The sequence below is a fragment of the Cobetia sp. Dlab-2-AX genome (assembly GCF_024124625.1).
Lineage (GTDB): Bacteria > Pseudomonadota > Gammaproteobacteria > Pseudomonadales > Halomonadaceae > Cobetia.
The window spans coordinates 171651-229321 of record NZ_JAMXRV010000003.1; the positions used below are offsets into that span (position 1 = coordinate 171651).

The following is a 57671-nucleotide window of genomic DNA, read 5'->3' on the forward strand; positions in this document are numbered from 1 at the left end:
TACTGCTCCAATGCCGGCGCCAGCTGGTCGGCGGCGACCAGCACACTCTCGATCGACAGGCCGGTGGCAAATTGCAGCTCATCGAGATGCGTGAGGGTTGAGGGTGAGGGCACGCCGACGGTCAAACGATGCTCACGGCGATAGAGTGGCAATACGCCCAGCTTGCGCAACACCTTCTCGGGTAGCTCATCAATGGCGGGCAGTGAATCGGTGCGAATGGCATCGAGATCCACATACGGCAGGCCGTATTCCCAGGCGGCCGCCAATGTCGCGTCACGTGCCGTCACCAGGCCGTGCGCGATGATATGTAGCAACAGGCTTTCCCCGGCCTCATTGGCTTCCTGCTCTGCCAGCTGCGCTGCCTGGGGTTCGAGCAGCCCAGAGTCGACCAGTCGGGCGGCAAATCCTTTTAGCGTGTGTTCTGACTGGGGCATGACACTCTTCCTGTTGCAGTTGCCGATGGGGCTACTCTAACGACTTCAAGCGTGAAGCAGGCGCTGATCTGCTGTACGAGAACACTGGTGCGGCAAGCCATCGTATGAAAAACCTCATATTACCGAAGAGTGTAGCTGGATTGTCCAGCGCTAGGAATGGCGCATTCGCGACATGAGAAGGGGATAGAGTTTGCGGAGGGAGGTAGCCAAGCGCTGGTGGGGCGGGAGTAACGTTGAAGAGAGTCTGAATCTCGATCACAAAGTTTTTGTGTTCGTTGCTTGCAATGTCACTGAGTGTAATCTATTGTAACAACCAAGCAGCCGTCAGCGTCGCCAAGCAAGCGTCTTGCGACATGGCAATGGCACCTGAACTGTGGCTGTGGTATCACTCGTCCCGTCCGGTCGACACCCCGTGATATCAAGATGTTATGCTGGTAAAGATGTTGTTGGGAATAATGGAAACAAACGCCCACACTGACATCTTTGAGTAACATCCTGCTGGTCAGGGAAGGTAACCGGGGTTTCAGGACGTACGACCTGATCTCACTACGCAAATGCAAGGGAGTCACACCATGACACGCAAGCAACAAGCTGGTTTTACATTGATCGAGCTGATGATCGTTGTGGCGATTATCGGTATTCTGGCGGCCATCGCGATTCCGCGCTATCAGGATTATACAAAGCGCTCTCATGTGACGGAGGGATTAAACCTAGCAGCAGCAGCCAAAACTCAAGCTACAGAATACTACTCTTCAGAGGGTGATTGGCCCGCAAGTAATACCGTAGCAGGATTACCAACTGATGATAAAATTAAAGGTAATGCTGTTACCGGTGTTAAACTGGTAAACGATACTATCACTATTACTTATAATAGTAAGGTCGAAGATGGAAAGACAATTATTCTCAAAGGGGCAGCAAATGATGGATCAGTAGAGTGGACGTGCACTGGTGGTACCGTCGATGCCAAGTATCGCCCTGCCAACTGCCGAGCTGATACTTCAACTGATAACCAGACTCCTCCTGCAAACGGTTCAAATTAATCTTATTGAAATAGCTGGCAATAAAAACCGCCTCAAGGGCGGTTTTTATTGCTTGTGGGAATGTTCCTCAATAAAGTGCTTCTTCTTCCTCCACCACATCCTTCAGCAGTTCCAAAAACAGCTTATCCGCATCGGAGTGCTCTGCCGGGTCTTCCGGGATATGGATGCTGGTAGTGTCAGAAATCTCGTTGGCGATGATGGCCAGCACTGCTTGTTCATTCTTTCCTTGTTCTGCCCCTTCCTTGAGGCGCGCTCGCGCCACGACCAGTGACTGCTCGAGAATCTTCGGGTCTTGCAGCAGCTTGCGGATGAAACCTTTCAGCTCGCTGATGATGCGTGTCTTGTGCATTTCGCCGGATGCGTTGCTCATGGCGTGCTCCTTGTCTGGTGGATGTCTGTCGTTGCCTGCAGTGTAACCCACACTTCAGTGCTGGTGGAGATGGGATGTCACGCCAATCGATAGTCTGCCGAACCATTCAAGATCCGCTGCGAGGCGTTGCATTTCGGCGATTGATGCGTTGCGCGTGTCGGCGTCGCGGTAGCATTGCAGAGCCGTTTCCGAGGTCTCTTCCGTAGTACCAACCAGCAGCTCTAGCAGTATATCGACATGCGGGGCTGACGAGGCGATGTCAGTAGGCGTGGTGGCATGGTTGACGTAATGCAGTGTAAGGCCGCTGCGCGCCTGCCAGAGAGGTGACTGCTGCCAGCATTCATCGAGTGCGGCGATGATGTCGTGGCGTAAAGGCAGGGGCTCCCGCCGCGTGGGCTGCGCCTGGCTGGCCTGACCGAGATGCGAGTCATCTTCGGGGTCGATGTGATAGATCACGTCACTGAGCTGAGGGAATTCAGCCTTGAGGCGAGCCACGGCGTGGTGGCCGATGGCATGGCCTTCCGAGACGCTGATGCGTGGCGCGACCAGCAGGTGGACTTCCAGCACGATACGGCCGGCCAGCGTGCGGCTGCGCAGGCCATGCGCGCCACGCACCTCCGGCAGTGACAGCAGGCACTCACACATGGCGTGTTGCTGTTCGCTCGGCAGGGCGGTGTCGATCAGTTCGCGGGAGGCCTCCCAGGCCAATGAAGCGCCGATCTTGCCCACCATGACGCCAACGACGACCGCCGCGATGCCATCCAGCCAGCTGGCCCCCAGCTGAGTGCCGATCAGACCGATCAGCACCGCCACGGTGGAGAGCGCATCGCTGCGCGAGTGCCAGGCATTGGCCTCCAGCAGCCTGGAGTTCTGCCTGCGCGCGACCTTCAGCGTGGCGCGAAAGATACCTTCCTTGCCGAGCAGAGAGATGATCGCGATGCCGATGCCCAGCGCGCCGGGGAGCGGAATGGTCAGCGCGCCGAACATCAGCTCCCAGCTACGCAGGATACCTTCCCAGCCAATGGCGCCGGCCACGGCCAGCAGCAGGCTGCCAAGCACCAGGGTGCCGAGCGTCTCGATACGCTCATGCCCCCAGGGATGTGAGCGGTCCGGTGCCTGGCGGCCGAAGTGAGTCGCCACCAACACGAAGGCATCCGTCACCAGGTCTGACAGGGAATGGATGCCATCGGCGATCAGTGCCTGCGAGCCGACCATCTTGCCGATGATGAGCTTGGCGACACCCAGCACGCCATCCAGCGCCGCGCCGATCAAGGTGATGCGCTGTGCTTCACGCTTGGCGCTTGCCGTGCTGGCAGACTCCGTGGATGACGATGGTGGCATGGAGGGGGGCACGGATGGTGGCATGGTAAGGCTCGCTCAAAGGGGAGTCGGGTGCGTCATGAAGTCAGCGCTGACTCCTGCGTAGGCGGCTCAGGAGTCAGCGCACGCAGCTGTCTTCAGAGATCTCGCCGCTGGGGCGCAGGCGCCGCGCGAGGCTGTCAACGCCGATATTGAGTATGGCGGTGAGCACCAGCAAGGCAAATGCCTGATCAAACATCAGGTATTCGAAGCTCGAGTCGATATGGAAGCCCAGCGTTATCACCCCCAACATGCCGAGAATGGCCGTCTCGCGAATGATGGTCTCGGCGCGGTAGAGCAGCAATGCGAACATGCCGGGGGCGACACGCGGGTTGAGCTCATAGAGCCAGCATTCGAACTTGCCCTGCGGGCGACTGGGCGGCAGCTGAATCTGGTTGGCATGGCGGGCACACAGAAAGGCGATGATCGCGCCGTTGTGCAGCGCCAGCGCCAGCCAGGCGGGCAGCAGCGAGGGACCCAGCAGCAACAGCAGGATGAAGGCCAGAATCAGCTCTGGCGTGGTGCGCAGGAAGATCAGCAGGCCGTTGGTCGAGTGTTGCGAGAGACGGTTGCCCACATGGCGGCTGGCCAGCGGCCATAGCAGCATGGCGATCAGCAGACTGCCGGCGGTGCCCAGCAGGCCGAGCAGCAAGGTATTGCCGATGGCGGGCAGCAGATCGGGCAGGTGACTCGCCCACTGCAGCAGGCCTGTCGCGAGCTCACCCGAGGTCAATGTCTCAAATGATGCATTGACCAGCGGCGCCGGCCAGATGTCATGGCTGATGAAGCGCCACAACAGGCTGGGGCTGACATCGGGCCATGGCCCCAGCCACCACAGACTGACGATGGCCAGTACCGGCAACGCCCGACGGTGCCCCCACCAGGGGAGCGTGGCGATCAGCAGATAGAAGATCCACAGCAGGGCGCCCGCCTCCGCGTAACGGCCCTCGCGAAAGGCGCTTTCCAGATAGAAACCCAGCGTGGGCAAGCCGACGAAACCCAGCAGGACACTGGCGCGTAGTCCGCATTCGAAGCGATAGCGGGTGTAGCTGGCCATGCGCCGCCACGCCAACGGCAGTTCTGCATACACAAAGCGCATCGCGCGCGAGCTGGCAGAGGGCAGCGCCTTGAGCGGCGCCTGTGGCAGTTGTTCGAGAATCTCGGCATAGACCTTGGCGAAGGTCGCGGCATAGGGAATCGTGATCGCCGCCAGCGCCGTGGCGGCCGATAGCCCGAACACCTGCAGCAACAGCAGGGCCCAGAACAGCTCATGTACCGCGCGCAGCCCGGCACAGATGCCCCGCAGCAGGCGCGAACGAGAGTAGACCAATGCCAGCGGCAGCCCGATCAGCGCGCCCAGCAGGGTGCCCCACAGCGCAAAAGCGATGGTCAGGATCAGAGCGTGCAGCGGAGATTCCAGCGCATCGGGAGCCGGCGACGCCAGACCCGCCAGCATGCGGCCCAGCTCCTGCCAGGGATCTCGCGAGGTAACGGAGAGATCGGCGAAGGGCACCAGTACCAGCATGGCGATGACCAGACCACCACCGAGGCGCAACAGGCGCGCACCGTCACTGCGTGCCTGCCACCAGCGAGGAGGATGGCGCAGCTCTGCCGTCATGGTGGAGGGGTCAGCTGACATCGGATGACTCGCGGGTCGCCGCAGCGGGGTAGAGGAAGTCCAGGTCGGTGGGCGTCAGTCCGTCGGTCGCGACATCCAGCAGCACGTGACCCTGACCGTCAGTCTGCTTGCCAAGCCCGATCACACGCGTGAAGTGAGTGAGTGCCAACTCTCGCTGGTGAAGCGCTACCACGCTGGTGGCGTGACGGGCGTGAATCAGCTGGATCAACTGGCTGGCCTGATGCGGGTCCACGCTTGCGACGGGCTCGTCACCGAGAAACAGATCATGGCCCTGATAGAGCGCACGTGCGATGGCGACACGCTGGCGCTGACCGCCGGAAAGCGCCTCGACGGAGCGCTCCATCAGGCCGGCGATACCCAGCGGTTCGCACAGCGCGGCAACTGCCTGCCAGTGAGCCGGTTTCGGGCGCAGCAGATTGAGCAGGTTGGTCAGCCGTGAGTGCTGGTCCAATCGGCCCATGAAGATGTTGTGGTAGACCGACAATTGCGGCACCAGGCCCTGGCGTTGAGGGCACCAGGCGGCGGCTATGTCGCGCTGTTGCAGCGCGGCGCGCAGGGCTTCCAGCAGCGTGGACTTGCCTGCACCACTGGCACCGAGCAAGGCGATGCGCTCGCCCGGCAGGAGGCGAATATCCAGGTCACGCAGGACCACCTCGGCGCCATGGCCGAGGTGGTCCTGCGAAAGGTGCAGCAATGGAGAGGGTGTTTCCTGGGTCATGAGCTCAGCGCAGCAGGCCGAGCTGTTCACCGACGGTCTTGATCGGCGCGTAGTCATCGTTGCTGGCCGGGATGAAACCGGAGCGCGGGAAACTCTCGAGCAGCTCCGGGTCCTTCATGTCCAGCAGGGCCGTGGTGACATGGGCGGTGAAGTCCGCGCCGAAGTGGCTGTCGGCATCGCCACGAATGGTCCACTGATAATCCGGGTAGGCCGGCGTCTGCCACAGCACCTGCACCTTGCTCGGGTCGACCTTGCCGTCCTTGACTGCCGCTTCCCACACCGCGAAGTTCACTGCGCCCACGTCATAGGTGCCGGCGGCGACCAGTGCGATGGTGCGTGAGTGGTCGCCGGAGAAACCGACGCGGCTGAACAGGGCGTCCGGCGCCTGCTGGAACTGCTCGCGCATATAGTATTCCGGCATCAGGCGGCCTGAAGTGGAGGTCTTGGCGCCGAAGGTGAAGGAGTGGCCTTCGAGGGAGTCGGGCAGGGCGTCCAGCGGCTCGGCGGCATCGCCGGCCAGCTTGAGGTCGCGACGCGCGATGAAGTAGCTGCGGAAGGCGGCATCTTCCACACCCTGTGCGATGGCGACGGAGCCCGGCACCATCTGACGTGCCTGAACGCCTGTCAGGCCGCCGAACCAGGCCATCTGGATCTGATCATTGCGGAAGGCGCTGACCGCGGCGCTATAGGACTTGACCGGCACATACTCGACATCGACGCCCAGCTTCTCTTCCAGATAGTCAGCGACCTTGTCGAAACGCTCGACCAGGCGTGACTCGTCTTCATCCGGAATCGCCGTGAACTTGAAGGTGTCGGCCTGAGCCAGACTCATCGTCACGGGAAGGGCGGATATCAGGGTCAGAGCAGCAGTGGCCAGCCAGCGCATGGGAAGCATCCTCAGCATTCACGACATGAGACATCATGCGGCGAGCACCGCATGTCAGGGGGTATGGCGCGTATTGTTGTGTCTTGATCACGCGGGTGCAAGCCCCGCGCCATGTCTGAAGGATCGCTCAAGTGATGCTTGGGTGTCAGTAGCGCATTGAATGGCTGCGCAGGAAGAGTTCATTTGCTGTGGTTGGGGCTGATGACCTGATGGCCAGTGCTCAAGACTCCGGCGGGAAACGAGTGTCCTTCAAGCTGTCCTTGATCTTCTTGAGATGCTGCTGGAAGTCTTCTCCGCGGCGCAGCGTCACGCCGGTGGCCAGCACGTCGATCAGGGCCAGGTGGATCATGCGTGAGGTCATCGGCATATAGATATCGGTGTCTTCCGGCGCCATGACTTCCAGCACTTCGGTGCACTCGCGCGCCAGCGGAGAGTCCGGTGCGGTGATGCCCAGTACCGCGGCGCCATTGCTGCGTGCGAGCTTGGCGATATCGACCAGTTCGCGGGTGCGTCCGGTGTAGGAGATGATCACGATCACGTCGCCGGTATGGCAGGCGGCGGCCACCATGCGCTGCATGAGCACGTCTTCATAGGCCATGACCGGCAGGTTGAAGCGGAAGAACTTGTGCTGGGCATCCGCCGCCACCGGGCCTGAGGCGCCAAGGCCGAAGAAGCAGATCTGCTTGGCCTGGCTCAGGTAGTCGACGGCGCGTTCGATGCGTCTGGGATCCAGTGCGCGACGGGCATCGTCCAGCGCAGCCACGGTGGCGCCGAGAATCTTGTCGCCATAGGCCGCGGCATCATCGTTCTGTTCGACACTGCGCGACACGTAGGGCGTGCCGCCGGCAAGGCTCTGGGCCAGCTTGATCTTGAAGTCGGGGAAGCCCTTGGCATCGAAGTTGCGACAGAAACGGTTGACGGTAGGCTCGCTGACCAGCGAGGCCTGAGCGAGCGCCGCGATGCTCATGCCGGTGGCCTCAGCCGGGTCCGCCAGAATGACGTCGGCGACCTTGCGCTCGGAGCGATTGAGCTCGTCGAGACGTCCACGGATGCGATTGATGAGGTCGTGTACTGCCATTCGACTGTTACCCTGCCATTGTGTAGTGAAATAACTACGTAATCTGGGCATCCTAGCCTCACTCGTCTGGTAGGCCAAGCATCTCTTTGGGTCACTTGCTGATCCAGGGGCGCGAAGGACGAGGTGAAGGCGAAAGCGCCGCTGACTACCACTTTTAGGTAAGTTTACCTATTTGTGGGGCGAATTGTCTTGAGTGACAGCGGCGTTATCGCTACATTTGTTGTTAATATAACCAGCCATGTATCGCCAACGCCTTCCCGGTGCCGTGTGTCATTCGAGCCTCTCCTCGCCGCGCCAGCCTGCGCAGCCTTCATGGAGCGGGTTCGAAGTCGCCCACCTTGTCGGTCATTTCGGCATACAGGGCAGTTTCGACGGGAGAAATCGGCGGCATGAGTTCCGACATCATTCCGGGCGTGGATATTGCCCTGTTCGGCGCCTTGGGCGACCTCGCCAAGCGCAAGCTGTATCCAGCCCTCTATCACCTCGACCGTGACGGTCTGCTCGAGAAGGCAACTCGCCTGATCGGTCTGGCGCGTCAGGATGTCAGCCTCGAATCCTTCAAGGACACCGTGCAGGCGGCGCTCAAGGAGCGCGTCAAGCCGGAACACCTCGAGAAGGAATGCATCGAGCGCTTTCTCTCTCGCATCAGCTACGCGGCGCTGGACTTCAGCACCGTGGAGGGTTATTCCGCGATCGCCGATTGGCGTGTGGATGACAAGGGCAAGCCGTCGCCGCGCCCGCTGATGATCTATCTTTCCGTACCGTCGCGTATCTACGGCGACATCAGCAGCAATCTGCAGGCGGCGGGCTGTCTCGACGAGCACTCGCGTGTCGTGGTCGAGAAGCCGATCGGTTCTGATCTGGAGAGCTCGCGCGTGGTCAACGACGCGATCGGTGCCGTCTTCCACGAATCCCAGATCTACCGTATCGATCACTATCTGGGCAAGGAAACCGTCCAGAACCTGATCGCGCTGCGTTTCGCCAACCCGATGTTCGGCAACCAGTGGAATCAGAACCAGATTTCCCATGTCGAGATCACCGTGGCGGAGAAGGTCGGCATTGAAGGGCGCTGGGGTTACTTCGATCAGGCCGGTCAGCTGCGTGACATGGTGCAGAACCACCTGCTGCAGCTGCTGTGCCTGATCGCGATGGACCCGCCGTCCAACCTGGATGCAGACGCCATTCGTGACGAGAAGGTCAAGGTGCTCAAGGCGTTGCGCCCGATCACCGGCGAACGTCTCAACACGGATCTGGTGCGTGGCCAGTACATCGCGGGTGCCGTCGACGGCCAGCACGTGCCGGGCTACCTCGATGAAGAGGGTGCCAACACCGAATCCCAGACCGAGACCTTCGTCGCCTTCAAGACCGAAGTCTCCAACTGGCGCTGGGCCGGTGTGCCGTTCTACCTGCGGACCGGCAAGCGCATGCCGGAGAAGCTGTCTCAGATCGTGATCCACTTCCGTCAGCAGCCGCACTACATCTTCGATCCGGACCAGCGCTCGCTGGCGGCCAACAAGCTGATCATTCGTCTTCAGCCGTCCGAAGGCATCTCCCTGCAGGTGCTGACCAAGGACTCCGGTCTCGACAAGGGCATGCGTCTGCGCCCGGGCCCGCTGGATCTCGACTTCAACAGCGCCTTCCCCAAGCGCCGTATTCCGGAAGCTTACGAACGTCTGCTGCTGGAGGTCATCAAGGGCCAGCAGTATCTGTTCGTGCGTCGTGACGAGATCGAGCACGCCTGGCGCTGGGTCGATACCCTCATCGATGGCTGGGAATCTCGCGCCGCCACGCCACGCCGTTATCCGGCCGGCTCCTGGGGGCCCGTCTCCTCGATCGCGATGATCACGCGCGATGGTCGCAGCTGGTATGAGGAGTATTGAGATGAGCGCCACCGTGACTGAGCAGGACCCGCGCGGTCAGACCGCACACTCTCTCGCCGAGTATCTGGCCGCCGCCTTGCGTGCTGATCTCGACGTTGATCCGTCAGCGCGTGCGCTGCTGGTGGTATCCGGCGGCTCCACGCCCAAGCCGCTGTTTGCCGCGCTGCGCGACAAGCCGCTGGACTGGTCGCGGGTCGATATCACCCTCGCCGATGAGCGTTGGGTGAGCGAAGACGCCGATGACAGCAATGCACGCTTCGTGCGCGAGCACCTGCTGAGCGGTGCGGCCAGTGCCGCTACCTTCCATCCGCTGACCAACGCCGAGGCAGAGCCGGAAGATGGTTGCGCAGAAGTGAGTGCTCGCATCGCGGCGCTCCCCTGGCCGGCTTCCGCGCTGATTCTCGGCATGGGCGGCGATGGCCATACGGCCTCGCTGTTCCCGGATGGCGACCGCCTGCAGGAAGCGCTGACCAGTGCGGATTGCTGTGTGCCGATGCGAGCACCCAGCGTGCCGCAGGCGCGTATCACGCTGTCTCTCGAGCGTCTGCGTCAGACGCGTCGTACCGTGCTTCATCTCACGGGGACCGACAAGCAGGCCGTGCTGTCGCGCGCGCTGAGCGATGTCGAAGCGGTCAGTGAACTGCCGATTCGTGCCTTCCTGTCCGCGCCGCTGGCGCTTTACTGGGCCCCCTGATCACATCGGCCGCGGCCAGCCACAAGGGAGGCTGGCCGCGGCACAAGGAGAACGCCATGAGCTTTGAAAAACAGCTTCCGTCGACTCGCACCACCGAGATCGACAGCATCTGCCAGAAAGCCTCCGTGCTGCCGGTGATCGCCGTCGAGCGCATCGAGGACGCCGTACCGCTGGGCAAGGCCCTCTACGAAGGTGGCCTGACCGTATTGGAGGTCACGCTGCGTACCGACTGCGCGCTGGAAGCCATCCGCCTGATGCGTGAAGCGCTGCCCAACGCCAGCATCGGTGCCGGCACCGTGTTGACGCCGGAACAGTATCGCCAGGTGGAAGAGCTGGGCGTCGACTTCATCGTCACGCCGGGCACCACCGAAGCGCTGTACCAGTACGGCGTGACCAGCAGCGTGCCGATGCTGCCGGGCGTCGCGACCGTCTCGGAGCTGATGACGGGCTGGCAGTACGGTTACCGTCGCTTCAAGTTCTTCCCAGCGGAAGCCGCGGGCGGCGTCAATGCGATCAAGTCCTTCGGTGGCCCGATCAGCGAAGCTCGCTTCTGCCCGACTGGCGGTATTTCCCTGAGCAACGCCGCCGACTACCTCGCGCTCAAGAACGTGATGTGTGTCGGTGGTAGCTGGGTCGCGCCGCAGAAATTGATCGATGTGGGTGACTGGGATGGTATCCGCGAGCTGGCGCGTGAAGCCTCAGAGCGTTTCCACCGCTGAAGCCTGATATCTGGATGAGTGCTGGCCACTGATCCAGCGGTTGCCTGCCAACGTCATGCACGCCGTCGTGCTTGAGGCTGACAGGCTGCCAGTACTGCTCTCTCTCGACAGCTTGGCTGTTGCTTGTGACCCGTCTCTCACGAGGCGGGTCTTTTTTATGCGCGTCATCTGGGGAGAGAGGCGAGGCTAACTTGTCTGGCTGGAGTCGCTGGGCTGGTCGTGATGCTGGTTTCAGCGCTGCGGCGTGCTCAGCTGACAGTAGAGGTCATCCAGCAAGGGCAGGGCCATCCCATGTCGGGCGGCAGTGCGGCGCAATGGGCCAAGGATCGCCTCGACCTCGGTAGGGCGATCGGCGAGCACATCCTGCAGCATCGAGGCGCGATTGTTGGCGGTCGCGCGGATGACCTGTTCGACCAGCGCCTGCCAGCCTTCCCCCGGGGTAGAGATGCCTTCGCTATCCAGTACCGCGCTGATCTCCTCGACCGCCTGGCGCACCATTGGCGCAAATGGCCGGTCGCGCAGCTGGCCATTGCGAATGCGATAGCGTGCCACCAGGGGATTGATCGCCGCATTGATCGCCAGCTTGTGCCACAGGCGAGTCTTGATGTCCGGTGTCTGTTCGCATGCAAACCCTGCTGCTCTGAGCCAGTCACATTGCAAGAGAGCGGCCTGGTGGGACTGACGGCCGAGATCGCCGTAGCCGTCACTCTGCCATGCGCCTAGCCAGGTGTGGCCGCGCCCGGCATGTTGCACGGCAAGGTGCTGGAGTTCCTTTGTTGTTGCGTCAGTGTCAGGCGTCGCGCTTGCGCCGGTCTCGGCTGGCAGCCAGGCGCCTTCGGTGGTGCTGGCGCATAGCAGGTTGGCGTGGCGTTCGGCCAGCCACGGCTGAGCGCTCAGGCCATTCTGCCAGCAGGTCACGGGAATCTCGGGCGTGATATGTGGTGTCAGTTGCTGCCACACGGCGGGTACATCGTGGGCTTTGGTCGTCAGCCAGATGGCAGAGGGCTTTCTGGATGGCAGGCCTTGCAGTGTGTCAATTGTTGAATAGCTTATCTTTTCGATAACAGGGTGTGATTCTGGCGTGGTCATCTCGAGCGCGACCGCCTGCCCTGCCATTGCCTGGCGCCCCAGCAGCAAGACACGCGGTAGCGCGGATGTTCCCTGCTCACGAAGCTCTCGCTGGCGTGCTGCCATCAGCGAAGCCGCCAGCAGGCGCCCGATGGCCCCCGGACCGATGATCCACAGCCAGTTATCTTCCGGATCAGTCATTGTGTGCATATTCGTCATCTTGTCATGGAGAGCAGAGCAGGTGAGCGCAAGAGGAGGCCGGTGGTACTCCACCTGACCCGCTGTCAGCTATCGGTCTTGCGCCGTGACCCAGTCGCTCGCTTGCGGGGGCTTCTGGATGAGGCACTTTTACGAGAAGCACCGTCCCTATTGCTGCTAGAAGAGCTGCCAGAAGCTGCCTTGCCAGAAGAGCTGCCGGACGCGCGCTTCTTGTAGGACGTGGCCTTGCGACGCGAACCGCTCTTGCCACTGCCCTTGCGCGGCGCGGGTGTCGCACCCCCGACGCTGGCCAATGCCGTGCTCAGACGACTGGCGGAGCTATCGGCGAGCAGCGCTCGCAGGTCCACGATCAGCTCGCTCAGGAAGGGGGCCGCCGGATCGCCCTGCTCGTGGATCATGCTCAGGCGCTGCTCCCACTGAGCGGTGCGCTCCGGGCGCGACACGGCATCCGGCAGCGCGTGGATCAAGGCGCGGCCGATACGCGTCGAGCGCATCGCCTGGCCTTCTCGCACCAGATAGCCGCGGTTGATCAGCGTCTCGAGCATGCCGGCGCGTGTCGCCTCGGTGCCCAGGCCGTCTACATCGCGCAAGGTGCGCCGTACCGCTTCATCCTCGACGTAACGGGCGATGTTCATCATCGCCTGGATCAGGCTGGCGTCGTTGAAGGGCTCCGGCGGCCGGGTCTCCTTCTCCTCGATACCGCAGTCGAGCACGCAGGCCGGTTCGCCTGCCGTCAGGGCGGGCAGCGGCGGCGGGGTCTTGTCGTCGGCGGCTGTGTTCTTGTCAGAGGTCTTCTTGTCTGAGGCCTTCTTGTCAGCGGCCTCCCCGGCCTCCGCAGTGCGCTGGAACAGCACCTTCCAGCCCTCGTCGATGACGCTGCGGCCACTGGCGCGGAAGGGCTCCTTGGCGAAGCGCAGCTCGACCTTGACCTCGCGATAGCGATAGGCCGGATAGAACTGGGCCAGCACGTTACGCGTGATCATGCGGTAGAGATTGGCCTCATCGCGCGAGAGGCGCGCATAGTCCGGCTCGCGTCCGGTCGGCGCCAAGGCGTGGTGCGCGCTGACCTTGCTGTCATTGAAGGCGCGCGAGCGCAGGCTGAAATCGGCGTCACCACTGTAGCGTTCAAGCTCGCGGTCGCCCACGCAGGCGCTGATCATCAGATTGGCCATGCCGGCGTGATGTTCACGCGGCAGATAACGGCAATCGGAGCGCGGGTAGGTGATCAGCTGATGACGCTCGTAAAGCGCCTGGCAGGTGTCGAGTACCTTCTGGGCGGGCAGGCGAAAGCGGCGCGCAGCATCGACCTGCAGCGCCGAGAGCGAGTAGGGCAGCGGTGCGGGTTGAGACTTGTCGCTGGCCTCGACACTTTCGACATGGCCATCGCCGAGGGTGGTCAAGGTCGCGAGATGGCGGGCGAGGCGCTCGGCGGGGCGGCTATCCAGCAGGCGACCCTTGTCATCGAGTGGCAGCGGGGTGCCCTTGTCCGCCAGACGTTGCAGCCAGGGTGAGCTGGGTGCATGCCACCAGGCCTTGAAGCTGCCCGCCGCTACGCCAGCCTCGATCCACAGCGGGAAGAAGGTGCGGGGCTCGAATGCCTCGATTTCCTCGTCACGGCGCACGACCAGCCCCAGCAGCGGCGTCTGCACACGGCCTACCGACAGGACACCGTCATGGCCAGCCTGGCGCCCGGTCAATGTCCAGGCGCGGGTCAGGTTCATGCCATACAGCCAGTCGGCGCGCTGTCGCGCCAGCGCGGCTTCATAGAGCGGCTGCCAGCGCTGATTGTCGTCCAGCTTGTTGAGGGCACGGCTGACGGCGGGGCGATTCATGTCACTGATCAGCAGACGCTTGACCGGCCCGCGCCAGCGCATGTGCTCCAGCACTTCCTGTACCAGCAGCTGGCCTTCACGGTCAGGGTCGCCGGCATGCACGACCTCATCGGCCAGCTTGAGCTGCTCGCGGATGATCTTGAGCTGACCGCGCGCCTGGCTGCGCGGCTTGAGTTTCCATTGCTCGGGGATGATCGGCAGATGATCCAGCGACCAGCGCTTGAAGCGCTCGTCGTAGTCATCCGGCGGGGCCTGCTCCAGCAGGTGGCCGATGCACCAGGTGACACGGGTGTCACCGGCATCGATATAGCCGTCGCGCTTGCTTGAGCGTCCGGGCAGCGCCTCGGCAATGGCGCGGGCGAGGCTGGGCTTTTCGGCGATGATCAGACGCATCGGGCATCCTGCGGTCATAGGCTGTCGATATGATGATCCATACAGTATGCCGTTGGCCCGAGGCGGGGATCAATCGTCGCCGAGCGCACGACGTGCCTGGACGAGGGCGCGATACCAGTCGCGGTTGGCGGTCTGGATCAGCGGGGGGCGATTGGAGAGATAGCTGACCGGGTGGTGATCGGTGGGCTGATAGTTGCTGAGCATGTTGAGTGTCGCTTCACGGGCGCCGAAGGTGTCGCGCAGGAACTCGATGGCCAGCGGCTCAAGGTCGACACGGTAGTGACGCACCAGCGCGATGGCCAGTGATTCGGCGGTGCGTGACAGGTCATCGTCGATCTCGCGCACCATGGCGCTGCCTAGGGCCGCCTTGGCTGCCGCGGACTGATTGGGCTCCAGCTGGCCGAAATAGGCGGCGTTGGAGCCATTGATGGCGCGCTGCACGGCCGGGCGTGACAGGTGTATGTGGGGCTCCAGCGCGAGGGCGATCTCGACCGCCATCGCCTTGGCCTTGTCGACACCGACGCGCAGCACCGTCTCGCGCGCCTGGTAGGCGATCTCGCTGTCGACGCGCTTGATGCGGCTCTCGTTCAAGTGATCGGCAAGATGCTTGCAGACCTCCGCCTTGGCTTCATCGTCAAGCGCGATGGTCTTTTCCTGGATGCGCAGACCACGACGGCCCGGACCGACCCGCAGGCGGGTGGCGTCATCGGACATCTGCGAGGCGATGTTTTCCCAACGATTGGACATCTTGAGGAAGACGGCGTGGCTGCGACCGACCTGCTCATAGGCATTGGTCACCGTCTTGTAGAGGCGGATGGCGTTGGTGAGGATGTCGGCGCGTGAGCGAAGTGCGGTGCGGTGTTCACGATCGCCCTCATTGACCGCGATCGCCAGATGCGTCACCTGCTCGGCAAGGGCGTCCATCGCCTGGGTGGAGCGTTCCAGCAGTACCTCGGCGCGCAGGCCGGAGGCGGCATCCTCCACCAGAGTGCCGGACTGCTCGGCCAGATAGACCGTCAGTGCCTTGAGGCGTGACAGGCCGGTGGCCTGACGAATGCGGTAACGCGAGCGGGCATGCTCGAGGTTGTCCAGCGCGCGCGCCAGCTTCCAGCGGCCACGGTATTCGAAGGTCAGCAGCGGAATCTTGCGCCCGCTGATCAGCTCGAAGGCCAGAATCAGCATTTCCTCCACGTCCTGCAGGGTCATCAGCAGGTCGTTGTCCTGCTCGATGGCGGCCAGCACACGCTCGATGAAGTTCTCGTCACGCGGCACGCCGCTGTGCAGGTCGGGCGCGCGCCCTTCGAAGCGCTCACGCAGCAGACCGATGGCCTCGGGGGCCAGCTCGGCCAGCTCATTGAACTGGGGCTCGAGCCATTCGCGGTTGAGGCTGTTCATGTCGCGGATACGCGCATGCAGGCCCACGCGACGATAGACGTCGATCTGGCTGATGATGCGTGCGGCATCACGGTCATCGAGCAGCTCCAGCGCCGCCAGCTCGACCCCTTCCGGTGCCAGGTCCTGCTTGCGCAGCAACATGGCCGCCGCTTCACGCCGGCGGGCATCGCCTTCGAGGCTCTCGACGATCAGGTTGCGTGTGGCGAGGATCAGCTCCGGCACGGTGTCGATGACGCGCTCGATCTTGGCTTCGGTACGGTCATAGCGCCGTGAGCTGGTCAGGTTGTGGGCGATGTTGGCCACGATGCCCGCGACACCGGTGATGACGGTGTAGGAGATGAAGAAGATGTAGTTCTCGAAGGTCGGTTCCTTGCCGTAACCGAGCAGATAGCCACCCCAGGCGCCGATCAGCGTCACCGGGCCTGCGGTCCACAGGATCTGCATCAGACTCACCGACCAGGGTACGCGCTCCACGGCCTGGGTAATGCGGCGAATCTCGTCGCGGCCCTCACGCTCCAGACGCACCTGGGGCGCGTCATTTGCAGTGTTGGCTCGGGGACGAAAGAGGCTCGGCAACAGCAAGGCAGGTTTCCTTGATTGAACGGGATGGGGCATCTGGCACGACTGGACTGCCGAGAGGTTCGTGAGCACGAGCCTCGAGCGCAGCAAAGAATGCCGTCAACAGTAGCATTGGGCAGCCTTTTGGCTCCAGTGAGCAAGGGCCGCAAGCGGGGCGGGCGTGGTAGAATTTCGCCCGCCACTGACTGGCCAGCGGGTCTCGCCAGGTCGTCAGGCTCACGCTAGGACATCAAAAAGCTCTGGAGGTTGTGTGGAACGAGTCTTGGAAGCAGGAAAGGGGGCAGGCGACGGGGCTGAAGTCGTGCTGCTGGACGGCGGCATGGGACAGGAACTGGTGCGCCGTAGCGGTCGTGAGCCGACGCCGCTGTGGTCGTCTCAGGTGATGCTGGACCAGCCTGAGCTGGTGCGTGACCTGCACCTGGATTTCATTCGTGCCGGTGCGCGCCTCATCACGCTCAATACCTACACGGCCACCCCGCAGCGTCTGGGCCTGGCGGGTGTCGGTGAGTCCATCGCTGCCATCCATGCTGCCGCTGGCAAGGCCGCGCGGGATGCCATCGCCCTGAGTGGCGAGACGGATGTGCGCGTGGCGGGCTGCCTGCCGCCGCTGGTCGCCACCTATCGCCCCGATGTCGCACCGGATGCCGAGGAATCCCTGGCCAGCTATCGCCGGCTGGTGGAATTGCAGGCGCCGCTGGTCGATGTCCTGCTGTGTGAGGCGCTCTCTTCCTGCGTTGAGGCGCGCGCTGCTGCCACCGCTGCACTCGAGAGCGGCTTGCCGGTGTGGGTCTCGCTGACGGTGAAGGATGATCTGACCGCGACCCTGCGCAGCGGGGAGCCGCTGGCCGACGCGATCAGCATGCTGCAAGCGATGGGCGTGGACGCGATCCTGATCAATTGCAGCGCGCCGGAAGCCATTCAGGGTAGTCTGGAAAATCTGCTGGCCAGCCCGCTGCCGACCGGTGCCTATGCCAACGGCTTCACCTCCATCGCGGCGCTCACCCCCGGCGGCACCGTCAAGGACCTCAAGGCGCGCGAAGACCTGGGGCCGGAGCAATACGCGGCGCATGCGCTGGGGTGGGTCAATGCCGGTATTCGTATCGTCGGCGGTTGCTGTGAGGTGGGCCCCGCGCATATCGCCTGCCTGGCCGAACAGCTCAAGGCCTCAGGTTATCGCTGTGTCAGTCGCTTGAGTGAGTGAACGATGAGGGGCGTGGCCTCCTCATGATAGACTTCGACTCTTGATTCGCAGGCTCCGACGGGGCTGTGAAACGCTTTTCTAGGGAGATGCCATGCTTGCCGAGTGGGTCGAACGGCTCTTGAGTTACGCCAGTGGGGCACTTGATGCCATCCGCGCCGATGAATCCTTTCCTGCCTTCATGCAGTGGGCGCATTCGGAGGGCGTGAACTACAGCGGTGGCGACGAAGCGCTGGCGGTAGCGCTGGCGCCGGTGCTATGGAGCCAGACTCCGCTGGTGCGACTCGACTTCGCGCGCGAGTCGTTGGCACCGCCGGGACGCAACGAGCCTTGCTGGTGTGATTCGGGGCGCAAGTACAAGCAGTGCTGCGACAAGGTGCAGCTGCCGGCGATTCCGGATCATCTGATGTGGATGCTGTCGCTGCGCGAGTTCAAGGGCGAACAGCTCAAGGCGGCGCTGGCCTCCGGTCTCGCGCCGGCGCAGGCGCTGCTCGAGGCGGGGCTGATCAGCGCCGAGAGCGGCAATCGCGGACGGGCCCAGCAGATCATGGAGGCGCTGTTCGATACCAGCGACTGGTCGCGCCTGCCCGAGCAGGCCGAGCCTGGCTTCGAACTGCTGCTGGATCTCTATCAGGAGCGCGGCTTCACCCGCAAGAAGGCGCTGCTGCTCGATGAGGTACTCGAGCGTGGCCCTGCCTTCCTGCGCGGCGTCGCCCTGGAGCATCAGTGTCTGCTACATCTGGACAGCGATGATCTCGGCTCGGCGCGCGCCGCCTTCATTCGTGCCCAGCAGACGCTGCCCGATTCGCCGACGCTTGCGTATATCGAAGCCATGCTGCTGCTGCACGAGGGTCAGCCGGAAGAGGCGCAGGATCGCGCGCGCTTCTGGTGGCGTCGTCTGTCCAAGCAGAAGGACATCGAGCCCGGTCAGCTGGAATTCCTGGCGGATCTGGCCGAAAACCCGCGTGCCACGCTCGCCGAGCAGATGGTCAATTCCGATGAGTCCCTGTCGGATTCACTGGCCGCCCTGCAGGCGTTGTTCGAGGTGATCGAGCATCCGCCGCGTCTGGCGCTGGAAACGCAGGAAGATGGCAGTCTGCTGTTCCGTCAGAATGCGGAGCAGGCCGTGACACTCGGTCTCTGGGAGGCTGTCTTCCCGGCGCGTATCGAGGAAGAGGCGGCACTGGCGCTGGATATCGATCCCTGGGATGCCCAGGACCCCAACGAATGGCTGCAGCAGCTGTGCGCCAGCCCAGAATGGCTGGACGTTCCGGCGGTGTGTCAGGGGCTGATCCTGGCGCTGGCCAGTCGCTTCGGTAGCCTGCCGTGGATGTCGGACACCTTCTTCGTGCCGCTGGCACAGCGCTTCGATCGCTGGCTCGATCAGATCGAACAGGCCGGCGGCCTGCTGCGCTGGGAAGATGGCGACAACGCCCAGTTGCTGCGCTGTGGACTGGGGCTGGTGATCGGCATGGAGCGCGGCGAGCGCGAGCGCTCGCGCCAGCTGGCGGAGCGCCTGCTCAAGCTCGACGAGGAAGACAGCCTCGGCCTGCGTGAGCTGGTACTGGATCAGTTGCTGCGCGAAGGCCGCAACGACGAGGCCGTGACCCTCGCCGAGCATGATATCGAGCGACGTGCCGTCGATGAGGAAATGCCGTTGTTGGGCATCCTGATGGGCCAGGTGCTGGCGCTCTACCGACTGGGGCGCGACAAGGATGCCGAGCAGGCACTCGAGATCGTGCGGGAAGCCAATTCGCATCTGATCAGCCTGCTGCTGGCGGAGCATCCGCGGCCAGTGAGTCTGGCGGTGGAAGCGCCGGAACCCGGCACGCGTGGCGAGGCCTGGCAGTATCGCACCCTGATGCGCGACCAGTGGAAGCGCAGCGAGGGCGCGCTTGCCTGGCTGGCCAAGCATCGCTGAGTCGGTGTCAAAGGCCGCTCATGCTACCTGGCGAGTGATCGCAAGCGCTCGTATGGCAAGTCCTCGTGTGACAAGGCCCCGTATGACGAGGCTCGTATGAAAAAACCCCGTAGTGCCAAGGCACTGCGGGGTTTTTGTGTCTCGTCCTGTAGCGCGAGGCGAGTTCAGGGGGAAGCATGAACGGGCGCGATCACTGCTGCTTGCCTTGCTGGCGCAGACGCCAGGCTTCGCGAAGGGCGCTGCGTAGCCCCGGCGTCTGGCCGACCTGGATGGCCTCCAGCGTCGCGGCGAAGGCGTCCGGTGTGGCGCGCCAATCCGGGGGCTGGATGGCGCCTGCACTGCTGATGCCGACCCTGTCCAGAGGGGGCGGCGAGCGCTCGGGCAGTGCCCCGAACAGCCGCATGCGGCTGTCCTGCACTTGGCGAAGGCGATGGCGAAGCTCCTTGTAGCGTGAGCCGAAGGGGCGTGTGGCCAGGGAAATCAGGGCCGCCAGAATCCGCTCTTGCCATTCAGGGCGTGCCGGGTTGCGGTAGGCGACACCGCGTTGCGAGGCGGCGCCTGCCTGGCGGCGGTCCTTGAACCAGTGCGGGGCCGTCCCGTCGAGTGCCTCGCCCTCGAACAGGATGCCGGCGTTGACCTGCTGGCCACCGTGCACGCGGGTGAAAGGCAGGATGACGCAGTCCTCGAGCATGGCGCCTTCTTCCACGTAGCTGCCCTGTTCCAGGCAGCATTGCCCCTTGAGTAGCACGCCGGGTTCCACATGGGTGGTGATGCCGGCGAAGCCGCCAGTGAGGCGCGATTCATCCAGGCGGGTTGCGCCGGCGGCGTAGTAGACGTGGTGCAGGTCCTGCTCGCCGGGCAATACCCCACGTTCGCCATGCGGTGTCAGGCCTGAGTCAGCGGCATCGAGTGCCTGCATCACCAGGGTGTGATAGTGCGACAGCGAGGCCAGCAGGGCAGGTCCCAGCTGGGGATTGTCACGCAGTTCCGGCCAGTGAAGACGATCGAGCGTCGGGTCTGCCACGCTGGCTGGATGGCAGACCGGCGCGCCCGACGCCATGGCCTGCTCGCTGATCGCGAGGCTGTCATCCTTGAACCATTCTGGCACCAGCAGCACATCGGCACGTAGTACTGGAGCAGGCAGGGCGGCCATGGCGCCGAGCCGCTTGATCTGCTCGCGCGGGTCTCGCTCGCCGGGCATCGGCAGAATGTCGAGATCGATGCCCCAGCGTGAGCCATCGGCGATACGCGCGCGGAACCACTCGGGGTCACGGGCGATGATCAGGCTGATGTGCGTCACGCCTCGTCCGACCAGCAGGTCGAGGTTGCGCTCCAGCACGCTGCGTCCGGCGATCGGCAGCAGGGCCGGCGAGTAACGGCGGTCAATCGGCGCGACTTCCTGGCCGAGACGGTCCGCCAACAGGATCACATGCATTGCACACCTCCTTGGCATGAGTCGTGATATCGGCGCAGCGCTGCACGAAGTAGAAAGGGAGTCCGAAGTAGAAAGGGAGTCTCACGCATCAGTAGGCTCCACGGCTGGTCAGAACGGCAGGAATCGTGCGCAACAGCAGCTTGATGTCTTCCTTTATGCCCTGACGATGCAGGTAGAAGAGATCCAGATGGATCTGTTGCTCGAAGGACAGATCCGAGCGGCCCGACACCTGCCACAGCCCGGTCAGCCCCGGGGTGGCATCGAGACGCATGCGCGCGCGCGCCTCGTAAAGTGCCACCTCGCGGGCGAGGGCGGGCCGCGGCCCGACCAGCGCCATCTCGCCGCGCATCACGTTCCATAGCTGCGGCAGTTCATCGATGGACAGCTTGCGGATCACCCGACCCACCCGCGTGATGCGCGGGTCCTGCTTCATCTTGAACAGCACCCCACCTTCGCTCTCATTGGCGGCTTGCAGTTCGCGCAGACGCTCTTCGGCGTCGATGTACATCGAGCGGAACTTCCACAGCTTGAACGGCTTGCCGTGACGCCCGATACGCTCCTGACCGAACAGCACCGGGCCTGGCGATTCCAGGCGGATGGCCAGCACCGTGCCCAACAGCAGTGGTGACAGCACCAGCAGCACGCCGCTGGCGCCGACGATATCCATGGCGCGGCGTGCGCGCGGGGTCAGCCAGTTGTTCACTCGCCATCGAAAGTGGCGCCAGTTGGAGCGTGACTTCATCCACAGGCCGCGGCCGGGAATCGCCTCTTCTCCATACTTGCGCACGCTCATCAGAAAGCTCGGGTTGCCAAGCACGTAGCGCTTGAACATGCGGCGTGGCTCCATCAGCAATCGCCAGGCCCATTCCATGCCCAGTCTGCGTACGACGTCCGGCGCACGCGGAATGCGCTGGGAGTAGAAGTCGAACAGACCGCCGACGCCCATGACCACCGGCACCTCGAGTCGCTCACGATAGGTCGAGATCCACTTCTCCTGCGTCGGCACCCCCATTGCCACCAGCAACAGGTCAGTGCCCTGATTGATCTGCGCCAGCACGTCGTCGATGCTTTCCGGGCCGATGAAACCGTGATGTACACCACTGATCTCGAGCATCGGCCATCGCTCGCGGAGCTTGTCGGCCATCCTGTCGGCCACGCCCGGGGCGGCGCCGAGAAGGAACAGGCGCTTGTTCTCCGCCACCAGCATGTCGCACAGGTGGGGCAGCAGATCGGTGCCATTGAGGTTGGCTTCGAGCTCCTGGCCGAGCATGCGGCAGGCCATCTTGACGCCGCTGCCATCAGGCAGCAGCAGGTCGCTGTCATGCAGTACCTGCATGTAATAGCGATCGACCTGGGCCACGTTCAGGCAGTGGGCATTGACGAAGTTGACGGTGCGCGGTTCGGGATTGCTGATCCAGTCGCGCAGAAGATTCAGTGCCGTCTCCAGGTCAGTATTGACGAAGGGCACTCCCAGTACACTGACATGTGGCAATGTCTTGACGTGATCAGTAGTGAATAGAGTCTGATCAATGGGTTGGCTCATCATGGCGTCTCCACTTCATGAGCGTCACGCTGTTGATTCGGTCTGACCGACTGCGGGCGCGGCGCATTGTCGATCTTCTTCTTCTGTGCCTTGCCGATGACCCCCTGGGCGAGCCCTTCACAGCGTAGATAGAGGCTTCTGGGCATCACGCGCAGCATCAGGGCGGCCCCTGCCGTGGCAGCGGTGCGCCCGAATTCTGCCTTCCAGATGCCCGGCCATGCCTTGATGGCGCGGCGACAATACTCCCAGGCAGCCTCCCCGTCACGCAGGCGAATCGCTTGGCGCGACAGATAGCGCAGTTGGTAGGCCTGGGCGCGGGGATACCATTGTTCGATGAAGTCAGGCGCGTAGGCGCGCGTCAGCTCGACGATCGCAAGCCAGCTCTGGTACTGGCGTTCCAGTTGTGCCGAAAGCCCGCCTTCATTGAGCCGGTAGTGGGTCAGCGGCTCGGGGATGCCTTCCACCGTGGTGCCGGTCTTGAGGGCAATGCGTGTCCAGCATTCGATGTCTTCGCTTTGGCGCAGGCTCTCATCGAAGTAACAGGGCAGCACGCCACCTCCCTTGACCTCACAGTCGAAGGCGATGGCCTCGAGAATCTCACGGCGGATGACCGGTGCCGAGCCATTGCCCACCGGGTTGCGACAGAACAGCAGCCCCGGCGTGATATCGGTCAGGCTCGGCATCTGGTAGTAGTCCAGCGGTTCGCCGTTGGCATCGACGAAGGCCGAGCGCGAGAAGGACAGACCTACCTCGGGGCGTGACTCGAGGTGCTCGCGGTGACGCGCCAGCTTGGCGGGCTCCCAGATGTCATCGGAGTCCAGGAAGGCCAGATAGCGACCTTGAGCAGCACGCACGCCGGTGTTGCGTGCCCCGGCCAGGCCGCGATTGACCGGATGCGTGATCAGCGTGAGGCGCGGGTCGTCGTAGGCCTCGCAGATCGCCCGGCTGCCATCAGGGGAGCAGTCATCGACGACCAGCAGTTCGAAGTCGCCATCCTCCTGCGCCAGCACGCTGTCGATGGCGGCCGCGACGAAACGTTCGACGTTGTAGATCGGCATGATGACCGAAAAGGTCGGGGTCATGGTCTGGCCTCCTGGACGTCCCTGTCTGGGGAAAGCGATGCGGTGGATGCTGCTGCGTGAGGTGTGTCTGGTGTGTCTAGCGAATCTGGTGGCGGCGCATCTGTCACCCGGCCGTCCTGAGCGAGGATCAGCCGGCGTGTCCACAGATAGCCGGGCAGGGCGGCCAGGCTGATGCCGACCAGAATGCCGGCCGCGACGCCATTGATGCCGAAGGGGACGCCGGCGAACATGCCGGCGCCGAGCATCAGCGTCATGAAGATCTGCAGTTTGAGGTCTGCTCCGGGCATGCCCTGGGCGCGCAGTAACTGGCCGCAACTGTCGAGCAGAATGCGCGGCAGGGCGGAGAGGCAGATCAGGATCAGGATCGGCAGGGCACCACGCTCGACCCAGGCCTCCCCGAACAGGATCGGCACATACCAGGGTGCCAGCAGGCTCTGGGCGATGATGGCGGGCACGGCGACCAGCGCGAACAGACGCATGCCGTGGTGCATGCGTGCCATGCGCTCACGGGAAGTCATGTCACCGCACAGCTGTGGGAAGATGGCGGTGGAGTAGGCGCGCAAGAGGCCAAGGCTGATGCCGAGTCCGGCATTGAAGGCAAAGAAGTAGACGCCGAGCACGTCCATGGCGAACAGGGCGCCGACCAGCAGGTAATCCATTTGCTGACGCAGTACCGAGACCACCTCGACGCCCATCATCGGGCGCGCGAAGCTCATCAGCGGACGCGACCACAGCGTGGAGGGGCGCTCATCGATGCGCCATGACTCGCACCAGCGGTAGGTCAGGGTCCAGATGGGCGTCACGATCAGCTTGGGCAGGATCAAGGCCCAGAACCCGGCACCCATGGCGGCCAGCAGCATCACACCGACGGCCTCGCCGATGCTCTGGCCCATCTCGATGCGCGCCGTGATGTGCAGGCGGTTGCTGCGCAGAATTCGTGCCGCGTTGATGGCGGCGGGGGGCAGCATCGGGAAGATCAGCGCCAGCGCCATCAGCGGCAGGGTCAGGTCGGGAGCGTCATAGAGGTAGGCCAGCAGCGGGGCCAGTGCCATCTGCAGTACCATCAGGCCAAGGCACACCACCCAGTTGAACCAGTAGGCATCGCGACACAGGCGTTCATATCCTTCGCGACCGGCTTGCACCAGGGCGGGTACCACGGCGGCATTGGAGATGGCGTGCATGATCTCGTGCGCGGTGAGCACGATGGCGGCGATACCGAAGGACTCCGGCGCGATCATGCGCGCCGCCACCAGGGTCGCGCCCAATCGCGCGATGCGATGCACCCCTTGCGACATGCCCATCCAGGCCAGATTGCGGATCAGACGGCCATTGCTGCCTTCTCCGCCACCTGACAGGCGTATCTTGAGTCGCGTGAATGCTCCCATTGCCTGGCTCCCTGGCTTCGTCGTGCCCTTTGAAGGCATCTGGTCTTGTCAGTCATGCTTTTGAACGGCTGATGTAGCCACTCTAGCGCAATGTACTGATGAATTGGCGTGATCTGGCGCAGCCTTGTTCCACTATCCCGTGATCAGGCTAGGTTGCCGTGTCGCTGCTGCCGGCATCGGCGGAGGCGGGCGCTGCCCTTGAAAGCGGCTTCTCCACATCCACCGGCCCCATGTTGTAGATATGCCCCTCGCTGGCGGGCAGGCCCGCCAGCTGGTGCGCCTTGCCGATCAGGATCAGCCCCGGCCAGATCAGGTAGGCCAGAATCTCCAGGTTCTCGCCGAAGGAGTAGACGAACAGCAGGCCGACCATGATCAGGCCCAGTTGCACGACAGGGCGGCCGACCACGAAGCGCAGCAGATGCAGCAGGCTGGCCAGCATCGGGATCAGCAGCGCGAAAAGCCCGAAGATGCCCTTGACGAACAGCAGTCCATACCAGCTGTGGTGAGAGCCGATCGGCATGTACTCCACCAGGTGCGGTCCGCGCTCGACGATGCCGTGGCCGAACCAGGGTGCCTCATTGCGCCAGCGATCCACCGCGATACGCCCCAGCGCGGCGCGCACGCGGGTCGAGTCCGCTCGCGAGCCCTTGAAGGCGGCGATGAAGTTGTCGATGGCTTCCAGAATCGGCGCGCCGAGAAAGCCGGCGATCAGGCTCACGCCGGAGAAGCTGAACCAAAGCCACGGCTTGTGCAGGCGCTTGAGCAGGAACATACCGACGCTGATCAATACCAGCGATACCAGTGCCATTCGTGAGCCGGACATCAGGATCATCAACACGCTGCCGCCGATGCCGATCGCCTTCCATATCGGGTGCTTCTCCAGCAGGGCACAGGCGAAATAGATGCTGGCAACAAAGCCCACCGCCGGGGCCCAGGGCGTGAACAGTCGCCAGCGCGGCATGCCGCTGCCGGGATCGATCTCGTAGAGCGAGACGGCGAAGAATTCCGGTCCCGGCCCACCGATGGCCTGCAGTGGCGAGACGAAGGGCACCTGGGGCAGCCCCGCCAGCCAGGCCCCGACGAATACCGGCAGCAACAGCATGGTGTGCAGGCAGACGTGCATGGCCGCGCGAATGATCACCGCCGGGCGGATCGCCAGACAGCCAATGATCGGGAAGACCGCCAGCAACGCCCAGCCCTTGGCCCAACCGATGGAGGACTTGATCAGCTTGCCGGTGCCGAGGTTCTCGATCAGATGGCCGGCCAGCAGCGAGAACTCCATCACGATCATGCCGATGATCCACACCCATAGCGGCCAGGGCAGGCGCGGAAAGTGCTGGCGGCCCTTGAGGTGCAACCAGGCGGCACGCATCACCAATGACCATGCCAGCACCGGTGCCAGCACGTAGAGGCCACCGATCAGGTAGAACAGATAGGTCGCGGTGATCGAGAACCAGATGATGCGCTCTTCCGGGGTCTCGGGGCGGACATCCGCCGCCGGCCCCGCCTTCAGGGAAAACATCGGCGGCTCACACGCTTTGCTGCAGGCGCAGCAGATAGGGTTTCCTGATCCACAGCAGGATCAGGCCGATGATGCTGAAGACGCTCGCGGCCAGCGCGCCGACGATGGCCAGCTTGATGCCCAGCGAATCCGCCTTCTCGGGCAGTGGCGGTGGATCGAGAATCTGCAGCATCGGGTAGCTGGCGAAGGGGTCGATCTGGCCGATGTCAATCTTGGCCAACGCCGTGGTGTATACCGCCGTGGCGACCTGTTGCTCGCGCAGCAGGTCCTGCAGCTGGGCGGCCTTGGCAACACTGTTGTCCAGTCGCTGCTGGCGGGCCGCCAGATTGGCCCGCCCTGTGGCAAGCTCGCTGATCACGCCGCGCCGCTGGGTATCCAGGGTGATCAGCTCGCCGACCAGGGTGTCCTGATTGGCATGGCCGGATGCGGCACGCAGGGCATTCTGGTTGCGCGAGGTCTGGCGGGGCAGCAACTGATGCATGCGTGAGGCCAGCGAGCGCTCGAGGGAATCAAGCCCCGCGGCCAGATTGATGACCTCCGGATTGCGCTCGCCCCATTTGCCACGCGCTTCATCGAGACTGGCCGCCTGCTCCGCGGCTTGAGTCAGCAGCGCCTGATAGCGGGCGTCACGCTGCAGGGCGATCACACCACCGGCCTGGCCGGCATCCAGCCCCAGGCGACTGGACAGGGTGGCGAGCCGGGCATTCAGCGCTGACAGCTCGCCATCACGCGTCTCGAGCGTGTCCTGGAGCGCCTCGACACTCAGCGTCAATTCCTTGAACTGCTCCATGGAGACCAGCCCGGAGGTGGACTGGAAGTCGAGCAGCTTGCGCTGGGTTTCCTTGAGCGTGCGGTCGTAGGTCTCCAGCGAGCGGCGGATGACGGCTTCGCGGCGCGCCTGTTCATCATTGCGCAGCTGTTCGATCACCTCATTGAAGGCATCAATGTGCGCATTGGCGCGAGCAAGTGCGGCCTTGGCGCTCGGCGCGCTGGTCTGGAAGGCGATCAGGGCGGTCTGGTCGGTCAGCTTGATCTTGGGCTTGCCGTAATCGTCGGGATGCATGTCGACCGTGCTTGCGGCACGCTCCAGTACGGCAGGGCTCTCGGCGATGGCGCGATAGTTGACCTTGGGGTCCAGCGAGGAGCTGGAGTAGGAGGAGTTGGCGCTGGTGCTGGCCTGGCCAATGCTCTCGAAGTTCACCGACAGGCCGGAGCCGGTACCCGGCAGGATCATTGTCCAGCTGGTGGTGTAGGTGACAGGTGCCACGGCGATGAAGGCGATGGTCAGACCCCAGATGACACTCAGGATGGCGGTGGCCAGCAGCAGGTAGGCCGCGCGGCGGGTGCGCGGGCGCATGCTGGAGCCACGCGCCGCCCAGCCCAGCAGGACGCCCAGGAGTCGGCGTCCCAGTGAGGGCTTGGCTGCGTCTTGTGGTGTGTCGGGTGAGCGGGACTCTGACATGCGCATCCTTGTCGCGTGGTAGTGATCAGTCGCATTCCATCAACGGACAGGCGATGGGTTACAGCAGAGTGGCCGGCGTCAGCAGGTCAGTCAGCGTGCGGGCGATATCACGGATGTTGGTGACACCGGAGTCATAGCAGCCGACCACATCTTCGGGCATCAGGTAGGGATTGACGCCCACATCCGCCGGATTGGCCAGCAGGGCATCGATACCGCGATCGACCACGACCGGCTGATGCGTCATCGGGTTGGTACTGATCAGCACCGCGCGACGTGAACCGGAGGTCGCCTGGATGCCGCCGACGCAGTTGGCATTGATCACGCCCTGCAGCATGCGCACGCCGTAGGGCACCTGCGAGCGCAACACCGTGTAATTGCTGACGTTGTTGTTGTTGGCAGGGGTGGTCAGGTTGGAGGCATAGATGACGATGCCCGGCGCGGTGAGAGGCGAGGGGCGCATCAGCGCGGCCTGGAAGGCGCCGCTGGAAGGCACGTGGACGCGGTCACCCACACGCAGCCAGGGATTGGCGGCATACTCGCCGTCGATCAGGCCGCGCATGTCGAGAATCTGTGTCTGGCCGTCGCGAATCAGCTCGATATGGCTCAGGTCCGCATCGGGGCGGATGCCGCCGGCCGTGGTCAAGGCCGCCGACAGGCGGCGCTGTTGACTGGCATCGCCGCCGGCGAAATCGCGGCGCACCATGCGCTCTTCGGGCAGGCGGGTATTGATGACCGCCTCGCCCGGGAAGAACACCGCGCCGGACACCGCGACGGCCAGCGGCGCCCATTCCTCGAGCCGGATGCTGACATGCGCCAGCCCCGGGCGAATCAGCTCTTCCTGCACCAGACGCCGAGTGATCTCATCCGCCAGGGTGTCGATGGTCCTGTTGGAGGCCTCGACCGGCGAGAGCCACGGCAGGCGCAGGCGTCCGTCATGATCCACCTCGTAGCTGCCATCGAAGAGTTCGCTGCCGGCGACCCTGACGCTCAGTCGGTCCCCTGCCGCCAACCGCTGGTCATCGCCCGCGGGCAGTTGCATGAAGCGATCATCGGCATGAGGAGCAGGCAGTTCCAGCGGCCAGTGGGTCGCCTGTTGCCAGTGATCTTCGGCGGGAGTGTCGTCCAGCATGATCGGCGTACAGCCGCCCATCAGGCCGGCCGTGACCGCGACGCCCAGCAGGCGTCGAAGAGAGCGGAAAAGGGAGCTGGGCCGAGTCAGATCGCGTTTCATCAGGCTACCTCACGAGAAGGCCCTGTCCGCGTGTCGCCGCTCGACTCCAGCAGCGGGTCGCGCTGATAGTAGATATCGAAGAGCTCGAACAGGCGCACGCGCTCCAGCTCTGTCTGCATGACCGGCGAGGGTTCAACCACCACCAGCGCCGCCGGGGACAGCGCATCATGCAGACTGACCAGCACCGAGAGCCCATCGGCATCAATGGCCTCGACATGGCTGAGGTCCACCGCCAGCGTGCCAGTGTGCTCAGGAATCATCGCCAGCATCTCCTGGCGGAAATAGCGCGCGAGCTCGCCTGTCAGCTGGGCAGGCGGCGTGATCAAGATGCCTTCGTGAATCCGGGTGGTGATGGGCATGACGGGCTCCCTGTGCTTGATGTCACCGCCTGGTCCCAGCTGGGCCTGCGGTGCAGCTTGTTATCTTTATGCACTATGCCGCATAAGCATCGTTTACCTGCTGTTACAGTGTCAACGACGCCGGCTGACTTGCCTCATTCTTTCTTGCTGGGTTTCGTGGTTCTGCCTTGGTGTTTTCGGGCTCTCCTGCTGTTTTCGGACTTTCCAGGTTGCCTGCGCGACGTTGTCACTCGCCCGACATGGCGGGTGACTTATGTGGCGTGGCCAGCATCGCGCCCCAGTGGCGGAAGCGCAGCAACAGCAACAGGCCCGGTATGGCGGCCAGCGTGCAGATCCAGAAGAAGCTGTCCCAGCCGGCCGCATCGGCCAGATAGCCGGAGGGCGCGGCAATCACCACGCGCGGCAGGCCCATGATCGATGAGAGCATCGCGTACTGGCCGGCGGTGAAGCGTTTGTCGGTCAGCGCGCCCATGAAGGCGATGAAGGCGGCGCTGCCCATGCCGGCTGCCAGGTTCTCGAAGGCGACCACCGCCGCGAGCCACGCCAGCGAATCACCGACGTGATGCAGCCACACGAAGCCGGCAGTCGACACCATCTGCAGGATGCCGAACCACCAGAGCGCTCGATAGATGCCGATACGCATGATCAGCAGGCCGCCGAAGAAGGTGCCGGCCAGCAACGGCCACAGGCCGAACAGCTTCACGGTCGCGCCGATCTGCGAGTTGCTGAAACCGATGTCCTTGTAGAAGGGCGTGGTCAGATTGCCTGCCACGGAATCGCCCAGCTTGTAGAGCAGGATGAACAATAGCAGCCAGATGGCACCATCGCGCTTCATGAAGTGGCGGATGGGGTCCCACAGGATCTCATGCAGATGATGGGCGCGCGGCGCGGCCTGTGCCTCGGGCTCCGGTGCCAGCAGCGTCACCAGCATGCAGGCGCCCAGGGTCGCGGCCATGATCAGGTAGGTCACGCGGAAGCCGATCATGTCGGCCAGCACCAGGCCGCCGGCCGAGGCCATCAGCATGCCGATGCGATAGCCATAGACATAGAAACTGGAGCCCAGCCCCAGCTCGTTGTCCGGCAGATGTTCGCGCCGATAGGCGTCGATCACGATGTCCTGGGTGGCGCTGAAGAAGCTGACCGCCAGCGCGATGGTGCCCATGGTCAGCGGCGACATGTGCGGGTCCTGCAGGGCAAGCAGCGCGATCAGTGTGGTCAGGGCCAGCTGGGCGATCATCAGCCAGCCACGGCGCCGGCCAAGCACCGGTGGCATGATGCGGTCCAGCAATGGCGCCCACAGGAACTTCAGTGTGTAGGGCAGGCCGACCAGCGCGAGCAGGCCCACGGCGTCAAGCGAGACACCGGCATCCGTCATCCAGGCCTGCAGCACGCTACCGGTCAGCAGCAGTGGCAGCCCGGAGGCGAAGCCCATCAGGAACGTGATACCATGACGGCCAACGAGTAAGCGTAAATCCTTTGAAGTCAAAGCCTTGCCTGTCCATGCAGAGGGTGTGGCCGCGCGTGTCACACGCACGGTGAGCGGCTATCTGCCGCTTGCGTCATTCATGGCCGGATTGTCGCACTGCCTGAGGGCAAGAGCCATGCATTGTCCTGCCGGTCAGCCGACAGGCATGATGCAGGTCGAGACACGCATGAGTGGGGCAGGCAGGCAATGAGAGGTCATCATGAGTGAAGCCCGAGAAGCTGCCAAGGCGCATTGGTATCTTATCCAGTGCAAGGGCGGGGAATCCTTCCGTGCGGCGGAGAACCTCACCAATCAGGGATTTCACGTCTTCCACCCCCTGTTGGAGGTGGAGAAGAAGCGCGGCGGCAAGCTGCGTTGGGTCGAAGAGCCGCTCTTCCCCTATTATCTGTTCATACGCCTTGATCAGATGGATGACAACTGGCGTCCGATTCGCTCGACCCGTGGCGTGCTCAAGCTGGTCAGCTTCGGCAACACGCCGACGGCGGTGCCGACGCCTCTGGTGGAAGCCCTGATCGCCAGCGGCGAGCAACGCCAGGAGCAACCGCCGGAGAATGTCTATTTCCGCGCCGGCGAGCAGGTCGAGATCATCGATGGCCCCTTGAGTTCGCTCAGTGGTGTCTTCGAGAGCGCGAAGGGCGATGAGCGCGTCATCGTGCTGCTCAATCTGATCAATCAGCAACAGCGTGTCGAGCTGTCCAGTCGTCAGCTGCGGCGCAGCGAAAGCTGAGCTGTCGTCCTGTCTCATCCGACTTGATCCGCGAGACCGCATTGCATCTTTCTTCTGGAGTGGTTCCCATGGCGATTACTTCCCAGCAGGTCGTCAGCCTGCATTACACCCTGCGCACCGCTGATGGCACTGTGCTGGATAGCTCCCTTGAGCGTGAGCCGATGGACTACCTGCATGGCCACGACAATATTCTGGCAGCGCTCGAGAGAGCGCTTGAGGGCTGCGATGTCGGCGACCGCAAGGTCGTCAATCTGACGCCAGCCGAAGGTTTCGGTGAGCGGGATGAAGGCCTGGTGCAGTACTTCGGACGTGATGCCTTCGGCCCGGGCGAGATCAACGCCGGGATGCGCTTTCAGGCCCGCACGCCGGAAGGCCAGCGGTCGGTCACGGTGCTGGAAGTCGGCGAGCAGCAGGTCAAGGTCGATGCCAATCATCCGCTGGCAGGTCAGGCGTTGAACTGGGAAGTCGAGGTGCTGGATGTGCGCGATGCCACGCGTGCCGAACTCTCGGCCGGTCATCCGCTCGGTCTCGATGTCAGCCATACCGAGATCGAAGACAAGAAGGTGCGTCGCTGAAGTAGGCATTGCAAAAGGGGTATCGCTCAAGCTCCTCGTTGCAGTCCCTTTTCAACTAAAGACAGCCCCGCTGCCGGAATCCTCGGCAGCGGGGCTGTCTGTTGTTGGGGCCTATGGCGATGGAGAAAATTGATATGGATCAGTCGGCTGCGCGCCAGTCGCCAAGATCGATCCGTGAAGCCTTCAGGACTTGATGCAGATCAGATTCGCGCGGGGAGTGGCGGGGTAGAGTGTCCCTGTCGAGGCCGCAGCAGGCCGGCACAGGCGGAAGCGCTAGCGATATCAGAGCTGTTGATATCAAAGCTATCGATGTCAGAAGCAGAGGTGTCAGCTGCCGACAGAGGCTGACATTCAGGGAGCCCCTTGGGGAAGGGGCAGGCCAGGATGGCCGCTGTCAGAATCGGGCTTTTTTGCAGGTGCCGATTCGCCGTCAGGGGAGGGGGAAACCCCGCTAGCCGACCTTCGGGTCGGCTTTTTTGGTTGTGGGGTTCAGAGGGGGATGGCTAGAGCACCGCGTTTGCAGACGCTGGCTTGCCGGTGCGCTATTTGAATTTTTTTGCCAATTCTTGCCAATTCTTGCCAGTTCTCTAGGAGGAAGAGAGTCGATGGGCAGGCAACCCCGCAACTGACACGAGGTTGCCTGATTGGCGAGACGGCTCAACTATTGTTGCTGGCAGTCTTGAGGCTCTCGACTTCCTTGTGGGAGTCGACGACCCTCTGGGTAGTGGTCTTGTCGATGCTCTGACCTTTCTTGACAGCCTGGTTCTTCTGGGTAGCCACGTCTTGCTTGAGCGATGGGCTCTTCGTGTTGATGGACGAGGTCATCTTTCCTGGTTTGCCCGGCTCGCCCAGCGTCAATGTCGTGTCCATGCGCTTGAGCGTATTGGGACCGATTCCCTTGATTTCCGTCAACTGTGACACGTCGGTGAAGGGGCCGTTCGCCTTGCGCCACTCGACGATGGCCTGGGCCTTCTTGTCACCGATGCCCTTGAGCTCGGTCAGTTGTGCGGCAGTGGCGGTGTTGATGTTCATGTCTGCGGCCTGGCTGGTCGGTGACAGTACCAGCAGGCTGGTCACGAGAAGTGTTCCTAGCAGGGTTTTCATGGTCGCTTCCTATGCTCACATCAGGGTGGTCGATTGGGTGTGCGCGGAGCCACCACCCGAGGCCCTGCGCGAGAAATACTCTGGCTCAGGTATTAGGTTTGTAGTCATTTAGATTTAAACGATTTCTCATCCTTACGCGGCTTTCTGCGCTCAACGCAAGAAAGTGCTAAGAGCGTTAGCCTGCTGATTCGATTCGTCTTTCCCTGGGCATACAACCATAGAGCCGAGCGCTATAATGTTGCCCCGAGCCCATGACCTCCCGTCATTGCGCCTGCCACATCGCCTGGAGCCCGGATGCCTGCCACGACTTCCCCCCTGATCATCGCCCTCGACTACCCGGACATGAAAGCTGCGCTTGCCATGGCAGACCAGCTGGATCCTGCCCGCTGTCGCGTCAAGGTGGGCAAGGAGCTGTTCACGCGTGTGGGTCCCGAGATTCTCAAGGCACTGCATCAACGCGGCTTCGAGGTCTTTCTTGATCTCAAATTCCATGACATCCCCAATACCACCGCCCAGGCCGTGCTGGCGGCAGCGGAGCACGGCGTGTGGATGACCAATGTCCACGCCTCTGGTGGTGCGCGCATGATGCAGGCCGCCGCCGAGGCACTCTCGACTCGCGGCCTCGACACCCAGTTGATCGCCGTGACGGTGCTGACCAGCATGGAACAGGCTGATCTGGCCGGTATCGGGCTGGATGTCACGCCGCTTTCACAGGTCGAGCGGCTGGCGGCCCTCGCCCAGCAGAGCGGCATGCACGGTGTGGTGTGCTCCGCACGTGAGACCCCGAGCCTCAAGGCGCTGTGTGGCCCTGAGTTTCTCAAGGTGACGCCGGGTATTCGCCCGAGCTTTGCGCAGGCCGGTGATCAGCGGCGCACTATGACGCCCGGTGAAGCCATGGCGGCCGGTAGCACCCATCTTGTGATCGGGCGTCCTGTCACCCAGGCGCAGGATCCGCTGGCGGCGCTGGCGCTGATCGAGCAGGAGCTGGGCGCCTGATCGGCTGATTGCCTGCCTCATGGGCAAAAAAAGACGCCAGTCGCAGACTCTGCGGCTGGCGTCTTTTTCATGGCAGTGATCAGCAGCAGTGATCACTGCTGCTGATCACTCGCCCACGCTTTGCGCGACTGCCTCAATCGGCAGACTTGATCTGCCAGCTGACCTGAACGCTGCTCTCGAGGCTCAGCTCACCGGGGCGGTATTCACTGCCGCTGCTCTTGGCTTCTGCCATGTCGGCACGCATTGCCATCATCTGTGGGCGTGGGCTGTGTGAGGACTCATTGATCGACTGCACGCTGCCCAGGGTCGCGCCGAGGGTCTCGGCCATCAGCTGTGCCTTGTGGCGTGCCTTGGTCAAGGCCTCCTTCAACACCTTGTCTTCCAGGGCGTCCCGTTCACTGATCTGATACTGCACACCGGCCAGTTGATTGACCCCAGCGCCCAGCAGCAGGTCGATGACTTCCGGTACCTTGTCCAGGTCATCGAGAACGAGGCTGATCGGGCGTTCGAGGTGTGTACGGCGCCATTGCTGGGGCTGCTGCTGACCGTTGTTGCGTTCGTAGTACTGCTCAGGGCGCAGGTTGAGGCTGCCGGCACTGATCTGACGGCTGTCGATGCCCGCTTTCTCCAGTGCCTGAATCAGGGTCGTCATGCGTGATTCCAGTGACTCGCGTGCCTTGCGGGCCGCCTGACCCTCGGCCTTGCTGTCGGGAGCCTTGTCATCCACCTTGCGCGCGGGCGTCTTCTCCCACAGGCGAGCCTGGATGGTCGCTTTGTCGGGCGCCGCCTCCAGGCTGGCGCTGGCGCTGACATGCACCAGAGCCGGTGCGGGTGTCTGGTCGGCGCGGGCCAGGTGTGTGGTGCTGGCGGTGCAGAGCGCCAGGCCGCACAGCATGGCGGTACGACGCAGGCGCTGGGCGAGGGGGGCGGGGCCTCTGGTAGCGTGGTTCATCAGCATGGGAATTCCCTTGAGTAAAGTGGCAACATTGTTGCCTGGCGCTTGGTGAGGGGCATGAATGCGGGCGCGATAGGCTTGAAAGTATCAGCAATGAGGGCGATGCGTGAAGGCACACGAGAGACTGCGCTGGATACGAGGCGCTGCACAGGCAGTGCTGGCGCTCGTCATGTCATCACTGATGGCGTCGCCTGCCCTGGCCGCAGGGCGTGAGGTGATCGACGATGCAGGCGATGTCGTGACGCTGTCACAGCCAGCGCAGCGGGTGGTCACGCTGGCCCCGCACGCGGCCGAGCTGGTATCGGCGGCGGGAGGCTTGCCGGCCTTGATCGGCGTGAGCCAGGGCAGCGATCACCCCCCTGTAGTCAGTGAGCTGCCGCGCCTGGCCAGCTATCACGGCCCCAACCTGGAGGCGCTGCTGAGTGCACGGCCTGACCTGATCGTGGCATGGGGCAGTGGGCTTTCCGATGAGATGCATGCGCGTCTGACGGCGTTGGGGATGCCCGTCTTCGTCAGCGAGCCCGCCTCACTCGACGATGTGCTGTCCAATATCGCTCGGATTGGCACCTTGCTGGGTACCCGCGACGTTGCGGATAAGCATGTGGCGACGCTCGCAGCGCGAATCGAGCAGCTGGAGCGCGCCCGCGACAGCGCCCCCTTGCCGGTCTTCTTCCAGCTGGGGGAAAGCCCGATGACGACGCTGGGCGGCAACCATCTGGTCAATGAGCTGATTCGGCGCTGCGGCGGTGAGCCGCTACTGACGGACTCACCCGCCGTGGTGCCGCAGATCAACCGGGAGGCCTTGTGGCTGGCCAGGCCGCGCCTGATTCTGCATCCGATCGCGAAGGGGCCGGCGCGCGAGAAGTGGATTGCCGCCTGGCGCGCGAGTGAAGGGCCGCTTTCCGAGGTGGCACTGGCGGGTCTGACTCCTGACCTGATCAGCCGTCCCGGCCCGCGCAGTGTCGAGGCGATGGCAGAGGTCTGTGCTGCCATCGAGAAGGTGCAGGCGTCGGGCTGAAGGCGTCAGAGTAAGCGCGTCGGAGCAAGAGCGGCTGGAATGCTGGATGCTCAGAAATCGATGCCGCGCCGCGCCTTGAGACCATGATTGAAGCCGTGGCGAATCTCGGTCATCTCGGTGACGGTATCGGCACAGGCGACGATTTCACGATTGGCATTGCGCCCGGTGATGATCACGGTCTGTTCTGCTGGGCGATTCTCGAGTGCCGTCATCACCTCCTCCAGCGGCAGGTAGCCGAACTTGACCATGTAGGTCAGTTCGTCGAGCACCACCAGATAGACGTTGTCATCACGCATCAGGCGCTGCGCTTGCTGCCACACGGCCTGACAGGCAGCGGTATCGGCCTCACGATTCTGGGTATCCCAGGTGAAGCCGGTGGTCATGGCATGCACTTCGAGATTGGCATCCTCGGCGAGCCGTTCGCGCTCGCCGCATTCCCACAGCCCCTTGATGAACTGGATGACCCCGACCTTGTAGCCATAGCCCAGCGCGCGGGTGATGGTGCCCCAGGCGGCGGTCGTCTTGCCCTTGCCATTGCCGGTGAAGACCAGCAGTTGGCCGCGCTCCTCAGTGGCCTGTGCCACCTTGTCATCGACACGCGACTTGAGCTTTTCCATCGCGACCTTGTGGCGGGTATTGCGGTCCGTCATGCGTATGCTCCGTAAGTCAAGGCACAGCATCGACCCGGGGGACGGTGCCCTGATCGGTGCTGTGCCATGTGTGGCTGGCTAACGCCCGAGGCTCTTCGAAAGAGGTGCCCAGGGGAAAGCCGATCAGAAGAAGAAGGTGACACCGCCTTCCACGTAACGGCCTTGGATGTTGTAGCCATTGACCAGCTGGTAATCGCGATCGAAGACGTTATCCAGCTTGGCGCTCAACTTGACGTTCGGCATCACCTGCCAGCTGGTGCGCAGATCGACCACGCCATAGCCTGCGGTACGAGTGTCGGTGTAGGTGTCCGCATCAGTATCGCTGCGGCTGGCGCTGCCACGCAGCGTGGCACCGAAGCTCCAGTCGTCGAGGGCGTAATCGGCGTCCAGACGCGCAAAGCGCTGGGCGCGGCGCTTCAACTGCTCACCGGTATCGCGGTCCTCCGGATCCTGCCAGGTCATGGCAAGGTTCACGCTGAGCGCATCACCTTGCCAGCCACTGCTCAGTTCGATGCCACGGATGCGTGAGCGATCGATATTGATCGGCGTGAAATTGGCACCTTCGTAGCTGATCAGATTGTCGATATCCGTCTGGAAAGCATTGACGCCTACGTGCCACCGCTGCTCCTGCAGGCGCCAGAACAGTTCGGCCGTGGTGGAGGTCTCGGCATCGAGGTCCGGATTGCCGGAGCCGTAGGGGCTGTAGAGGTCGATCAGGTTCGGTGCCTTGAATGCGCTGGAATAGCTGGCACCGAGCTGTTGCGCGGCCGTCAGATCATAGGCGTAGCTGGAGCCGCCCGTCATCTGATGGCCATAACGATTGTCGTCGTCGTAACGCAGGCTGGTCGTGACATGATGACGCTGTTGCTGAAGGTGCCAGCTGCCGTAGACGCCGGTGGCATAGCGGCTATCGACGCTGTAGCCCTCGGCGGTGAAGTAGGGGCCATCGGCATCCAGGCTTTCCTCGCGATGGTCCACCCCCAGACTGAGCGTGCCGAGGTCGGTGTAGAAGTCGTGGCGCAGGCCGACCTCATTGCGGGTGCTGGCGACACGCCCGGCATCGCTGCCGGCTTCGGTGTTCTCGTACTCATCCCGCGTGCGCGCCACGCTGACCGTCATGTCCCATTTCGGGTTCAGGTGCGTCAACAGGCTGGCATCCAATACCGTCTGACTGCCTTCGCCGTGGCAGTCTTCCGAGGCACTGAAGCTGCTGTCGTAGCAGTCGTCATAGTCGTAATCGGTCTCGGTGTTGGCGACGCCGAGGCTGAGCGTGGCCTGCTGACCGAAGTCGTGGCCAAGACGCAGTTCGGCGCCCGTGGCCTCGTAGCCATCATCTTCACTGCCGGTATCGCGGGCCGAGAAGCCATCGCTCTCATCATGATGGAGATTGGCCGAGAGGCGCGTGTCGTCTTCCACCGAGCTGAACTGGGCGTTCTGGCGGAAGGTGCCGTCGCTGCCGGCACGCAGGGTGACTTCTGCATACTGACCGACTTCGCTGCCGCCACGCGTGATCAGGTTGATCACACCACCGATGGCATCGGCGCCGTAGACGCTGGCGCGCGGACCACGCACGATCTCGACACGCTCGACGGCAGCGAGTGGCAGGAATTCGAAATGCGCCAGGCCATCGGCACTGTTGGCGACGCGCTGACCATTGACCAGAATCAAGGTGTGGTCGGACTCGGTACCGCGCATGAAGAGGCTGGTCTGGCTGCCCATCGGGCCGCTGCGGGCGACCTCGATGCCATTGCGTGACTGCAGCAGATCGACTAGCGAATTGGCCTGCAGGCGATCGATCTCGTCACGGGTGATGACGTCGGTGCTGGCCAGCACATCATTCTGCAGCTGCGGAATGCGATTGGCGGTGACCTGAACGGTCTCCAGATCATCGGAGGAATCCGCGGTCAGATCATCAGCAGCGAAGGTGGGCGGGGTCAGCAGCAGGCTACCGACGAGGGTAAATCTGGCCTGCGCGGAAGCGCGACCACGAGTGTTGTTGTGTTTCATGAATGATCCTCAAGCGTCAGACGCAATGAGGAGGACAGCGTGACAGGGTGCGTGAGCACACGTCCCCCGCACGCGCCCTGATCAAGCAGGCCCGTCGCGGGAGACTTGCCACTGGTGAGGCCCTCCGCATCAACCAGTGTGGAAGCGAGGGCCGGTCTCCGGACTGACGCCTGGTGGACTCCATCGGCAGGAGCCTCACCCACTCATGCGCCTTCCCACCTCCTTCCCTTGGGGGAAGTCTGATTGACAGGACCTCCCGGAGGCAGTGGCTGGCCGTGTCGATCTTGTTGATCGTGGTCGACCTGCATGAGCGTTGCGATCACCGTTGCGGGGGCAGTACGGGGTTTTCACCCGTTTCCCGAACACCCTGGCTTCAACGTGAACCATTGTCTGGGGCGGGGGTGAGGGAGTCAATCGGCAAACCGGCGTTGCGCTGACTGGCACCCAGGGCCGCTCATTCGCAGCCATGCAGGGGGAGAAGTCAGAGGGCGAGCAGAGGGCGAGCAGAGGCTGAGCCATAGAGTGTGCCAGATACGACAACGCCCGCACGGGGCGGGCGTTGTCGAGATGCCAGTCTGGCCAGATGGCGGTGTCTGCTCCATGGAAGCTCGTGCTACAGAAGGCAGCTCTCTGGAGACTGGCTCACAAGCGAGCGTCTCTAGAGAGACAGGAACAGACCGGCGAGACTCGCTGACATCAGGTTGGAGAGGGTGCCGGCGAGAATCGCCTTCATGCCCATCTGTGCGATATCACCGCGACGGTTCGGTGCCATCAGCCCCAGGCCGCCCATCAGGATGGCGACAGAGGACAGGTTGGCGAAGCCGCACAGCGCGAAGATGATGATCGCTTCAGAGTGCTCGGACAGCTTGATCTGGTGGCTGGCGAGATCGGCGAAGGCGACGAACTCGTTGAGCACCAGCTTCTGACCGATGAAGCTACCCGCCTGGATGGCTTCGTGCCACGGCACGCCGATGACCCAGGCCACCGGGGCGAAGGCATAGCCCAGCAGCAGCTGCAGCGTGATGTCTTCATAGCCGAACAGGCCGCTGACCCAGCCGACGATGATGTTGCCCAGCGCGATCAACGCGATGAAGGCCAGCAGCATGCCGCCGACATTGATCGCCAGCTGCACGCCAGAGGCTGCGCCGGAGGCGGCAGCGTCGATGACGTTGGTCGGGCGATCGATGTCCTTGCCCAGCGCTTCTTCGACGCTCTGGGTCTTGGTCTCGGTCTCCGGGATCAGCATCTTGGCCATCAGCAGGCCACCCGGCGCTGCCATGAAGGAAGCCGCCAACAGGTACTTGAGGTCGATGCCCAGCGAGGCATAGCCCACCAGTACGGAACCGGCCACCGAGGCCAGGCCACCGGTCATCACGGCGAACAGCTCCGAGCGGGTCATGCCGGCGATGAACGGGCGCACGACCAGCGGGGCTTCGGTCTGGCCGACGAAGATGTTGGCGGCCGCGGACAGGGACTCCGGACGGCTGGTGCCGAGCACCTTCGACAGGCCGCCGCCGAGCACGCTGATCACGACGTTCATCACGCGCAGGTGATAGAGCACCGCGATCAGTGACGAGAAGAACACGATGATCGGCAGTACGCGCAGCGCGAACACGAAGCCGCCTCCGCCGAAGACTTCGAACATCTTGTCGCTGACCAGGCCGCCGAACAGGAAGTCCATGCCGACGTTGGCACTGGACATTACGGCCTGTACACCTTCGCTGAGGCCAAGCAGCATGCTCTTGCCGGCAGGCACGTAGAGCACGAATGCCCCCAGCATCGCCTGGATGGCAAAGGCACCCAGTACGGTGCGTAGGCTGATGGCGCGTCGGTTTTCTGAGAGAAGGAAGGCAATCCCCAGCAGGGCGAAGATGCCCACCAGGCCCATGACGATCTGCATCAAGCAGCTCCTGAATGCGTAGGTGTTACGTTGAGGACAAGGCAATAGCGCTGGCCACAGGACGGTATGGCCAAAACTGGCGCGTACTCTACCAGTATTTTTGCCCTCTGTCGGAGTCTGCCACTAACGTTTGACGCATTTTTTGTGAATCGCGCGCGGCGTGCCTGCGTCAACACGCACGAGGCCCGCCATGAGCGAGCCTCGTGCTTTCTCCTTGGTACCGTCGTGATGCCCCGACGTGATACTGAGTCTATCCCCCTGTCAGGTGCCGGCGCCCGGCAGTCGCCTGGCCGGCAGAGGGCCCGACCCTGAGCCCGGCGGCGTCCGTGAAGTCTGTGATGACTTGCCGCCCATGCCCTTGTCGGCCTGCGGAGCTTCCGCCTTGTCGGTCCTGGGCTGGGAAGACTTGTTCAGCTCCGGCGAGTCGGCATGGATCAGGCTGATCAGCGTCTCGCCAGCCTTGGGCTCCAGCGCCACGGCCGTGTTGGCGATCCGGATGCGGCCCTGACTGCTGATGCAGAACAGCGGCAGCAGGCGCTCTTCATGAATCCTGCGGTAATCCTCTAGGCTGAAGCTCTCGGTGATGCGGGCACGTCGGAACTGTGCACCCTGAGACAGCAGGCTCGCCAGCTTGGCATAGGTGATCTTGCCATCGAACAGCAGCGGCAGATGCCCCAGCGCCTGGTCCTGCTGGCGCTTGGCATTCTTGCCATTGTCCTCGGCGAGTCGGAAGACACGTCCGTGGCCCAGGATGTGCTCGAAGTGCAGCGCGGCCAGGCTATTGAGTTCGCGATAGGGCGACAGCGGCATCAAATGGCCGATGCCGGTCAGCTCGAGATGCTGGGCGGCATGTTCAGACAGCGGGTTGCCGTAGTAGACAGGCAGACCCGCCATGCGCGCTTCCTGCACCGCGTCCCAGTTGGTATCGGTCAGGCGCACAGAGAAGCCGGCATCGACCAGTTCACGGGCGATCTGGCGCGACACCGAGTTGGCGCCCAGGATCAGGAACCCCGAGGGCGGCGGCTCGCCGACGCCCAGCACCTTGACGATGGGGCGCGACAACAGACTCTGGATCACCACCGTGCCGATGATGACCAGGAAGGTCATCGGTACCAGCATCTCGGCACCCTCGATGCCCTGGGATTCGAGCTTGAGGGCGAACAGCGAAGCGACCGCTGCCGCGACGATGCCGCGCGGCGAGAGCCAGGCCAGCAGGGCCTTCTCGCGCAGCGTCAGCCCGCTGCCCAGGGTACACAGCCAGACCGTCAGGGGGCGTGCGACCCACATCAACACTGCCAAGAAGATCCATGCCGGCCACGACAGCAGGGACAGCTGCTCGACGGTCAGGCGCCCCGCCAGCAGCAGGAACAGTCCCGAGATCAGCAGAACCGTCAGGGTCTCCTTGAACTCGATGATCTGCTGGGTCGGTACACCGCGCATGTTGGCCAGCCACACGCCCATCACGGTGACGGTCAGCAGGCCGGATTCATGGAACAGGGTGTTGGAGATGGCGAACAGCCCCAGCATCACCATCAGGGTGCCGAAGTTGTGCAGCTTCTGGGGCAGCCAGAAATGACGCAGCACCAGCCCCCAGCACCAGCCACCCAGTGCCCCCATGCCGAGCCCGAGGCCCACCGTCTGGGCGAACAGCAACAGGGTGTGCGAGGCCGCATTGCCGGTCATGCCGAGCGCGACGTACTCATAGACCAGTACCGCCAGCAGCGCGCCGACCGGGTCGATCATGATGCCTTCCCAGCGCAGGATCTGGGTCAGGTTGCCGCGCGCGCGCAGCGTCTGCAGCAATGGCATCACCACCGTCGGGCCTGTCACCACCAGCAGGGCACCGAGCACGGCGGCCATCTCCCAGCGCATGTCGAGCAGATAGTGGGCGGCCACGGTGCCGATCACGCCGGTGATCACCACGCCGGTGGTGACCAGCCGCCTGACGATATGGCCATGGCCGCGCAGGTCCTTGAAGTCCAGCGTCAGGCTGCCCTCGAACAGGATGACCGCCACCGCCAGCGAGACCAGCGGGAACAAGAGGTCGCCGAGCAGCTCATCCGGCTTCAGCCAGCCCGTGACGGGGCCGGCGAGGATGCCGACGATCAGCAGCGGCAGGATGGCGGGCAGACGCATGCGCCAGGCCAGCCATTGGCAGCCGAGGGCCATCAGACCGATCAGGGTCAGGGCCAGAGCAGGTTCGGTCATCGGATGTCTTCCTTGGAGTCAGCGAAAATGAGCGGTGCCACTGTTGCGGTCACCGCTCATCGTTTCGTTGTGTCTCAGCCGTCTGTCAGCGGCCCTTGCTCCTGCTGGGCTGTACAGGCTCGAAGCAGGGGGCAGGCGCCACTCAGGTGCCGCGCGGCAGGCCGAAAGGGCGCAGCCTAGCGGTTGATTCCGTGGTATGCAACGTCGCGTTGCCTTATCGCGCTCTCCTCATTTCCTTTCTCTGTCGTGCCCGCGTGATGGCGTCGGGCAGACGCGATCCTTCATTGGGCGCGACGCAGCAGCGGCAGCAATGCCTGCAGCGGATGCGGCAACTGGATGTCCGAGAAACGCTTGCTCTGACTGCGGCACGAATAGCCACTGGCGACCAGCTTGCCCTGATTGTCATTATCCTCGACCACGGACTTCCACGACAGGTCATAGATGGCGCGTGATGTCTCGAGATTGCGCGCTTCGTGGCCGTAGGTACCGGACATGCCGCAGCAGCCGGTGGCGATGGCCTCGAGCTTGAGGCCGAAGGCTGCGTAGACCTGCTGCCAGGCCTTGGCCGAGCCCGGGGCATTGGTGCTCTCGGTACAGTGGCTCAAGAGTTTCATGCCCGGGTCCATCTTGCCCAGCACCGTCTTGGTGACGCCGACCGGCAGCAGCTTGCGCAGGCTGATCAGCCATTCCTGCAGCAGCAGGACGTCGGGCGTGGCGTCCGGGCCGAGGGTCTTCACATACTCCTGACGGTAGGTCAGGGTCATCGCCGGGTCGATGCCGACCAGCGGCACGCCGAAGTCGGCGATCGCCTTGAGACGCTCGGCCTGGGCACGTGCGGTACGCTGGAAGGCGCCGGTGAAGCCCTGTACCTGCAGCGGCTTGCCGTTGGGGGCAAAGGGCGCGACGAAGACATGAATGTCGAGTCGCGACAGCAGCTCGATGATGTCGATCACCAGCTGGGCCTCGAAGTGGCTGGTGAAGGCATCCTGCACCAGGATCACGCTCCTGGCCTTCTGGGATTCGGTCAGACGGCCCAGCTGGGTCGGCGTCGCCTCGGACACGCCCCAGCTCTTGAGCTGTCTGCGCAGGCTGGCGCGGGACAGACGCGGCGCATCGACCATGCCGATCGGGCCTTCCAGCAGACGACTGACCAGGCGATTGGACAGCAGGCCGTTATACAGCGGCGTGACGCGCTCGGCCCACGGCAGCACGAATTCGAGGCTGCCGATCAGGTAATCGCGCAGTGGACGCTGATAACGATGGTGATAGACCTCAAGGAAGCGGCTGCGGAAATCGGGCACGTTGACCTTGATCGGGCACTGGCCCGCGCAGGACTTGCACGCCAGACAGCCGGACATCGCCTGGTAGACCTGCTGATCGAAGTCGGCGTCAGCTTGGCCCTCAGCCTGCGAGGCATGGCCACGACGCGCCTTGAGCGAGGCACTGATGCGCGCGGGCAGGCGTGCCAGCCACAGGCTGGCGCCCTTGAGTCCCGGCGTTCGCGCAGCCCGGGCCTCGGCGATCACGTCGCGTCCGGTGTTGCCTTCCAGGCGCAGCCACTCGCGCATCAGGCTGGCACGCCCCTTGGGGGAGTGGATGCGCTGGCGGGTCGCCTTCCAGGACGGGCACATGGCATCGTTGGGGTCGTAGTTGTAGCAGGCGCCATTGCCGTTGCAGTAGACGGCGCTGGCGTATTCCTGCCACACGCGCTCATCGATCTGGCGGTCGAGATCGCCACGCATGGTCACGTCGTCGATACGCATCAGGCGCGGATCGAAGGCCTCGACGGCGCTTCCGGCGTGATCACGCTTGTCGCTCTCGCTGCATCCTTCGTCGGCAACGTCATCAGCGTCATCGACCAGCGCTACCGACAGGCGCGGCGAGGCGATCTTGCCCGGATTGAGCTGATTGTGCGGGTCGAAGGCTGCCTTTACATCCTGCAGTGCGCCGTAGAGGCTGCCGAAGAAGCGTGGCGAGTACTCAGAGCGCACACCCTTGCCGTGCTCGCCCCACAGCAGGCCACCGTACTTGTGGGTGAGGGCGGCGACCTCATCGGAGATCTCGCGGATCATCGCCTGCTGGGCGGGGTCCTTCATGTCCAGCGCCGGGCGAACGTGCAGCACGCCGGCATCGACATGCCCGAACATGCCATAGCGCAGGCCACGGGCATCCAGCGCGGCGCGGAATTCGGCGATGTAATCGGCCAGATGCTCCGGCGGAACGGCGGTGTCCTCGACGAAGGGCAGCGGGCGGGCTTCGCCGTCGACATTGCCCAGCAGGCCCACCGAGCGCTTGCGCATGCCATAGACACGACCGATCTGCGCGCGACCGCGGGCTTCGGTGAAGCCGAGACGCTCGACGCTGGTATCGCTGGCCAGGTGCTCGCTGAAGGCGCGAACCTTGGCATCCAACACCTCTTCGCTGTCGGCATTGAATTCGATCAGGTTGATGCCGCCGATGGCTGGGGTGCCTTCGGCGCTGGCCGGGAAGAATTCCTCGACGCTATCCCACACGAAGTCCTGCATGGCGAGGTTGAGCACGGTGTCATCCACCGTCTCGATGGAGGTCGGGCGATTGCCCTCGACCGCCATCAGCGCCTTGGCGTCGCGCAGTGCGTCCATGAAGCTTGCGTAGCGCAGGTTGATCAGCGTCGAGCAGGGTGCGATGGGCAATGCATTCAGCTCGGCCTCGACCACGAAGCCCAGTGTGCCCTCGGCGCCGCACAGCAGGCTGTTGAGGTTGAAACGCCCATCAGCCTCGCGCAGGTGGGCGAGGTCGTAGCCGGTCAGGCAGCGGTTGAGCGGCGGAAAGATCTCGGCGATTTCCTCGGCGCGCTCATCGGCGATCGAGCGTGCGGTGCGGTAGACCTCACCGACGCGATCCTCACGTGCGCACAGTATTTCGAGCTCGGCGTCGTCGATGGCATGGCTCGACAGTCGTGTCCCGTCGAGCAGGACGCTGTCGAGCGCCAGCACGTGGTCACGCGTCTTGCCGTATTCGCAGCTGCCCTGGCCGGAGGCATCGGTATTGATCATGCCGCCAATGGTGGCGCGGTTGGAGGTCGAGAGTTCCGGCGCGAAGAACAGGCCATGCGGCTTGAGCGCGGCATTCAGCTGGTCCTTCACCACACCGGCCTCGACGCGCACGCGGCGGTTCTCGACATCGATCTCGAGAATGCGGTTCATGTGCCGCGAGACATCCACCAGCACGCCGTCATTGAGCGACTGGCCATTGGTGCCGGTACCGCCGCCGCGTGGCGCGAGGGTGACTCCCGAAAAGCGTGACTCGTGGGAGAGGCGCGCGATGCACTGGACATCCTCGGCATGGCGCGGGTAGACCACGGCCTGAGGCAGCACCTGATAGAGCGAGTTGTCGGTCGACAACACGGTGCGGTTGGCGTAGTCCGGACTGATGTCACCGGCAAAGCCTGCATCTCGCAGGGCGGCCAGGAAGTCCAGATAGAGGGAATCGACGGGGGCGGGCATATCCAGCAGGCGTTCGGTCATGATCTCGCTCGGGCAGTGAGTCGCGTCAGGCAGGCATTCAGGGCCAATGGGCCCAAGCTTACCTGAGCTGGGCGTGTGGCCCCAGCCCAGCGCGGCATTGCGTCACTCGCGAGACGGGAATTCAGGTGAAAGGAGTGAGGAGTGACTACGCTGTGAGGAGTCATCAAATCAAGGTGTGTGCGCCAGAATGCAAGCCACAAGGGGGGCGATGTGCACATGCTGCGGGCGATCATCAGGCGTCAGTCGCCGCTTCAGTGGTACCGTTGGCATCGCAAGGCAGACTGTCACGCCACATCCCCGCTGCTTCTTTTCTTGAAGCTGTCTTCCCTCTTCCGCTGAGTCATCAGGAGTTAGCTCATGGCATCGTCCACCTATTCCTCGACCTCCACCTGTCATCGCGAGTCTCGCCAGCCGCCCACGCGATTGGGAGTGCTGGGGGTGGGGGAGTTGGCGGAGTCATTGCTGGTCGCGTTGGCGCGCGGTTGTCAGCGCGAAGGCCGCTCCCGGCATGATCTGGAATTTCACCTCTCGCCGCGCAACGACGTGCGCAGTCACCGTCTGGGCTGGCGTTTCGGTGCCATCCGCCACGTAAGCAACGTCGCGGTGTGTGAATCGAGCCTGTGCCTGCTGGTCGGGGTGCGGCCGCAGCAGCTCGAGGCGCTGGCAAGTGAGCTTCGTGAAAGCCACGCACTGAGCAAGGATCATCACCTGATGGTGCTGGCAGCCGGTGTGCCACTGCAGCAGCTGCAGCGCTGGTTCGCGCCGGCGCGAGTGGTGCGGGTGATGACGGGGCTGGCAGTCTGTGAGGGGCATAGCGCCCTCACGCTCTATCCGGAAGACCCGCTGACGCGTGACCTGCTCGGGCCGGCGGTCCGGCAGATCATCGCCTTCGATGATGAAGCGGCCTTCGAGGCCAGCATGCTGGCGGTCTGCGTGAATGCCTGGCAGATGGCGCAGCAGCAGGCGTTGCTCGACTGGTTCCAGACTGTCCCGGGCATCACCGGGCCTCAGGCCCGCCAGTTGTTGATGACCCAGATGCGTGATGCCCTTGCGCTGATGGAAGCCCACCCCGATACCCCGCCGGGTGAGCTTGCCTCGCGCATCGGCACACCTGGCACCTGGACGGCACGAGGACTTGAGCAGCTAGGGGGCAAGGAAGGTGCTCATCGTCAATGGCAGCAGGTGCTGGAGGGGCTGAGAAGCGAATTGAACTGATTCCAGCGCTGTCGATCATCTCGGGCGGCGAGTCATGTTTTGTTGAACTCGCCTTTCCCATGTCCCGAGTTCCCCGCATGCCGTGATTTTCTTACACTGGCAGTTCATGACATGCCTCGGATATGGCGGTGTGCCTGAGGCATGATCTTTTATATGGACAGCTAGATGAGCTGTTGGCGGCTCATGACATGAGGCAGATGCGAAATATGGGAACCTGGTTGGCAGTAGCAGCGGGCGGCGCCATCGGGGCGCTGGGGCGATATCTTGTCAGTGGCTGGATCGTCGGCGCCGCCGGGCGTGGTTTCCCGTGGGGAACATTGGGCGTCAATCTGATCGGCAGCTGCCTGATGGGGTTCCTGTTCATCTGGGTGACCCAGGAGCTCAAGCTGGCCCCCGTCTGGCAGGCGATCATGGTGGCGGGCTTCACCGGCGCCTTCACCACCTTCTCCACCTTTGCCCTCGAGGCGCTCAATCTGATGATGAGCGGACGCATGCTGGCGGGGCTGATCTATGTCGCCGTCAGTGTGGTGGCGTGTCTGGGCATGGTCGCGCTGGGCATGAAGATCGCACGCGTCCTGCTGTGATTCTCGCGCCCGGGCGCGCCCTCCTGTCGCCTGGGCGGCTGCGAAGCAGGGCATGGCTGAGGTAGACTAGGGCGCATGACCTTTCCGCGCCGCGATGCGGCCTGAGTGATCCGACGAGAGAGCCTTCCCACATGCTGGACCCGAAACTTCTGCGCGCTGATCTTGAAGCGACTGCCGAGCGCCTCGCACGTCGTGGCTATCAGCTGGATACCGAAGCCTTTGCCGCGCTGGAAGCGCGCCGCCGTGACCTGCAGGTCGAGACGGAATCCCTGCAGAACGAGCGCAACACCCGCTCCAAGTCCATCGGCAATGCCAAGGCACGCGGCGAAGACATCGCGCCGCTGCTGGCAGAGGTCAGTGATCTGGGCGAGCGTCTCGACGCCGCCAAGTCCGAGCTCAATGAGCTGCAGGCCAAGGCCGACGCCATGGCGGCCAGCCTGCCGAACCTGCCGGACGCCGAAGTACCGGAAGGCGCTGATGAAAGCGACAACGTCGAGCTGCACCGCTGGGGCACGCCGCGTGAATTCGATTTCGACGTGCGCGACCATGTTGACCTCGGTGAGCTCAAGGGCCAGCTGGACTTCGAGCTGGCGGTCAAGATCACCGGTTCACGCTTCGCCGTGATGCATGGCTCCATCGCGCGCCTGCACCGTGCGCTGGTGCAGTTCATGCTCGACAAGCAGACGCTGGAGCATGGCTACGAAGAATATTACGTGCCGTATATCGTCAACCGCGATTCCCTGATGGGCACCAGCCAGCTGCCCAAGTTCGAGGAAGACCTGTTCAAGCTCAACGACGATCGTGATTTCTTCCTGATCCCGACCGCCGAAGTGCCGCTGACCAACATGGTGCGTGACGAGATCATCGACGCCGGCAGTCTGCCGCTCAAGTTCACCGCCCATACCCCGTGCTTCCGCAGTGAAGCCGGTGCCTATGGCCGGGATACTCGCGGCATGATTCGCCAGCACCAGTTCGACAAGGTCGAGATGGTGCAGGTGGTCGCGGCGGAGAAGAGCGACGAAGCCCTCGAAGAGATGCGCGGCCACGCCGAAGCTATCCTGCAGGCGCTGGAACTGCCGTACCGTGCCGTGACCCTGTGCACGGGCGACATGGGCTTTGCCGCCGCCAAGACCTACGACCTGGAAGTCTGGCTGCCGAGCCAGGCGACCTACCGCGAGATTTCTTCCATCTCCAACTGCCGTGACTTCCAGGCGCGCCGCATGCAGGCGCGTGTGCGTGTCGAAGGGCAGAAGAAGCCGCAGCTGGTGCATACCCTGAATGGGTCCGGTCTGGCCGTGGGCCGTTGTCTGGTCGCCGTGCTGGAAAACCATCAGAATGCCGATGGCTCCATCACTGTGCCGCAGGCGCTGCGTGGCTACATGGGTGGAGTGGAAACCATCAACGTCTGAGATGCGTGAATCGCCGTAGTGGATTCTCGCGACAAGGCCCCCGCTTTCCCATGGGAAGCGGGGGCCTTCGTTTATCGCGCAGACAGAGGCCTTGCCCGATCGCACCACTCGTGATTCCCTCACTCGGTATTTCCTCTGCGTGACTACAACGTAGCATCAGGGTTGTTATTCTTATTGGTTATTTTAGAGAGTGGTTCTTATGCTCTAAAATACGACCCATCGAAGGCTGCTCCCCAGCCTCGCCGCGTTTGTGGATGTGCCTCATGGAATTTCTCAATCTCTCCTGTGATCCCTCACGACTCCAGTTGTGCCTGATCGGTGGCGGCCAGGAGGCTGTCGCGCTGGCCGAGCGTTTCGCCGGTCTCGGTGCAGACCTGTGTGTCTACGGCGATGCCCGCATGCCGATGCTGGAGACCCTGTGTGGTCGTGAAGGTTGGGAGGTTGCCGATACCCTGTTGCCCGTGCCGGCCCCCGGCCAGCTATGGTTGGTCGCCACCGGCAGCGAAGGACGTGATCGCGGCATCCTGCGTCATGCGCGCGAGCAGCACGTGATGGTGTTCGCGCCGAGCCACCCCCGGGACTCCAGCGTGCGCCTGCCGCCGCGTCTGGTGGCCGGCGAGGCGGTATTGCCCGTGAAGGAGGAGGACCGCTTCACGGGCACGCATGGCCAGGTGGCGTTGGTCAGCGCGGGGCCGGGTGATCCGGAGCTGCTGACGCTCAAGGCGCTGCGCCATCTGCAGCAGGCCGATGTCATCATTCATGATCGCCTGGTCAGTCACGAGATTCTGGCGCTGGCCAAGCCAAAGGCGCGCCGCCTGTACGTCGGCAAGGCGCGCAGCGATCACAGCGTGCCCCAGGAAGGCATCAATCAGGCACTGGTGGATTACGCCCGCGCCGGGCACCGCGTGGTGCGCTTGAAGGGCGGTGACGCCTTCATCTTCGGGCGCGGCGGGGAAGAGCTCGAGACCCTGGCCGGCGCCGGCATCAGTTTCGAGGTGGTACCGGGTATCACGGCGGCTTCCGGTTGCGCGGCTTACGCGGGTATTCCGCTGACCCATCGTGATCACGCCCAGTCGGTGCGCTTCGTCACCGGCCACTTGAAGGATGGCAGCTGTGACCTGGATTGGGAGGTGCTGGCGCGTCCGGCCCAGACGCTGGTCTTCTACATGGGGCTCGGCAGCCTGGGGCTGATCTGCGAGCAGTTGATCGCCCATGGTCTGGCGGCGACCACGCCGATCGCGCTGGTCGAGCAGGGCACTACCGCGCGTCAGCGTGTGCATGTGGCAACGCTGGCGGACATGCCGACGCAGATAGCCGGTCAGGGCCTCAAGCCGCCGACGCTGATCATCGTCGGGGATGTGGTCAAGCTGCACGATTCGCTCAAATGGTTCTCGCCGAATGCCAACAGCAGCCTGGGATGGGAAGATGGCAAGCACCCGACGCCGCTGGCCAATGTGGTATCGGTATAGAGTGATCGTCGCGGAAACGAAGGCGTAGAAACGAAGGCGTAGAAACGAAAAAAGCAGCGCCATGCGCAGTGACAAGACGCCGCCTCGGTAACCCCGGGGCGGCGTCTTGCGTTGTGTCGCTGGTCACGGAAGGGCTGGTGGTCGTTGGCCTGACCATCGTTGGCGCATGGCTGGGCGGCTCTTGGGCCAAGGTCGAGATGACGTGGCATCTGATTGCGCCTATTGTTTCAAGCAATCGTTTGAATTCTGCTGAGCGAAGCCCGTCGTTCATCACGGGGTGAGAGGCAAATCTTTCGCGAAAGCCCTTAGCACATGAGTCAGTGAGGACAGTGATATGGCCAAGTATCAGGCGCCACTCAAGGATGCACGCTTCATTCTCGATGAGGTGTTCGCCGCCGAGCAGGAATGGGCGGGCATGGCAGCCACCGAAGAGGTGAATGTCGAGCTGGCCGAGGCGATTCTCGAGGAAGGTGCGCGCGTGACCCAGGCCGAGCTGCTGCCGCTCAACCTGAGCGGTGACGCCGAGGGCGCGCGCTTCGAGAACGGCCACGTCACGACACCTAAGGGCTTCAAGGAGGCCTATCGGGTACTCGCCGAAGGCGGCTGGATGGGGCTGGGCGGCAATCCTGAATACGGTGGTCAGGGCATGCCCAAGATGCTCACCGTGGCCTTTGAAGAGATGCTCTACGCCACCAATACCAGCTTCGCGCTCTATCCGGCGCTCAATGCCGGTGCCTGTCTGGCGGTGGACAGTCACGCGCCGGAGTCCGTCAAGCAGGTGTTTCTGCCGCGCATGTATGCCGGCGACTGGCTGGGCACCATGTGTCTGACCGAGCCGCATTGCGGCACGGATCTCGGCCTGATTCGTACCCGTGCCGAACCCCTCGAGGACGATGACCCGCTGCTGGGGCTGCCGCGCTATCGCCTCACCGGCACCAAGATCTGGATCACCGGCGGCGAGCACGACATGGTCGACAACATCGTGCATCTGGTGCTGGCCAAGTTGCCGGATGCGCCGCCGGGCACGCGTGGCATCTCGTTGTTTCTGGTCTCCAAGCACCTGCTTGATGCCGACGGCCAGCCGACGACACCGAATGCGGTCAGCTGTGGCTCCATCGAGCACAAGATGGGCATCAAGGGCAGCGCGACCTGCGTGATGAACTTCGACGGCGCCGAAGGCGTGCTGATCGGTGAGCCGCATCAGGGGCTGGCGGCGATGTTCACCATGATGAACTACGAGCGTCTTTCCATCGGTCTGCAGGGGCTGGGGCTGGGCGAGGTGGCCTATCAGAGCGCGATGGACTTCGCCGCCGAGCGCCTGCAGAGCCGGGCACCGACTGGGGCCAAGGTGCCCGACAAGCCGGCCGATCCGATTCTGGTGCATCCTGACGTGCGCCGCATGGCGCTTGAGGTGCGCGTCTGGAACGAGACCGGGCGCGCCTTTGCCGTCTTCGTGGGCCAGCAGCTGGACCGCGTCAAATATCACGCCGATGACGCGGTGAAGGCCGACGCGGATGCGCTGGTGCAATTCATGACGCCGATCGCCAAGGCGCTGTTGACCGATCGTGGCTTCGATGCCACCGTCATGGCGCAGCAGCTCTATGGTGGCAATGGCTACTGCGTGGAGTGGGGCGCCGAGCAGTACGTGCGCGATGCACGCATCGCGATGATCTACGAAGGCACCAACGGCATTCAGGCGATGGATCTGGTCGGGCGCAAGCTCTACCGCAACCGTGGTGCCCATGTGGCGAGCTTTGCCGCCCTGGTGCGAGCCGAGCTTGAGCGTCAGGCCGATGACGCCCAGACCCGCCCGTTCGCCGAGGCCTGCAAGACGGAGCTTGAGCGCCTGGAGCGAGTGTCCGAGCAGTTGCTGACCCGCGCCGATGACAACCCGGAAGAGCTGGGCGCGGCGGCCTGTGACTACCTCAATCTGGCAGGGCTGTGTGTCTACAGCTATCTGTGGCTGCGCATGGCGCGAGCTGCGGCGCATGGGCTGGCGCAAGCAGGTGCCAGCGGTGAGGGCTTCTATCGCCGCAAGCTGGCGCTCGGGGAGTACTTCGTGGCACGCGTGCTGCCGCGCGCCGTCGCCCTGGAAGCCCAGATCAGCGCTGGTGCCGCGCCATTGATGGCCTTCAGCCTCGAGGATTTCGCGCCGGAGCAATGACGCAAGTCACAAGTCACAAGTCACCGTGACCGTCAGTAGCGTCCAATGAAAAGCCCAGCGACCATATCAGGTCGCTGGGCTTTTTGTGTTGTCGGGATCCCTGTCCACCGGGCCGTGTCGGCAAGCTGCATGCTCACAGGCCCGCTCATGACCGCTCGGTCGGCTCATCCTGCTTCAGCAACCAGTCACGCATGGCGGGGAACAGTTCGACCAGCACGAACAGTGGACCGATCAGCAGCTGACGCAGGTCATCGAGGAAGGCCGGTTTGCGGCCCTCGATACGATGGCCGACGACCTGACCGATCCAGGCGACCACGAAGGCTGCCAGCATCATCGGTGTCACCGGCCAGTTGAGCCCGAGCATCACGAACATCAGCGCCAGGCTTGCCAGGGCCCAGACGGCCATCACGCCAAGCACCTTGAGAGAGAAGCGCGCATAGACGGCCAGGACCGCGAGGGTGATCACGCCACCGGGCAGTATCCACAGACCCAGCCCCGGTTCGCTCGATAGCCCCTGCCCCCGAGTAGTCTCCACAGCAGAATCAAGCTGGCAGTGAAGACGACCGGCACGCAGACAAGATGCATGCGGATGTTCTCACGATGCTGATGACTGGCCGCGTAGCGTATTGCCACGCTGCCAGCCTGTGTCAACACGGAGCTGACTATCGAGTCCGGCGTTTTTCAGGCGTGAAACAAGTGGCCCTGGCCCTTCAGAGGTGAAACTGACCGCAGGCTTCCGGCTGATGCAGGATGGCTTCCAGGCGGATGATGTCGCTCTGGCCATCTTCCCGGGGCAGCGTGATCTGCTCGCCAACCGCCATTCCCAGCAGCGCGATGCCCAGCGGCGACATGATGCACAGTGCCAGTGAGGTCTCTTGCTCTTCAGGTTGTGGCAGGTGGCTGCACAGGGGCATGCACTCACCATCCTCCGGGGTCGGATAGTGCAGTGTCAGCTCGCTATCGCCGGAGCGAGACCCCTTGAGGCGCAGGCGGCTACGCATGCTGACGCGGTCTTCGGGGAAGTCATCGGGGGGCACGATCTCTGCCTGGGTCAGGCGGCTTTCGAGGCGAAGGGACAGCTCATCATCATGTTGCTGAGCGTCGATCAGGCGCTGGAGGCGGTCAGCATCCAGGCGGTTGATGATCAGTCGTTGCCGAGTCATCGTGGGGTTCCTTGTTATCGAGTCACTGCGCGATATCATGCGCAGCAAGACGGCGCCAATCCTGGCTTGGTCAATGCGGAGAGACGGACAGGGAATCCATCGGCCGTGATGTCCATGGATTGTCCGCTAATTCATCCTAGCGGCTTTTGACGGGGTGCGGGAGTCGTCTGATACCGACACCTTTCATGGCGCTGTTACCCAAGGCTGCCAATCTCACACGAGACTCATCGATGTCGATTCTCTGGATATATCCGCTGGCGGCGCTCGCCGAGATCGCTGGCTGCTTCAGTTTCTGGGCCTGGTGGAAACTGGAGCGCAGTCCCGGCTGGCTGATTCCCGGCATGCTCAGCCTGGCGCTGTTCGCCTGGCTGCTTTCACTGGTCGACGTCAGTCACGCCGGGCGCGCCTTTGCCGTCTATGGCGGTGTCTATATCGCCGCGTCAGTGGCCTGGCTGTGGCTGGTCGAGCAGCAGTTGCCCAGTCGCTGGGACCTGCTGGGGACACTGGTCTGCCTGGCGGGCAGCGCCATCATCGTGCTGGGCGCCCGTGCGCAATGAGCGCAAATGGCTTGTTTATTAGTATTTTATTAAATATGTCGGGCGTTGAGCATGAGAGCGCTCATTGTTGGGTATACTGCGCCAGGATGAGGCAATGACCCTCGGGATTCGATCTGACGCAATGAGGCACCAGCATGCAGTGGGAATGGTTATGGGGGCTGGGCGGCCTTGGCATCGGCGGTTTCATCGGCTTCTGGCTCGGTCGCTGGCGGCCGCGCAGAGAGGAATGGAATCAGGCCGTGCAACCACTGCGATCGGCATTGGTGGAGGCGGAGCCAGACGTTGCGCGTGGTGAGCGGCTGGCACTTGATCCCTCGCTGCTCGACGCCTTTCGCCAGGTGGCCTCGCGTCGCGAGTTCTATCGCTTCACCAGCGGGATCGAATACGTGAACCTGCAGCTCGCCGCGGCGCATGCCGCGCATCATGACCGTGAAGAGCGCCAGCTGTTGCTGGATCAGGCGCGTGTCAGCCTGGCCAACCTGCAGGACAGCCTGAGACGACGCTGAGGTTCGTCGAGACGCACGAATGCCGCACCGCGGATCGTCCGGAGGGCGCAAGGCAGAGGAACGCAGAGCAGGAGAGCGTAGAGCAGGTTGTTTGCAAGGAAGGCTGACGCAGAGTGCGGGCGTGAAACGGATATGGCAACCGACAGGAAGTCACTGACAATGATGATGGGTGCAGAAGGCGTCAGATGACACGACGCATGCACGACAGGTAAAAGCGGGAGGGCTTGCTGACTGCGCGAGGCAGCTGGGGAGCATCAACAAAGGCTTGCTGATGGTGCGGAAGGGGGGACTCGAACCCCCACACCTTGCGGCACCAGAACCTAAATCTGGCGTGTCTACCAATTCCACCACTTCCGCGAGAAGCAGGGCTGCATTTTACCTGTGATGCCTTTCAAGTCAATCGCTTGTGTCGATTATCCCCTGAAATTCCCCGCCTTGTGCTGTGCCTTCAGCGCCTCACTCCTGTACGACATGCACGCTGCGTGATTCCAGCCCGCAGGGCAGTTGCAGATAGCTGGCGGCGCGCTCGGCGGCGTGGCGTGTATTGGAGAGGTCTTCATCGCACATCCATGGCACGACCCCCAGGCAGGGAGCTCGCAGCGTGCGTGACAACGTCGCCATGTTGTCTTCGCTCACCTCGATATCCGCTTCCAGATGGTTGATGACGTAGCCGGCGATTTCCAGCCCATCGCGCTCGATGGCCTCAAGTGTCAGGCGCGCATGATTGATGCAGCCCAGGCGTAGCCCGACGACCAGAATCACCGGCAAGCCCAGCTCGATGGCCAGGTCCGAGAAGTCCTCATCGTCACTCAGCGGTACCCGCCAGCCGCCAGCGCCCTCCACCAGTAGCAGGTCGCGCGGTGCGCTTGTTCGCTGGTCCCGCACATGCGCGGCGATTTTCGCCACCTCGAGACTGACTCCTACCTGACGTGCGGCAATGTGCGGCGCGATGGCCGGCGCAAAGCGCCAGGGGTTGATGCTTTCATAATCCGCTTCCGGTTCGCACTGCGCCTGCAATGACAGGGCGTCGGCGTTGACCAGACCATCGTGATTCTCGAAGCAGTCAGAGGCCACGGGCTTGAGGCCCAGCGTGGTCAGGCCGCGCAGGCGAGCGCGTGCCAGCAGGGCGCTGGCGATGAAGGTCTTGCCGATTTCGGTATCGGTGCCGGTCACGAAGGCGGCGATGCCATGTTCGGCTCGCGCAGGCGGAGCAGTGTCCCCTGACGAGCTGTCCGCGGTTTTCATATCAGTTTTCATTGTATCCGAGCGAGGCAGGTAATTGCCTTCAAGCAAAGTGTCAGTGTTATCCGTACGCAATTATGATCGGTTTTTCGAGCTCAAGTTCAATGACTTGATAGCTTACAGGCAATCCCTTCGCGGTACGCAAGGTTTCATGCCGCGCCTTGGCCTGCTGTACCTCGGCACGTGTCAGGCGCCGGCCACTGGCGGTCTGTGCCCCGATGCCCTTGATCGAGGCCATGACCGCAGCGACATCGGGATAGTGAAATACCCGCGGGCGTAACTGCCAGTGGCAGCGCAACCCGGCGGCTTGGGCATGGCGTGCAAGGTGGGCGGCGCTGGGGAAGTGACGCACGGAATCATCTGCGCGCTGCCAGGCGTGGCGTACTTCCTTGAGGGTGCCGGGCCCCAGGGTGTTGATGTGCGCTCGAGCGCCGGGTTTCAAGGTGCGTGACAGTTCCGCGAGCCATTGCCGAGGGCTGTCGCACCATTGCACGGCGAGGCTCGAGAACACCAGGTCCAGACTCGCATCGGCCAGTGGCAGGCGCTCGGCATCGGCGCGTAGCCAGTGCAGACGTTCCGGGCTGCCAATCGCAAGCTCGCTTGTCTGGCGTGCGGCTTCACGCAGCATCTCAAGCGAGAGATCCAGTCCCATGCAGCAAGCCCCGGAGTAGCGCTGCGCCAGTTCGAGGGTCCAATGTCCGGGCCCACAACCGAGATCGAGCACACGCGCGGCGGCCGGCAGCCGCTCAGGGAGCGAGGCGAACAGGGTGGCCGCCATGGCGTGCTGCG

Annotated in this window: 47 protein-coding genes, 1 tRNA gene and 1 riboswitch (2 of these 49 cut by a window edge); of the genes, 17 read left to right on the forward strand and 31 right to left on the reverse strand. The window is 63.4% G+C overall.

Annotated elements, in window-relative coordinates:
* Positions 1-434: the 5' end (the start) of a type IV-A pilus assembly ATPase PilB gene (pilB, locus tag NH396_RS06430; RefSeq protein ID WP_253062291.1), read on the reverse strand. 1303 nt of this gene lie to the left of the window's left edge; only the first 434 of its 1737 coding nucleotides appear in the window; the start codon lies at positions 432-434; its stop codon lies beyond the left edge, outside the window.
* A gap of 572 nt (positions 435-1006) precedes the next feature.
* Here pilB and NH396_RS06440 point away from each other — a divergent pair.
* The gene (locus tag NH396_RS06440) at positions 1007-1474 is read left to right on the forward strand and encodes a pilin (protein ID WP_290441709.1); all 468 of its coding nucleotides are present in this window, start codon (positions 1007-1009) and stop codon (positions 1472-1474) included.
* A gap of 67 nt (positions 1475-1541) precedes the next feature.
* On the opposite strand, the gene NH396_RS06445 is transcribed toward NH396_RS06440, so the two are convergent.
* The 6 genes from NH396_RS06445 to NH396_RS06470 all read right to left on the reverse strand — a co-directional run bounded on the left by NH396_RS06445 (position 1542) and on the right by NH396_RS06470 (position 7524).
* Positions 1542-1844: a hypothetical protein gene (locus tag NH396_RS06445; RefSeq protein ID WP_043332474.1), complete on the reverse strand. Its 303-nt coding sequence runs from the start codon at positions 1842-1844 to the stop codon at positions 1542-1544.
* A 54-nt stretch (positions 1845-1898) separates the two neighbouring features.
* Positions 1899-3209: a cation diffusion facilitator family transporter gene (locus NH396_RS06450; RefSeq protein ID WP_253062293.1), complete on the reverse strand. Its 1311-nt coding sequence runs from the start codon at positions 3207-3209 to the stop codon at positions 1899-1901.
* 73 nt (positions 3210-3282) lie between these two features.
* Positions 3283-4842 (reverse strand): ABC transporter permease, encoded by a 1560-nt coding sequence (locus tag NH396_RS06455; RefSeq protein WP_253062295.1) that lies wholly within the window; start codon positions 4840-4842, stop codon positions 3283-3285.
* On the reverse strand, positions 4832-5560 hold the full coding sequence (locus tag NH396_RS06460) for an ATP-binding cassette domain-containing protein (protein WP_253062297.1): 729 nt from the start codon (positions 5558-5560) through the stop codon (positions 4832-4834). The genes NH396_RS06455 and NH396_RS06460 overlap by 11 nt, the downstream gene beginning before the upstream one ends.
* A 4-nt stretch (positions 5561-5564) precedes the next feature.
* Complete coding sequence (locus NH396_RS06465) at positions 5565-6446, reverse strand: putative selenate ABC transporter substrate-binding protein (protein WP_253062299.1); 882 nt, start codon at positions 6444-6446, stop codon at positions 5565-5567.
* 220 nt (positions 6447-6666) lie between these two features.
* Entirely contained in the window at positions 6667-7524 is an 858-nt protein-coding gene (locus NH396_RS06470) for a MurR/RpiR family transcriptional regulator (RefSeq protein WP_253062301.1), read from the reverse strand.
* Positions 7525-7913: 389 nt separating this feature from the next.
* Between NH396_RS06470 and zwf the strand changes: the two genes are divergently transcribed.
* From zwf to NH396_RS06485, 3 genes are read left to right on the forward strand one after another with little or no spacing between them, the layout of a single operon-like run.
* On the forward strand, positions 7914-9404 hold the full coding sequence (gene zwf, locus NH396_RS06475; RefSeq protein ID WP_253062303.1) for a glucose-6-phosphate dehydrogenase: 1491 nt from the start codon (positions 7914-7916) through the stop codon (positions 9402-9404).
* Position 9405: 1 nt separating this feature from the next.
* A complete protein-coding gene (gene pgl, locus NH396_RS06480; RefSeq protein ID WP_175088301.1) occupies positions 9406-10098 on the forward strand; it encodes a 6-phosphogluconolactonase in 693 nt (230 codons plus the stop codon).
* 56 nt (positions 10099-10154) lie between these two features.
* Positions 10155-10817: a bifunctional 4-hydroxy-2-oxoglutarate aldolase/2-dehydro-3-deoxy-phosphogluconate aldolase gene (locus NH396_RS06485; protein WP_176676329.1), complete on the forward strand. Its 663-nt coding sequence runs from the start codon at positions 10155-10157 to the stop codon at positions 10815-10817.
* Between the two features lie 231 nt (positions 10818-11048).
* On the opposite strand, the gene NH396_RS06490 is transcribed toward NH396_RS06485, so the two are convergent.
* From NH396_RS06490 to NH396_RS06500, 3 genes are all read right to left on the reverse strand, one after another.
* A complete protein-coding gene (locus NH396_RS06490; RefSeq protein ID WP_253062305.1) occupies positions 11049-12095 on the reverse strand; it encodes a 2-dehydropantoate 2-reductase in 1047 nt (348 codons plus the stop codon).
* Between the two features lie 74 nt (positions 12096-12169).
* The gene (locus NH396_RS06495) at positions 12170-14329 is read right to left on the reverse strand and encodes a DNA topoisomerase III (protein WP_253062307.1); all 2160 of its coding nucleotides are present in this window, start codon (positions 14327-14329) and stop codon (positions 12170-12172) included.
* 69 nt (positions 14330-14398) lie between these two features.
* A complete protein-coding gene (locus NH396_RS06500; RefSeq protein WP_253062309.1) occupies positions 14399-16306 on the reverse strand; it encodes a hypothetical protein in 1908 nt (635 codons plus the stop codon).
* A gap of 259 nt (positions 16307-16565) precedes the next feature.
* On the opposite strand from NH396_RS06500, the gene NH396_RS06505 reads away from it, so the two are divergent.
* The gene (locus NH396_RS06505) at positions 16566-17504 is read left to right on the forward strand and encodes a homocysteine S-methyltransferase family protein (protein WP_253062311.1); all 939 of its coding nucleotides are present in this window, start codon (positions 16566-16568) and stop codon (positions 17502-17504) included.
* 91 nt (positions 17505-17595) lie between these two features.
* Positions 17596-19422, forward strand: coding sequence for an SEC-C domain-containing protein (locus NH396_RS06510; RefSeq protein ID WP_253062313.1), 1827 nt, complete (start codon positions 17596-17598; stop codon positions 19420-19422).
* Positions 19423-19612: 190 nt separating this feature from the next.
* Here NH396_RS06510 and NH396_RS06515 read toward each other — a convergent pair whose 3' ends face one another.
* The 9 genes from NH396_RS06515 to NH396_RS06555 all read right to left on the reverse strand — a co-directional run bounded on the left by NH396_RS06515 (position 19613) and on the right by NH396_RS06555 (position 30873).
* Positions 19613-20857 carry a hypothetical protein gene (locus NH396_RS06515; RefSeq protein WP_253062315.1) on the reverse strand — a complete coding sequence of 415 codons (1245 nt, stop codon included), beginning with the start codon at positions 20855-20857 and terminating at the stop codon, positions 19613-19615.
* 88 nt (positions 20858-20945) lie between these two features.
* Positions 20946-22400, reverse strand: a complete 1455-nt coding sequence (locus NH396_RS06520; RefSeq protein ID WP_176676333.1) for a WecB/TagA/CpsF family glycosyltransferase — start codon at positions 22398-22400, stop codon at positions 20946-20948.
* The gene (locus NH396_RS06525; RefSeq protein ID WP_253062317.1) at positions 22400-23482 is read right to left on the reverse strand and encodes a glycosyltransferase family 2 protein; all 1083 of its coding nucleotides are present in this window, start codon (positions 23480-23482) and stop codon (positions 22400-22402) included. Before NH396_RS06525 ends, NH396_RS06520 begins: the two co-directional genes overlap by 1 nt.
* Entirely contained in the window at positions 23479-24867 is a 1389-nt protein-coding gene (locus tag NH396_RS06530; RefSeq protein WP_253062319.1) for an oligosaccharide flippase family protein, read from the reverse strand. The genes NH396_RS06525 and NH396_RS06530 overlap by 4 nt, the downstream gene beginning before the upstream one ends.
* A gap of 148 nt (positions 24868-25015) precedes the next feature.
* On the reverse strand, positions 25016-26389 hold the full coding sequence (locus NH396_RS06535) for an O-antigen ligase family protein (RefSeq protein ID WP_253062322.1): 1374 nt from the start codon (positions 26387-26389) through the stop codon (positions 25016-25018).
* 7 nt (positions 26390-26396) lie between these two features.
* The gene (locus tag NH396_RS06540) at positions 26397-27851 is read right to left on the reverse strand and encodes a hypothetical protein (protein ID WP_253062331.1); all 1455 of its coding nucleotides are present in this window, start codon (positions 27849-27851) and stop codon (positions 26397-26399) included.
* Between the two features lie 58 nt (positions 27852-27909).
* Positions 27910-29082: a polysaccharide biosynthesis/export family protein gene (locus tag NH396_RS06545; protein ID WP_176676337.1), complete on the reverse strand. Its 1173-nt coding sequence runs from the start codon at positions 29080-29082 to the stop codon at positions 27910-27912.
* Positions 29082-29441 carry an STAS domain-containing protein gene (locus NH396_RS06550; RefSeq protein ID WP_176676338.1) on the reverse strand — a complete coding sequence of 120 codons (360 nt, stop codon included), beginning with the start codon at positions 29439-29441 and terminating at the stop codon, positions 29082-29084. Before NH396_RS06550 ends, NH396_RS06545 begins: the two co-directional genes overlap by 1 nt.
* Before the next feature lie 226 nt (positions 29442-29667).
* Positions 29668-30873: an AmpG family muropeptide MFS transporter gene (locus tag NH396_RS06555; RefSeq protein WP_253062333.1), complete on the reverse strand. Its 1206-nt coding sequence runs from the start codon at positions 30871-30873 to the stop codon at positions 29668-29670.
* Between the two features lie 253 nt (positions 30874-31126).
* On the opposite strand from NH396_RS06555, the gene rfaH reads away from it, so the two are divergent.
* Together rfaH and NH396_RS06565 are read left to right on the forward strand one after the other, a co-directional pair.
* Positions 31127-31654: a transcription/translation regulatory transformer protein RfaH gene (gene rfaH / locus NH396_RS06560; RefSeq protein WP_176676340.1), complete on the forward strand. Its 528-nt coding sequence runs from the start codon at positions 31127-31129 to the stop codon at positions 31652-31654.
* Between the two features lie 68 nt (positions 31655-31722).
* On the forward strand, positions 31723-32229 hold the full coding sequence (locus NH396_RS06565; RefSeq protein WP_253062335.1) for a peptidylprolyl isomerase: 507 nt from the start codon (positions 31723-31725) through the stop codon (positions 32227-32229).
* A 657-nt stretch (positions 32230-32886) separates the two neighbouring features.
* Here NH396_RS06565 and NH396_RS17025 read toward each other — a convergent pair.
* Positions 32887-33333 (reverse strand): helix-hairpin-helix domain-containing protein, encoded by a 447-nt coding sequence (locus NH396_RS17025; protein ID WP_290441710.1) that lies wholly within the window; start codon positions 33331-33333, stop codon positions 32887-32889.
* Between the two features lie 294 nt (positions 33334-33627).
* On the opposite strand from NH396_RS17025, the gene pyrF reads away from it, so the two are divergent.
* The gene (pyrF, locus tag NH396_RS06575; RefSeq protein WP_253062337.1) at positions 33628-34329 is read left to right on the forward strand and encodes an orotidine-5'-phosphate decarboxylase; all 702 of its coding nucleotides are present in this window, start codon (positions 33628-33630) and stop codon (positions 34327-34329) included.
* Positions 34330-34462: 133 nt separating this feature from the next.
* Here pyrF and NH396_RS06580 read toward each other — a convergent pair whose 3' ends face one another.
* Positions 34463-35287, reverse strand: a complete 825-nt coding sequence (locus NH396_RS06580; protein WP_253062347.1) for an SIMPL domain-containing protein — start codon at positions 35285-35287, stop codon at positions 34463-34465.
* Positions 35288-35453: 166 nt separating this feature from the next.
* Here NH396_RS06580 and NH396_RS06585 point away from each other — a divergent pair, with 166 nt between their 5' ends.
* Positions 35454-36302, forward strand: a complete 849-nt coding sequence (locus NH396_RS06585; protein ID WP_253062349.1) for a helical backbone metal receptor — start codon at positions 35454-35456, stop codon at positions 36300-36302.
* Positions 36303-36352: 50 nt separating this feature from the next.
* Here the strand turns inward: NH396_RS06585 and cobO are convergent, their stop codons facing one another.
* From cobO to NH396_RS06610, 5 genes are all read right to left on the reverse strand, one after another.
* The gene (cobO, locus tag NH396_RS06590) at positions 36353-36952 is read right to left on the reverse strand and encodes a cob(I)yrinic acid a,c-diamide adenosyltransferase (RefSeq protein ID WP_253062351.1); all 600 of its coding nucleotides are present in this window, start codon (positions 36950-36952) and stop codon (positions 36353-36355) included.
* 123 nt (positions 36953-37075) lie between these two features.
* Positions 37076-38959 (reverse strand): TonB-dependent receptor, encoded by a 1884-nt coding sequence (locus NH396_RS06595; RefSeq protein WP_253062361.1) that lies wholly within the window; start codon positions 38957-38959, stop codon positions 37076-37078.
* A gap of 131 nt (positions 38960-39090) precedes the next feature.
* Positions 39091-39362: riboswitch (cobalamin riboswitch) on the reverse strand.
* A gap of 255 nt (positions 39363-39617) precedes the next feature.
* Positions 39618-40859 carry a NupC/NupG family nucleoside CNT transporter gene (locus NH396_RS06600; protein ID WP_176676347.1) on the reverse strand — a complete coding sequence of 414 codons (1242 nt, stop codon included), beginning with the start codon at positions 40857-40859 and terminating at the stop codon, positions 39618-39620.
* A gap of 261 nt (positions 40860-41120) precedes the next feature.
* Complete coding sequence (locus NH396_RS06605) at positions 41121-43067, reverse strand: sodium:proton antiporter (RefSeq protein WP_253062363.1); 1947 nt, start codon at positions 43065-43067, stop codon at positions 41121-41123.
* A 281-nt stretch (positions 43068-43348) separates the two neighbouring features.
* A complete protein-coding gene (locus tag NH396_RS06610) occupies positions 43349-46573 on the reverse strand; it encodes an FAD-binding and (Fe-S)-binding domain-containing protein (protein ID WP_253062365.1) in 3225 nt (1074 codons plus the stop codon).
* A gap of 357 nt (positions 46574-46930) precedes the next feature.
* Between NH396_RS06610 and NH396_RS06615 the strand changes: the two genes are divergently transcribed.
* From NH396_RS06615 to NH396_RS06635, 5 genes are all read left to right on the forward strand, one after another.
* Complete coding sequence (locus tag NH396_RS06615) at positions 46931-47788, forward strand: hypothetical protein (protein ID WP_253062367.1); 858 nt, start codon at positions 46931-46933, stop codon at positions 47786-47788.
* 197 nt (positions 47789-47985) lie between these two features.
* On the forward strand, positions 47986-48372 hold the full coding sequence (crcB, locus tag NH396_RS06620) for a fluoride efflux transporter CrcB (protein ID WP_253062369.1): 387 nt from the start codon (positions 47986-47988) through the stop codon (positions 48370-48372).
* Between the two features lie 131 nt (positions 48373-48503).
* Entirely contained in the window at positions 48504-49781 is a 1278-nt protein-coding gene (gene serS, locus NH396_RS06625; protein WP_043332430.1) for a serine--tRNA ligase, read from the forward strand.
* A gap of 263 nt (positions 49782-50044) precedes the next feature.
* Positions 50045-51250: a uroporphyrinogen-III C-methyltransferase gene (cobA, locus tag NH396_RS06630; protein ID WP_306424386.1), complete on the forward strand. Its 1206-nt coding sequence runs from the start codon at positions 50045-50047 to the stop codon at positions 51248-51250.
* A 334-nt stretch (positions 51251-51584) separates the two neighbouring features.
* On the forward strand, positions 51585-53414 hold the full coding sequence (locus NH396_RS06635) for an acyl-CoA dehydrogenase C-terminal domain-containing protein (RefSeq protein WP_253062371.1): 1830 nt from the start codon (positions 51585-51587) through the stop codon (positions 53412-53414).
* Between the two features lie 145 nt (positions 53415-53559).
* Here NH396_RS06635 and NH396_RS17155 read toward each other — a convergent pair whose 3' ends face one another.
* Together NH396_RS17155 and NH396_RS06645 are read right to left on the reverse strand one after the other, a co-directional pair.
* A complete protein-coding gene (locus NH396_RS17155; RefSeq protein WP_253062373.1) occupies positions 53560-53949 on the reverse strand; it encodes an Mpo1-like protein in 390 nt (129 codons plus the stop codon).
* Between the two features lie 175 nt (positions 53950-54124).
* Entirely contained in the window at positions 54125-54577 is a 453-nt protein-coding gene (locus tag NH396_RS06645; RefSeq protein WP_253062375.1) for a nucleoside diphosphate kinase regulator, read from the reverse strand.
* 230 nt (positions 54578-54807) lie between these two features.
* On the opposite strand from NH396_RS06645, the gene NH396_RS06650 reads away from it, so the two are divergent.
* Entirely contained in the window at positions 54808-55134 is a 327-nt protein-coding gene (locus tag NH396_RS06650) for a YnfA family protein (RefSeq protein ID WP_043332424.1), read from the forward strand.
* A 134-nt stretch (positions 55135-55268) separates the two neighbouring features.
* The gene (locus tag NH396_RS06655) at positions 55269-55640 is read left to right on the forward strand and encodes a hypothetical protein (protein ID WP_216059739.1); all 372 of its coding nucleotides are present in this window, start codon (positions 55269-55271) and stop codon (positions 55638-55640) included.
* A gap of 272 nt (positions 55641-55912) precedes the next feature.
* Here the strand turns inward: NH396_RS06655 and NH396_RS06660 are convergent.
* The 3 genes from NH396_RS06660 to NH396_RS06670 form a co-directional block, all read right to left on the reverse strand.
* A tRNA-Leu gene (locus tag NH396_RS06660) sits at positions 55913-55997 on the reverse strand.
* Positions 55998-56096: 99 nt separating this feature from the next.
* Entirely contained in the window at positions 56097-56885 is a 789-nt protein-coding gene (gene bioD / locus NH396_RS06665) for a dethiobiotin synthase (RefSeq protein ID WP_253062386.1), read from the reverse strand.
* A 58-nt stretch (positions 56886-56943) separates the two neighbouring features.
* On the reverse strand, positions 56944-57671 hold the 3' portion of the coding sequence (locus NH396_RS06670; RefSeq protein ID WP_253062388.1) for a methyltransferase domain-containing protein. Its footprint extends 139 nt past the window's final position; only the last 728 of its 867 coding nucleotides appear in the window; the start codon falls outside the window, past its right edge; its stop codon occupies positions 56944-56946.

Coding starts and splice junctions, on each gene's coding strand:
- NH396_RS06460 (WP_253062297.1), bottom strand. CDS start 5,560: ATGACCCAGGAAACACCCTCTCCATTGCTGCACCTTTCGCAGGACCAC.
- NH396_RS06450 (WP_253062293.1), bottom strand. CDS start 3,209: ATGCCACCATCCGTGCCCCCCTCCATGCCACCATCGTCATCCACGGAG.
- NH396_RS06650 (WP_043332424.1), top strand. CDS start 54,808: ATGTCGATTCTCTGGATATATCCGCTGGCGGCGCTCGCCGAGATCGCT.
- NH396_RS06445 (WP_043332474.1), bottom strand. CDS start 1,844: ATGAGCAACGCATCCGGCGAAATGCACAAGACACGCATCATCAGCGAG.
- zwf (WP_253062303.1), top strand. CDS start 7,914: ATGAGTTCCGACATCATTCCGGGCGTGGATATTGCCCTGTTCGGCGCC.
- NH396_RS06455 (WP_253062295.1), bottom strand. CDS start 4,842: ATGTCAGCTGACCCCTCCACCATGACGGCAGAGCTGCGCCATCCTCCT.
- NH396_RS06465 (WP_253062299.1), bottom strand. CDS start 6,446: ATGCGCTGGCTGGCCACTGCTGCTCTGACCCTGATATCCGCCCTTCCC.
- NH396_RS06510 (WP_253062313.1), top strand. CDS start 17,596: ATGCTTGCCGAGTGGGTCGAACGGCTCTTGAGTTACGCCAGTGGGGCA.
- NH396_RS06585 (WP_253062349.1), top strand. CDS start 35,454: ATGTCATCACTGATGGCGTCGCCTGCCCTGGCCGCAGGGCGTGAGGTG.
- NH396_RS06655 (WP_216059739.1), top strand. CDS start 55,269: ATGCAGTGGGAATGGTTATGGGGGCTGGGCGGCCTTGGCATCGGCGGT.
- NH396_RS06440 (WP_290441709.1), top strand. CDS start 1,007: ATGACACGCAAGCAACAAGCTGGTTTTACATTGATCGAGCTGATGATC.
- NH396_RS06515 (WP_253062315.1), bottom strand. CDS start 20,857: ATGCATGTGATCCTGTTGGCGGACCGTCTCGGCCAGGAAGTCGCGCCG.
- NH396_RS06485 (WP_176676329.1), top strand. CDS start 10,155: ATGAGCTTTGAAAAACAGCTTCCGTCGACTCGCACCACCGAGATCGAC.
- cobA (WP_306424386.1), top strand. CDS start 50,045: ATGGAATTTCTCAATCTCTCCTGTGATCCCTCACGACTCCAGTTGTGC.
- NH396_RS06600 (WP_176676347.1), bottom strand. CDS start 40,859: ATGCAGATCGTCATGGGCCTGGTGGGCATCTTCGCCCTGCTGGGGATT.
- NH396_RS17025 (WP_290441710.1), bottom strand. CDS start 33,333: ATGAAAACCCTGCTAGGAACACTTCTCGTGACCAGCCTGCTGGTACTG.
- NH396_RS06530 (WP_253062319.1), bottom strand. CDS start 24,867: ATGGGAGCATTCACGCGACTCAAGATACGCCTGTCAGGTGGCGGAGAA.
- NH396_RS06605 (WP_253062363.1), bottom strand. CDS start 43,067: ATGACCGAACCTGCTCTGGCCCTGACCCTGATCGGTCTGATGGCCCTC.
- crcB (WP_253062369.1), top strand. CDS start 47,986: ATGCGAAATATGGGAACCTGGTTGGCAGTAGCAGCGGGCGGCGCCATC.
- NH396_RS06615 (WP_253062367.1), top strand. CDS start 46,931: ATGGCATCGTCCACCTATTCCTCGACCTCCACCTGTCATCGCGAGTCT.
- NH396_RS06550 (WP_176676338.1), bottom strand. CDS start 29,441: ATGCCCATCACCACCCGGATTCACGAAGGCATCTTGATCACGCCGCCT.
- NH396_RS06580 (WP_253062347.1), bottom strand. CDS start 35,287: ATGCTGATGAACCACGCTACCAGAGGCCCCGCCCCCCTCGCCCAGCGC.
- NH396_RS06545 (WP_176676337.1), bottom strand. CDS start 29,082: ATGAAACGCGATCTGACTCGGCCCAGCTCCCTTTTCCGCTCTCTTCGA.
- NH396_RS06595 (WP_253062361.1), bottom strand. CDS start 38,959: ATGAAACACAACAACACTCGTGGTCGCGCTTCCGCGCAGGCCAGATTT.
- NH396_RS06555 (WP_253062333.1), bottom strand. CDS start 30,873: ATGGGCTTCGCCTCCGGGCTGCCACTGCTGCTGACCGGTAGCGTGCTG.
- pyrF (WP_253062337.1), top strand. CDS start 33,628: ATGCCTGCCACGACTTCCCCCCTGATCATCGCCCTCGACTACCCGGAC.
- NH396_RS06495 (WP_253062307.1), bottom strand. CDS start 14,329: ATGCGTCTGATCATCGCCGAAAAGCCCAGCCTCGCCCGCGCCATTGCC.
- serS (WP_043332430.1), top strand. CDS start 48,504: ATGCTGGACCCGAAACTTCTGCGCGCTGATCTTGAAGCGACTGCCGAG.
- NH396_RS06535 (WP_253062322.1), bottom strand. CDS start 26,389: ATGTTTTCCCTGAAGGCGGGGCCGGCGGCGGATGTCCGCCCCGAGACC.
- NH396_RS06520 (WP_176676333.1), bottom strand. CDS start 22,400: ATGAGCCAACCCATTGATCAGACTCTATTCACTACTGATCACGTCAAG.
- NH396_RS06565 (WP_253062335.1), top strand. CDS start 31,723: ATGGCGATTACTTCCCAGCAGGTCGTCAGCCTGCATTACACCCTGCGC.
- NH396_RS06490 (WP_253062305.1), bottom strand. CDS start 12,095: ATGCACACAATGACTGATCCGGAAGATAACTGGCTGTGGATCATCGGT.
- NH396_RS06645 (WP_253062375.1), bottom strand. CDS start 54,577: ATGACTCGGCAACGACTGATCATCAACCGCCTGGATGCTGACCGCCTC.
- NH396_RS06540 (WP_253062331.1), bottom strand. CDS start 27,851: ATGTCAGAGTCCCGCTCACCCGACACACCACAAGACGCAGCCAAGCCC.
- NH396_RS06525 (WP_253062317.1), bottom strand. CDS start 23,482: ATGACCCCGACCTTTTCGGTCATCATGCCGATCTACAACGTCGAACGT.
- NH396_RS06610 (WP_253062365.1), bottom strand. CDS start 46,573: ATGACCGAACGCCTGCTGGATATGCCCGCCCCCGTCGATTCCCTCTAT.
- pgl (WP_175088301.1), top strand. CDS start 9,406: ATGAGCGCCACCGTGACTGAGCAGGACCCGCGCGGTCAGACCGCACAC.
- cobO (WP_253062351.1), bottom strand. CDS start 36,952: ATGACGGACCGCAATACCCGCCACAAGGTCGCGATGGAAAAGCTCAAG.
- bioD (WP_253062386.1), bottom strand. CDS start 56,885: ATGAAAACCGCGGACAGCTCGTCAGGGGACACTGCTCCGCCTGCGCGA.
- NH396_RS06635 (WP_253062371.1), top strand. CDS start 51,585: ATGGCCAAGTATCAGGCGCCACTCAAGGATGCACGCTTCATTCTCGAT.
- NH396_RS06470 (WP_253062301.1), bottom strand. CDS start 7,524: ATGGCAGTACACGACCTCATCAATCGCATCCGTGGACGTCTCGACGAG.
- rfaH (WP_176676340.1), top strand. CDS start 31,127: ATGAGTGAAGCCCGAGAAGCTGCCAAGGCGCATTGGTATCTTATCCAG.